Origin of the sequence: Hassallia byssoidea VB512170 (assembly GCF_000817785.2) — a bacterium.
Taxonomy (GTDB): Bacteria; Cyanobacteriota; Cyanobacteriia; order Cyanobacteriales; family Nostocaceae; genus Hassallia; species Hassallia carrinoi.
The window spans coordinates 1-57,671 of sequence record NZ_JTCM02000002.1 but is presented as its reverse complement, the minus strand read 5'-3'; the positions used below and the strand labels follow the sequence as shown (position 1 = coordinate 57,671).

The 57,671-nt window shown below is 42.6% G+C and carries 55 protein-coding genes and 1 pseudogene (1 of these 56 running past the window's edge); 33 read left to right on the top strand and 23 right to left on the bottom strand.

The genetic code is table 11. The features are described 5' to 3' along the window. A protein-coding gene (locus PI95_RS01370; protein WP_039748736.1) for an EndoU domain-containing protein crosses the window boundary here: on the top strand, positions 1-245 show its 3' end. Its footprint begins 568 nt before the window's first position; the window shows 245 of its 813 coding nt (coding positions 569-813); the start codon falls outside the window, past its left edge; its stop codon occupies positions 243-245. 75 nt (positions 246-320) lie between these two features. Here the strand turns inward: PI95_RS01370 and PI95_RS01365 are convergent, their stop codons facing one another. The 3 genes from PI95_RS01365 to PI95_RS01355 all read right to left on the bottom strand — a co-directional run bounded on the left by PI95_RS01365 (position 321) and on the right by PI95_RS01355 (position 2,881). Next, positions 321-944: a PEP-CTERM sorting domain-containing protein gene (locus tag PI95_RS01365; protein ID WP_052325283.1), complete on the bottom strand. Its 624-nt coding sequence runs from the start codon at positions 942-944 to the stop codon at positions 321-323. A 331-nt stretch (positions 945-1,275) separates the two neighbouring features. Next, on the bottom strand, positions 1,276-1,467 hold the full coding sequence (locus tag PI95_RS01360) for a cyclic nucleotide-binding domain-containing protein (RefSeq protein WP_039748739.1): 192 nt from the start codon (positions 1,465-1,467) through the stop codon (positions 1,276-1,278). A gap of 10 nt (positions 1,468-1,477) precedes the next feature. Continuing rightward, positions 1,478-2,881 carry an amidase gene (locus tag PI95_RS01355; RefSeq protein WP_039748743.1) on the bottom strand — a complete coding sequence of 468 codons (1,404 nt, stop codon included), beginning with the start codon at positions 2,879-2,881 and terminating at the stop codon, positions 1,478-1,480. A gap of 235 nt (positions 2,882-3,116) precedes the next feature. Here PI95_RS01355 and PI95_RS01350 point away from each other — a divergent pair, with 235 nt between their 5' ends. Both PI95_RS01350 and PI95_RS01345 read left to right on the top strand, forming a co-directional pair. Continuing rightward, on the top strand, positions 3,117-4,640 hold the full coding sequence (locus tag PI95_RS01350) for a hypothetical protein (RefSeq protein WP_039748745.1): 1,524 nt from the start codon (positions 3,117-3,119) through the stop codon (positions 4,638-4,640). 117 nt (positions 4,641-4,757) lie between these two features. Then, positions 4,758-5,315 (top strand): Uma2 family endonuclease, encoded by a 558-nt coding sequence (locus PI95_RS01345; protein WP_039749066.1) that lies wholly within the window; start codon positions 4,758-4,760, stop codon positions 5,313-5,315. Positions 5,316-5,402: 87 nt separating this feature from the next. On the opposite strand, the gene map is transcribed toward PI95_RS01345, so the two are convergent. The 5 genes from map to PI95_RS01320 all read right to left on the bottom strand — a co-directional run bounded on the left by map (position 5,403) and on the right by PI95_RS01320 (position 10,643). After that, positions 5,403-6,230: a type I methionyl aminopeptidase gene (gene map, locus PI95_RS01340; protein ID WP_039748746.1), complete on the bottom strand. Its 828-nt coding sequence runs from the start codon at positions 6,228-6,230 to the stop codon at positions 5,403-5,405. Between the two features lie 100 nt (positions 6,231-6,330). After that, on the bottom strand, positions 6,331-6,498 hold the full coding sequence (locus PI95_RS01335; RefSeq protein WP_163518501.1) for a histidine kinase: 168 nt from the start codon (positions 6,496-6,498) through the stop codon (positions 6,331-6,333). Positions 6,499-6,505: 7 nt separating this feature from the next. After that, a complete protein-coding gene (locus tag PI95_RS01330; protein ID WP_039748747.1) occupies positions 6,506-9,379 on the bottom strand; it encodes a M16 family metallopeptidase in 2,874 nt (957 codons plus the stop codon). A gap of 149 nt (positions 9,380-9,528) precedes the next feature. Then, positions 9,529-9,963 carry a VOC family protein gene (locus PI95_RS01325; protein WP_039748748.1) on the bottom strand — a complete coding sequence of 145 codons (435 nt, stop codon included), beginning with the start codon at positions 9,961-9,963 and terminating at the stop codon, positions 9,529-9,531. A 170-nt stretch (positions 9,964-10,133) separates the two neighbouring features. Then, the gene (locus PI95_RS01320; RefSeq protein WP_432551245.1) at positions 10,134-10,643 is read right to left on the bottom strand and encodes a TIGR02652 family protein; all 510 of its coding nucleotides are present in this window, start codon (positions 10,641-10,643) and stop codon (positions 10,134-10,136) included. Between the two features lie 241 nt (positions 10,644-10,884). Between PI95_RS01320 and PI95_RS01315 the strand changes: the two genes are divergently transcribed. Beyond that, complete coding sequence (locus PI95_RS01315; protein ID WP_039748750.1) at positions 10,885-11,418, top strand: gamma carbonic anhydrase family protein; 534 nt, start codon at positions 10,885-10,887, stop codon at positions 11,416-11,418. On the opposite strand, the gene PI95_RS01310 is transcribed toward PI95_RS01315, so the two are convergent. After that, positions 11,399-11,608 carry a hypothetical protein gene (locus PI95_RS01310; RefSeq protein ID WP_163518499.1) on the bottom strand — a complete coding sequence of 70 codons (210 nt, stop codon included), beginning with the start codon at positions 11,606-11,608 and terminating at the stop codon, positions 11,399-11,401. The two genes, PI95_RS01315 and PI95_RS01310, sit on opposite strands and share 20 nt — an antisense overlap. Before the next feature lie 149 nt (positions 11,609-11,757). Between PI95_RS01310 and PI95_RS01305 the strand changes: the two genes are divergently transcribed. After that, a complete protein-coding gene (locus PI95_RS01305; protein ID WP_039748751.1) occupies positions 11,758-11,886 on the top strand; it encodes a photosystem II protein Y in 129 nt (42 codons plus the stop codon). 279 nt (positions 11,887-12,165) lie between these two features. Continuing rightward, positions 12,166-13,497 carry a Mur ligase family protein gene (locus PI95_RS01300; RefSeq protein WP_039748752.1) on the top strand — a complete coding sequence of 444 codons (1,332 nt, stop codon included), beginning with the start codon at positions 12,166-12,168 and terminating at the stop codon, positions 13,495-13,497. Positions 13,498-13,551: 54 nt separating this feature from the next. On the opposite strand, the gene PI95_RS01295 is transcribed toward PI95_RS01300, so the two are convergent. Next, positions 13,552-13,749, bottom strand: a complete 198-nt coding sequence (locus PI95_RS01295) for a hypothetical protein (RefSeq protein ID WP_163518497.1) — start codon at positions 13,747-13,749, stop codon at positions 13,552-13,554. Further along, positions 13,715-15,016 (bottom strand): ABC transporter substrate-binding protein, encoded by a 1,302-nt coding sequence (locus tag PI95_RS01290; protein ID WP_039749068.1) that lies wholly within the window; start codon positions 15,014-15,016, stop codon positions 13,715-13,717. The genes PI95_RS01295 and PI95_RS01290 overlap by 35 nt, the downstream gene beginning before the upstream one ends. A gap of 260 nt (positions 15,017-15,276) precedes the next feature. Between PI95_RS01290 and pilM the strand changes: the two genes are divergently transcribed. From pilM to PI95_RS01250, 8 genes are all read left to right on the top strand, one after another. After that, the gene (gene pilM, locus PI95_RS01285; protein ID WP_039749070.1) at positions 15,277-16,386 is read left to right on the top strand and encodes a type IV pilus assembly protein PilM; all 1,110 of its coding nucleotides are present in this window, start codon (positions 15,277-15,279) and stop codon (positions 16,384-16,386) included. Positions 16,387-16,390: 4 nt separating this feature from the next. After that, a complete protein-coding gene (locus PI95_RS01280; RefSeq protein WP_039748754.1) occupies positions 16,391-17,161 on the top strand; it encodes a PilN domain-containing protein in 771 nt (256 codons plus the stop codon). Then, a complete protein-coding gene (locus PI95_RS01275; protein ID WP_039748755.1) occupies positions 17,158-17,913 on the top strand; it encodes a hypothetical protein in 756 nt (251 codons plus the stop codon). Before PI95_RS01280 ends, PI95_RS01275 begins: the two co-directional genes overlap by 4 nt. A gap of 139 nt (positions 17,914-18,052) precedes the next feature. Continuing rightward, positions 18,053-20,380 (top strand): secretin GspD/PilQ domain-containing protein, encoded by a 2,328-nt coding sequence (locus tag PI95_RS01270; protein WP_039748756.1) that lies wholly within the window; start codon positions 18,053-18,055, stop codon positions 20,378-20,380. A gap of 459 nt (positions 20,381-20,839) precedes the next feature. After that, positions 20,840-21,124, top strand: coding sequence for a non-specific DNA-binding protein Hbs (hbs, locus tag PI95_RS01265; protein ID WP_015111786.1), 285 nt, complete (start codon positions 20,840-20,842; stop codon positions 21,122-21,124). 23 nt (positions 21,125-21,147) lie between these two features. Continuing rightward, entirely contained in the window at positions 21,148-22,368 is a 1,221-nt protein-coding gene (locus PI95_RS01260; protein WP_039748760.1) for a threonine-phosphate decarboxylase, read from the top strand. 88 nt (positions 22,369-22,456) lie between these two features. Then, positions 22,457-23,956: a dihydrolipoyl dehydrogenase family protein gene (locus tag PI95_RS01255; protein ID WP_039748761.1), complete on the top strand. Its 1,500-nt coding sequence runs from the start codon at positions 22,457-22,459 to the stop codon at positions 23,954-23,956. A 26-nt stretch (positions 23,957-23,982) separates the two neighbouring features. Further along, on the top strand, positions 23,983-24,528 hold the full coding sequence (locus PI95_RS01250; RefSeq protein ID WP_063842395.1) for a DUF3122 domain-containing protein: 546 nt from the start codon (positions 23,983-23,985) through the stop codon (positions 24,526-24,528). Here PI95_RS01250 and PI95_RS01245 read toward each other — a convergent pair. Next, the gene (locus PI95_RS01245; RefSeq protein WP_039748763.1) at positions 24,523-26,325 is read right to left on the bottom strand and encodes a DUF3685 domain-containing protein; all 1,803 of its coding nucleotides are present in this window, start codon (positions 26,323-26,325) and stop codon (positions 24,523-24,525) included. The two genes, PI95_RS01250 and PI95_RS01245, sit on opposite strands and share 6 nt — an antisense overlap. A 309-nt stretch (positions 26,326-26,634) precedes the next feature. On the opposite strand from PI95_RS01245, the gene PI95_RS01240 reads away from it, so the two are divergent. Beyond that, a complete protein-coding gene (locus PI95_RS01240; protein WP_163518496.1) occupies positions 26,635-26,820 on the top strand; it encodes a hypothetical protein in 186 nt (61 codons plus the stop codon). 97 nt (positions 26,821-26,917) lie between these two features. Here PI95_RS01240 and PI95_RS01235 read toward each other — a convergent pair whose 3' ends face one another. Continuing rightward, positions 26,918-27,367 (bottom strand): Fur family transcriptional regulator, encoded by a 450-nt coding sequence (locus PI95_RS01235; RefSeq protein WP_039748765.1) that lies wholly within the window; start codon positions 27,365-27,367, stop codon positions 26,918-26,920. Between the two features lie 226 nt (positions 27,368-27,593). Then, a complete protein-coding gene (locus PI95_RS01230) occupies positions 27,594-27,803 on the bottom strand; it encodes a hypothetical protein (RefSeq protein ID WP_163518494.1) in 210 nt (69 codons plus the stop codon). Between the two features lie 75 nt (positions 27,804-27,878). Between PI95_RS01230 and PI95_RS01225 the strand changes: the two genes are divergently transcribed. From PI95_RS01225 to PI95_RS36605, 3 genes are all read left to right on the top strand, one after another. Beyond that, positions 27,879-30,119, top strand: coding sequence for a DUF8189 domain-containing protein (locus PI95_RS01225; RefSeq protein ID WP_039748766.1), 2,241 nt, complete (start codon positions 27,879-27,881; stop codon positions 30,117-30,119). Between the two features lie 189 nt (positions 30,120-30,308). After that, positions 30,309-30,782: a CRR6 family NdhI maturation factor gene (locus PI95_RS01220; protein WP_039748768.1), complete on the top strand. Its 474-nt coding sequence runs from the start codon at positions 30,309-30,311 to the stop codon at positions 30,780-30,782. 32 nt (positions 30,783-30,814) lie between these two features. Further along, positions 30,815-30,943 carry a hypothetical protein gene (locus tag PI95_RS36605; RefSeq protein WP_268896628.1) on the top strand — a complete coding sequence of 43 codons (129 nt, stop codon included), beginning with the start codon at positions 30,815-30,817 and terminating at the stop codon, positions 30,941-30,943. Here the strand turns inward: PI95_RS36605 and PI95_RS01215 are convergent. Then, positions 30,917-31,726, bottom strand: a complete 810-nt coding sequence (locus PI95_RS01215; RefSeq protein ID WP_336507014.1) for a hypothetical protein — start codon at positions 31,724-31,726, stop codon at positions 30,917-30,919. The genes PI95_RS36605 and PI95_RS01215 overlap by 27 nt on opposite strands. Before the next feature lie 1,043 nt (positions 31,727-32,769). After that, positions 32,770-33,753: a glycosyltransferase family 9 protein gene (locus tag PI95_RS01210; protein WP_039748772.1), complete on the bottom strand. Its 984-nt coding sequence runs from the start codon at positions 33,751-33,753 to the stop codon at positions 32,770-32,772. Between the two features lie 230 nt (positions 33,754-33,983). Here PI95_RS01210 and ispD point away from each other — a divergent pair, with 230 nt between their 5' ends. The 3 genes from ispD to PI95_RS01195 all read left to right on the top strand — a co-directional run bounded on the left by ispD (position 33,984) and on the right by PI95_RS01195 (position 35,890). Next, entirely contained in the window at positions 33,984-34,664 is a 681-nt protein-coding gene (gene ispD / locus PI95_RS01205; protein ID WP_039748774.1) for a 2-C-methyl-D-erythritol 4-phosphate cytidylyltransferase, read from the top strand. A gap of 176 nt (positions 34,665-34,840) precedes the next feature. Next, positions 34,841-35,383, top strand: coding sequence for an SMC-Scp complex subunit ScpB (gene scpB / locus PI95_RS01200; RefSeq protein WP_039748777.1), 543 nt, complete (start codon positions 34,841-34,843; stop codon positions 35,381-35,383). A gap of 159 nt (positions 35,384-35,542) precedes the next feature. Then, complete coding sequence (locus PI95_RS01195; protein WP_039748779.1) at positions 35,543-35,890, top strand: DUF760 domain-containing protein; 348 nt, start codon at positions 35,543-35,545, stop codon at positions 35,888-35,890. A gap of 101 nt (positions 35,891-35,991) precedes the next feature. Here the strand turns inward: PI95_RS01195 and PI95_RS01190 are convergent, their stop codons facing one another. Together PI95_RS01190 and PI95_RS01185 are read right to left on the bottom strand one after the other, a co-directional pair. After that, positions 35,992-37,197, bottom strand: coding sequence for an HhoA/HhoB/HtrA family serine endopeptidase (locus PI95_RS01190; protein ID WP_039749076.1), 1,206 nt, complete (start codon positions 37,195-37,197; stop codon positions 35,992-35,994). A 138-nt stretch (positions 37,198-37,335) separates the two neighbouring features. After that, complete coding sequence (locus tag PI95_RS01185) at positions 37,336-37,536, bottom strand: hypothetical protein (RefSeq protein WP_163518493.1); 201 nt, start codon at positions 37,534-37,536, stop codon at positions 37,336-37,338. Here PI95_RS01185 and PI95_RS01180 point away from each other — a divergent pair. Beyond that, positions 37,535-38,410, top strand: a complete 876-nt coding sequence (locus PI95_RS01180; RefSeq protein WP_039748781.1) for a LysM peptidoglycan-binding domain-containing M23 family metallopeptidase — start codon at positions 37,535-37,537, stop codon at positions 38,408-38,410. The genes PI95_RS01185 and PI95_RS01180 overlap by 2 nt on opposite strands. Before the next feature lie 62 nt (positions 38,411-38,472). On the opposite strand, the gene PI95_RS01175 is transcribed toward PI95_RS01180, so the two are convergent. Next, complete coding sequence (locus PI95_RS01175; RefSeq protein ID WP_052325284.1) at positions 38,473-39,504, bottom strand: cysteine hydrolase family protein; 1,032 nt, start codon at positions 39,502-39,504, stop codon at positions 38,473-38,475. A 345-nt stretch (positions 39,505-39,849) separates the two neighbouring features. Then, positions 39,850-40,068 carry a hypothetical protein gene (locus tag PI95_RS01170; protein ID WP_039748785.1) on the bottom strand — a complete coding sequence of 73 codons (219 nt, stop codon included), beginning with the start codon at positions 40,066-40,068 and terminating at the stop codon, positions 39,850-39,852. 181 nt (positions 40,069-40,249) lie between these two features. On the opposite strand from PI95_RS01170, the gene PI95_RS01165 reads away from it, so the two are divergent. The 11 genes and pseudogenes from PI95_RS01165 to PI95_RS01120 all read left to right on the top strand — a co-directional run bounded on the left by PI95_RS01165 (position 40,250) and on the right by PI95_RS01120 (position 53,080). After that, positions 40,250-41,575, top strand: coding sequence for a hypothetical protein (locus PI95_RS01165; protein ID WP_039748787.1), 1,326 nt, complete (start codon positions 40,250-40,252; stop codon positions 41,573-41,575). Next, positions 41,572-42,741: pseudogene (locus PI95_RS37115) on the top strand (tetratricopeptide repeat protein); the annotation flags it as partial. The gene PI95_RS01165 and the pseudogene PI95_RS37115, both read left to right, overlap by 4 nt. Positions 42,742-42,831: 90 nt before the next feature. Then, positions 42,832-44,019, top strand: a complete 1,188-nt coding sequence (locus tag PI95_RS37110; protein ID WP_039749077.1) for a HetZ-related protein 2 — start codon at positions 42,832-42,834, stop codon at positions 44,017-44,019. Between the two features lie 139 nt (positions 44,020-44,158). Continuing rightward, entirely contained in the window at positions 44,159-44,440 is a 282-nt protein-coding gene (locus PI95_RS01155) for a BrnT family toxin (RefSeq protein WP_039748789.1), read from the top strand. Then, entirely contained in the window at positions 44,424-44,723 is a 300-nt protein-coding gene (locus tag PI95_RS01150; RefSeq protein ID WP_039749078.1) for a hypothetical protein, read from the top strand. The genes PI95_RS01155 and PI95_RS01150 overlap by 17 nt, the downstream gene beginning before the upstream one ends. Before the next feature lie 277 nt (positions 44,724-45,000). After that, positions 45,001-46,740 carry a GTPase HflX gene (gene hflX / locus PI95_RS01145; RefSeq protein ID WP_163518514.1) on the top strand — a complete coding sequence of 580 codons (1,740 nt, stop codon included), beginning with the start codon at positions 45,001-45,003 and terminating at the stop codon, positions 46,738-46,740. Positions 46,741-47,137: 397 nt separating this feature from the next. Further along, complete coding sequence (locus tag PI95_RS01140) at positions 47,138-48,019, top strand: 2OG-Fe(II) oxygenase (protein WP_039748794.1); 882 nt, start codon at positions 47,138-47,140, stop codon at positions 48,017-48,019. A gap of 587 nt (positions 48,020-48,606) precedes the next feature. Next, positions 48,607-49,815, top strand: a complete 1,209-nt coding sequence (locus tag PI95_RS36600; protein WP_163518490.1) for a PEP-CTERM sorting domain-containing protein — start codon at positions 48,607-48,609, stop codon at positions 49,813-49,815. A gap of 559 nt (positions 49,816-50,374) precedes the next feature. Beyond that, positions 50,375-50,647, top strand: coding sequence for a glutaredoxin 3 (gene grxC, locus PI95_RS01130; RefSeq protein ID WP_039748797.1), 273 nt, complete (start codon positions 50,375-50,377; stop codon positions 50,645-50,647). Positions 50,648-50,761: 114 nt separating this feature from the next. Beyond that, positions 50,762-51,748, top strand: a complete 987-nt coding sequence (gene gshB / locus PI95_RS01125) for a glutathione synthase (RefSeq protein ID WP_039748799.1) — start codon at positions 50,762-50,764, stop codon at positions 51,746-51,748. Positions 51,749-51,871: 123 nt separating this feature from the next. Further along, the gene (locus PI95_RS01120) at positions 51,872-53,080 is read left to right on the top strand and encodes an RNA-guided endonuclease InsQ/TnpB family protein (protein ID WP_039748801.1); all 1,209 of its coding nucleotides are present in this window, start codon (positions 51,872-51,874) and stop codon (positions 53,078-53,080) included. A gap of 302 nt (positions 53,081-53,382) precedes the next feature. Here the strand turns inward: PI95_RS01120 and ftsZ are convergent, their stop codons facing one another. The 3 genes from ftsZ to PI95_RS01105 all read right to left on the bottom strand — a co-directional run bounded on the left by ftsZ (position 53,383) and on the right by PI95_RS01105 (position 57,187). After that, positions 53,383-54,666: a cell division protein FtsZ gene (ftsZ, locus tag PI95_RS01115; RefSeq protein ID WP_039748803.1), complete on the bottom strand. Its 1,284-nt coding sequence runs from the start codon at positions 54,664-54,666 to the stop codon at positions 53,383-53,385. Between the two features lie 57 nt (positions 54,667-54,723). Continuing rightward, the gene (locus tag PI95_RS01110) at positions 54,724-55,629 is read right to left on the bottom strand and encodes a hypothetical protein (protein WP_039748805.1); all 906 of its coding nucleotides are present in this window, start codon (positions 55,627-55,629) and stop codon (positions 54,724-54,726) included. 709 nt (positions 55,630-56,338) lie between these two features. Continuing rightward, positions 56,339-57,187 carry a cell division protein FtsQ/DivIB gene (locus tag PI95_RS01105; protein ID WP_039748806.1) on the bottom strand — a complete coding sequence of 283 codons (849 nt, stop codon included), beginning with the start codon at positions 57,185-57,187 and terminating at the stop codon, positions 56,339-56,341. Positions 57,188-57,671 lie beyond the last annotated feature (484 nt).

Sequence of the window (57,671 nt, the reverse complement as noted above, 5' to 3'; positions counted from 1 at the left end):
TTCGGAACCGCATTATTAGAGATGTTATTAAAGGCTACGGCTATTTAAGCAACGCTGAAGAAATGCTGGTAGATGCCACAAAAGCATTTAAACTACAAGGAAATCTCGAAGGTGCGTGTATTTATAATGTCAGGGATGCAGAGACAGGCAAAACTTTTCCGACTATTTTTGTGAGAAAAGAAAACGCAATTATCACCTACTATCCTGATGCTACACCTAGCGGGAGACAGTGTAAAACTTCTTGAAACCATAGTAGTAGGGTGCGTTACGGCTTTGCCGTAACGCACCCTACAGTCTAATTCAAAATGCTAAAACCCACCTTATTTGGTCGTCTTTTCTAGATAGTTTACTTTTCGCTTTAAGATTAACCCCATTGCGATCGCACAAATGCCAATTACGCTACTTGGTTCGGGAACTGAGATAGGATCTCCAGTTTCTGAGTTGAAGAATACAACTTTACCCTCACCATAACCACCACTAAGAACCCCTAATTCGGGACGCTCATCAAAGAAATAAGAAAAGTCTACAAATTTGAAGTTGATACCATCTTTTGAACTGTAGGAAGAAAAAGCAAAAGTATAAGGAATTTCCGGGTAAGTGTCATAATTACCTCGAAAATAAATTGTTTTCGGTTTACCATTAATAAATGACACCTGAGTACGATTTAAAGGGTCGTTAGTTTCATCGTATGGTCCACCATAAAAATTAAACAATAATGATAAACCCTGTTCGGAACTAGTAATATATTCGTTTCCTTGTCCGGTAAGGAAACTATCATCAAATTTAACGTATCCGTCAAAAGTTTGACCCGCTAATATTCCAGTTAAACGATTGACCTGAAAATCATAGGTGACTGTCTTTGCTAGTACCTGACCACCGCTAATAAAACCTAAACTCAACACCAAAGAAGCAGCGGTAGTTTTCAGTAGATTTTGCCAAATCATAATAAAAATGTTTTTTTGTATCCGAATAATTATCTATAGTAATTACACGGCAATACAGATGTCACTATTATTTGATTAAGTAAACATGAATAAATAATATTTTTAATGCTAAGTGATAATTAAATAATTAAAAACTAATTAAAAAGCTTTTGTAAATGTAATTCATAATTAATAATTCATAATTTAAATCAGTGTCAGCTTTAACTTTCCACTGATTGAAAACAACTGAATTAAAAATTCGCGGAACTGCTTTACGCCTTTTTGTAATTATGAATTATGAATTATGAATTATTTGCTTAAAGCAAGTTATATCATGTCTATTTAATTAACACTAAATAACTTTAAGTAAAGCATCTCGTACAGTTACAATTAGTTTGGCTGGTAGGCGATCGCCTTCATGCAGCACAATCTCTCCTTTGCTGTAACGCTGCACCTTAGTGTGAGGTTGCAGATTTATTCGATCTTGCTTTTCTAAACCAGCCAAAATTATAATTTGAGAGAGTTGTTCTATTGTTGCCTGCATAGCGATCGCATTATGTCGCAAATGCTGGAGGATGCGAAATCCCAGGTTGCGCTGCTTCGAGTTGCGCTGCAAGGCTGATAAGAGTAGCTTCAGCAGCGGGTTTTCCGATTAACTGAACGCTCATAGGTAAACCGTTATCGTCAAAACCAACCGGAATGGCGATCGCTGGTTGTCCCGTAGCATTCGCGGGTGGACAAGGTGCAATCCAGTGTATAATTCTTTGGAATGTCTCTTCTGCACTCAAATTTGCCCATTCTCCAACGCGGATCGGTGAATGCAGATAAACTGGCAATACCAACACATCCACAGTGTCAAAAAACGCCACGATTTGCCGCGACACCATCTGCATTTGAAAAACCGCTCGCAGATATTCACCAGCCGAACCGGTTCGCGCTAATAAAAAGCGATTCACGGGTTGCAAAGCTTCAGCCGGAATTCCGGATGCAGCCACGCTACTTTGCCACACAACTTGAAATGGTTCAACTAAACCGCTGAAATCCGGGCATTGTTCTTCAACTGTATGACCGAGTTCTTCTAATAACTTAACTGTTTGCATCACAGCTTGCTGACACACTGCGTCAGCTTTTCCTAAGGGAGGGATGCTAGTCCCAAAGGCAATTCGCAAAGCACCGATTTTTTCCTTACTAGCAGTGAGAAATGATGGTTTGGGATCGGGCAACCAGTAAGGATCGCCGGTGACATAGCCAGACATGACATCCAAAAGAGCGGCTGCATCGGCTACATTACGACCTATCGGACCATTAGTGGCAATTCCACTGAGGCGATCGCCTGCTGGTGCATGAGACACCCGTCCACGGGAAGGCTTGATGCCCACCAAACCACAACAAGCCGCAGGACCGCGAATCGAACCACCACCATCGGAACCTTGAGCGATCGCAGACAATCCCCCTGCTAGTGCCGCAGCTGCCCCCCCACTCGAACCACCGGGAGTATATTCCAAATTCCACGGATTTCTTGCTGGGGCAAAACCCGTAGGCTCAGTGTAAGGAAATGAACCAAGTTCGGAAGTTGCAGTTTTACCCAAAAGAACAAACCCAGCCGCACGTATCCGCGTCACTACGCCATCATCATACTCAGCAATCTGATTCAACAACGCCGGATTCCCGTAGGTACAAGCGACACCAGCCACCGGGTTAAGGTCTTTAATCGAAATCGGCACTCCAAAAAATGGCGGTAGGGATGAATCCCCACCCCCAGACAACATTTCTGTTTTCGCTTTGGCATCGGCTAAAGCACTCTCTGCCATTACCGTAAAATAACTTCCTAATTGGGAATCTAAGCGCTGAATTCGTTCTAGATATAATTCCACCAACTCCAACGGTGACACTTGACGCTGACGAATTAATTCTGCCTGCTGCAATGCTGGGCTAAAAGCTAAGTCAATTTGATTCATGCGTTAGTTAAAAGGTAGTTTTATCTATTCGTACCATTTTATCTGCAATTTTCACGCTTGAATTGTTATTTTCGCCTAATTCTTGGGAACTTTAAATCTATAGCTAAGATTTGCAACTTAAACATTCTTTAAGAGTTAGGCAGCAAACTTTGACTATTAATGTAGCTACAACCTCGCTTAGTAGCTGGCAATTTTATTTTTCTTCATATTTAGGTCATCTACTTTCAGAAAATTTATGGCTGATTTCAAAGAACTTATTAATGAACTTCCCAACCTTGCTGATAGCCTTAAATTGAATGTTGGCGATGCTAATGAAATCAGCCAGCAAATCGTACACATAGGTAATGTTCAAGATAAATTACGGAAAATTCAAGAGGATATTGAAGCCGAATTAGGTAGGGAAAAATTTAAGAAGAAAGCAATGGGTGTGCTACCTTTTTTCGGCACAGTAGTAGCAACCGTTTTTATTCCTGGCGGTTTTTTAGTAGATGCTGCAATTACAGTGGGTGCAGTATTTTTTGCCGAAAAATTTGGCAAATCCGAAACAGAATTAACTTTAAATGATTTACAACTAAAAATTGAAGACTTGGTTGACTGGGGTGAGTGGCTCAAAAATACAGCAGAAGAGATTTTAAGCGATTCTGAAATTATTAATCAAATAATTTTTCAACAACAACAATTCAGCTTACCTACTCAATTCCAAAGACTTGATGAAAGCTTAATGATTAACTTAGCTTTTGGTGAGGCTAAAGTTTTACAGCAGCAAATTCGGCAAATTATCCAGGCTCAAGAAAATTTCTTGCAAGTAAAGCAGAGATTGAATGAAGTTATCAACTATATTGAAAATGGTGAAGATATATTAAAAATATTACTAGGTTTTTCAGCTTTTTTTGGTAAATCTGGTTTCGTTTTAGAATGGCTTGACGATGAACATGGATTAATTATATCTAGCAATGGTCAACTTCAAGCCGTAGCAGATGTTATCGATGAGTGTGTCTCTTTCAAAGAAAAAACTAGTGCTTTAATCTTACATGGTAATACTTTTAGAGGACAAGCAGAACAAGCGCTGAAAAATCTGGAAACCCAAAATAATAAAATAGAAGCAAAAAAAACTCAAACAATAATAGCACCGCAGACGTTAGAACAAAGACCAAAAAAATCAGCTAATATAAAACAGTCTATTTTGGTCATCGGTTCAAGTTTAGCAATCTTCGGTTTTGGTGGTTGGATGTGCCAAAATAAATTTCCGCAAGTTCAGCTTCAAAGCCTCAGTTTCAACTTTGAAGGAAATGCTGTAACAAATCTTCAATCTGCTCAAAAACTTGGCATGGAAGCTGCTGTTATGGTTCAAAATCCACCACATACTCTAGTAGTTTGGCAGCAAGCACTCTTAAAATGGCAGCAAGCGATAAACTTGTTAGAAAGTATTCCTGAAGGGACATCAGTTTCTACTCAAGCAAAGAAGCAACTGCTTAACTATCGTGTTAACCATGCTGCTATCAGTCAAAGACTTATGACTGAAAGTAAAGCAGCAGCAAACTTGGAATCTGCCCAAAAATTGGCAATGGAAGCAGCTGTTATGGTTCCAAATCCACCACATCAAGAAGAAGTTTGGCAGCAAGCATTCTTCAAATGGCAGCAGGCAATCAATATATTAGAAGCTATTCCATCAGGTACATTTGCCTCTCAAATAGCTAAAGAAAAGCTTTCTATTTATAAAACTAATTATGCTGCGATCGCTACAAAACTCAAATATTAAAAGGTAGATTATCAGCTATTTCAACTCTGCCCAAACTAAATTCTGTTTTTTCCATTGTTTGAATACCGCAGGCATTTTAAACAATTATTATAAAATACAAAAAAAGGGATAATGATTATGACCGCTACTAAAAACCGTTTGTGGACAGTAGAGGAATATCATCGGATGATAGATGCTGGAATTCTTACTTCCAACGACAAAGTTGAGCTTTTAGAAGGTCGCATCATCCAAATGAGTCCACAAAAACCACCACCAGCAGCTACCACACAACGAACATCTGATTATCTTAAAGATATTCTCACAGATAAAGCTTATGTGCGGATGCAACTACCCATTACTCTATCTACCTCAGAACCAGAACCAGATATCGCTGTAGTTCGTATTGATGCTGGTACTTATAGCGACCATCACCCCAGTGCTGAAGAAATCTTTTTGTTGATTGAAGTTGCTTATACTACTTTGACTTTTGACAAAGAAGAAAAAGCTCCTATCTATGCTAGAGCTAATATACTTGAGTACTGGATTTTAGATATTGAAAACCGCCAAGTTTATATCTACCGCAATCCAACTACATCAGGCTATAAAACAGAAACAATTCTTCAAGAAGATGCAGCTTTAGCACCTTTAGCTTTTCCGGAAATTGAAATACCTTTTTCGGAATTATTTCTTAAGTAGTGAGGACTTCAGTCCTCATCTTATAAAATAAAAACTAAAGTCCTTAGTCCTCATTTTAGGAAATAAGGACTAAAGTCCTTACTACAATTAAACTAAAGAACGGTCAGTTAAAATCTCATAGCCAGTATCCGTCACTAACACGGTATGCTCAAACTGAGCCGAAAGTGAATTATCCACCGTGACAGCAGTCCAGCGGTCAGATAAAGTCCGCGTCACCTTAGAACCTGCATTCAAAATTGGCTCAATAGCCAGCGTCATTCCTGCACGCAGCTTGACATTTGGCATTTCACGGGTGCGGAAGTTGAAAACTGAAGGTTCTTCGTGCAAGTTGCGACCAACACCGTGTCCGGTGAAATCCTCAACTACATTAAAGCCATTAGCTTTCACATGGTCTTCAATTGCTCCAGCAATATCTATGAGGTAATTCCCGGCTTTAACTTGTTCAATGCCTTTGAAAAGCGATTCTTCAGCTATGCGAATCAGTTTAGCAGCTTGTGGGGTGACATCTCCCACAGCAATGGTAATGCAGGAGTCACCATGAAAACCTTGATAAAAAGCACCTGTATCTACTTTTAAAACATCCCCCAAACGGATGACTTTTTTCGGACTGGGGATACCGTGTACAACTTCATTATTAATGCTGGAGCAGATAGAACCAGGAAAACCGTGATATCCTTTAAAGCTTGGTGTTGCACCCATTTCTCGGATGCGTTTTTCCGCATGAGCATCTAAGTCAGCAGTAGTCATTCCTGGCTGTACCAACTGAGAAATTTCTTTCAATACGGTAGCGACAATTTTTGCAGATTGCCGCATAATTTCAATTTCACGCGACGATTTAATTTCAATTCCTCGGCGTTGTCGTTTGGAAACATTAGGCTGAGTTGATTGAGAAAGCAGGTTACTGAAAATGTTCATGGGATATTAATAATTATTTGCGCCTTGCCGCTATGAAGTCAATGATTTTTTTAGATTAGTTGAGAAACAATATCTATATTTAAGTTAGCTTATTTGGTTGTTAGTGGGCATGGGGCATTGGTAATTGGGCATTGGGCATTGGGCATTGGGCATTGGGCATTGGGCATTGGGCATTGGGCATTGGGCATTGGTAATTGGTAATTGTCCCCCTGTGCTTTCCCTTGTCCCCCTTGTCCCCCTTCCCTTGTCCCCCTTGTCCCTTCTTCAAATTCCCACTAACTACTATGTGCTAAGACAGCCGGTCCTGCTGTGACTACTACAATTTTATCTGGATGAAGTAACTCACGAGCAGCAAGATTTACTTGGGCAAGATTGACTGTCTGGATTTTTTGCGTAAAAGAACGTAATTCCATTTCATCCAACCCGTAGACTTCGTTCATGAGAATTTTTTTAGTTAATTCCTGTGGGTTTGCAAGAGTTACGGTGTAGTTGCTGATTAAGGTGCGTTTGGCTGTCTCTACTTCTTGGGTGCTGACACCATGAGTATGCAGTTGTTGTAGCAGATTGCGGGTGCTAGCGATCGCTTTACTTGCATCTTCTGGGCTGGTTTGCATTTCTATCAAAAATGTGCCTATATTTTTCCCAGCTTGGAAGTAGCTATAAATTCCATAAGTCAGACCGAGGCGATCGCGTACTTCTGCACCCAGTCTACTCGAAAGTGTATCACCACCCAAAATCTGATTTAATATTAAAGCCGCATAAAATCTTGGATCTTGACGGTTTATACCTATGTAACCCATATAAGTAATCGCTTGTGCTTTACCAGGAAGCACTGAATTGACACGGACTACTTTTTCTGGTATAGATACAGCCGGATATTTTAATTTTGGTGGTTTACCGCTAACTTGCCAATCACTAAACTGAGTTTGAAGAAGCGATCGCACTTTCGTCGGTTCAAAATCTCCCACCAACACTAACACTGTTGTATCTGGACGATAATGTTTTGCTTTGAAATTAAGCACATCTTCACGGCTAATTTTTCGCAAACTCTTTTCGGTGGGAAACGTGTGTGAAGGATGATTTTTCGGATAAATAGATTGTAAAAATGTTCTTTCTGCTACTTCATTTGGGTCATCTAATTCCAGTTCCAAAGCATTCAAAGCTTGTTGGCGAGTCAATTCCAACTCTTTTGCCGGAAAAGTCGCATTTTTGACTCCATCAGCTAAAATCTGAATCAAAACAGGCAAATCTGCGGCTAAACTATTAGCTTGAATTCGCACACCTTCTTTATACGTTTCCAAATCCAGATTTGCTCCGCGTTCTTCCAAAGCTTGGGCAAGAGTTAAAACATCCTTGGTTTTTGTACCATTCATCAAGTTGTCTGCGACAAGAGATGCCAATCCCGCTTTATCCTTTGGATCAAATTCTGCCCCAGCTTTGAGATAACCACTCAGCGTCACCGTGGGAGTACTTTTATCCGGCAGCAGCAATACTCGCAAACCGTTGCCAAATGTAAATTTTTGTGGTAATGCCAGCGTTGCCTTTTCTAAGGAGGTTTTCTCCACAGATGGTAAATACTTCATCACCTCAACCGGGGCTACAGGTGCTAAGGAAGTAAAATTTTCTGTAGTTTGTACAGAATTTGCTTTGCCACCATTTCCTTTAACCTGCTTCTGAGTTGGTTCAAAAAAGCCTACCGTGCGTGCTTCTTGTTGAAGATATTTATTCACCACACGCCTAACATCTGCCTCAGTGACTTCGCGAACCGCTTCTAAATAGCGTTCTGTGTAGAGATAATTACCAGTAGTTAGCTCATCGTTAGCCAGTTGCATCGCTTGATTGGTGATATCACGGTTACTCAAAATTACAGAAGCTTCTAACTGCGTCTTAGCTCGTTTTACTTCTTTTGAAGTCACCCCAAAAGCCAGCTTACTGATTTCACTATTTAGTACTGAGTCAATTTTCCGCAAATCTTGATGAGGCGCCGCTGTCACGGAAATCTTATACCAGCCAGATTCGAGCAAGCTAGCAACAGAAGCAGTAACATCACTAGCCAAACCTGATTCTACTAATGCCTGATAAAACCGAGAATTCCGCCCTTCTGTCAAGATATAATCCATCACTGACAACGCTGGCACATCCGGGTGATTCACCTGTGGCAGTGGGTAGACTGCTTGTAACAACCCTGCCGATCCCGGTTCTCGCAAGACGATGGGAGGGGGGGAGGGGGAGAGGGGGAATTTTGACTGTTGACTATTAACTATTGACTCTTGACTTTTGACTATTGACTGTTGACCGTTGACTATTGACTCTTGACTTTTGACTATTGACTGTTGACTCTTCGGTATTTTCCCAAATATCTCTTGTACTGCTTTGGTTGTTTTTGCGGTGTCAAAATCGCCGACAATCACCAAAACAGCGTTGTTGGGAGTGTAGAAGTTACGGTAATACTTACGTACTTGCTCAACTTGAAATTTCTCGACATCGGCTTTGGTACCACCCACAGGCAACCCGTAAGGACTCTGGGGAAACGCTGCTTGCATTACGGCGCGGTTGAGGCGGTAATCAGGACTATTTTCGTAACCTTGCAACTCGGAAATTACTACTTGTTTTTCACTCGCTAACTGTTGGGCATCAATCAGAGAGTTTTGCATTCTGTCTGCTTCCAGCACTAAAAGGGCTTTAAGCTTTTCTCGTTCTAAAGTTCCATAATATGCTGTTTGATCGTAGCTAGTGAAAGCATTCGAGTCGCTACCCAAAGCACTAAACAATCGTCCAAATTGAATCGGACGGTCGCGAGTGCCTTTAAACATCATGTGTTCTAACTGATGGGCAATGCCATTCACTCCTGGTTCTTCATTGCGCGAGCCGACTTTATACCACACTTGCACAGTTACAACTGGCGCAGTATGCACTTCTTTTGTGAGGACAGTCAGACCATTTTCCAGCACCGTTTTGTTGACGTTTTCTGTCACTGTTCGGGATGTTGGCTTTTTTGCTATAAGTATTTTCTGGCTACTTACCTGGTTGTAAGCAACCATAAGCTTGCTATCAGCAGGTTTATGACTGAGAAACAACACCGCAATCAGCCAGACGCTCAACATTAATAACAAATAACGATACTTACGTAGCGTGGAAAATACTGACATTAATTTTGTCAACTTTCTCTGTAAATACGATTACAAATTTTTTTGTAATCATAATAGTTTAATCTTTTTCTAGAAGTTATTGCGTAGGCAACACTACAGACAAAGATTATTTGACAGTTAATAAAAAGTAGAAGCTACTATTCGCCGATTTATGAGAAAATCCGTATAAATTCGAGGGGTAATCCGTCAGCATCGGCAATAAAAGCAACTTCGTAGATACGCGATCCTATTTGCTGCTGTGTTGGTTCTAAAAGCACTACCAACGGTTGCGATTGTTCGCTTTGAGATTGTGAGGCGATCGCCATACGTTCTTTGAGATTTGTTAACCAACTAGGTAAATCTGTGGTTATTTGTGTTAAATCAAATGACAGATGATAATACCCCACATAATGTTCATCTGCGAATGCATCCGGGGCTTTTTTCGGTTCGGGAATTTGGATGAGCTCTATTCTGCCGCCTAATCCTTCCATCCAGCAAGCCAGAGTATAGCCTGTAGTGAAGCGTTCTGTGACTGTAAACCCCAAGTGTTCGTAAAAGGCGATCGCTCGATGAATATTCGCGGTACGAATAGAAGCGTGGTGCATAGGATTTTGGATGCGTGGATGCGTGGATTTTAGATTGTGGATGCGTGGATTTTGCGGAAAGCCACAAGCAAAGGTTACGAGCGTACAAAACGCATCCAAGGGCGGATGTGTGGATGCGTGGATTTGCCTTCAATCCAAAATCGCAAATCTAAAATCTAAAATCGCCAAACTTACTCAAACAACCGAAAATAAGGATAGCGTACAGGCACACCCGGCTCTTTTTCTAAATCAAAATTTATCACTTCCCAGCAGCCTTCTTCTGCGGAATCCGGGCTAAACTCTACTGGTAAGCCGTAAAGCCGCGCAGATGTTGTCTCGCTTTGACCAGAACGCCAAGGTGTGCTGCGTTCTAAGTAGCCACTCATCAATTCTTGATACCGTTTGGCAATAATCACTTTTGTTGCTCGGTATCCTTGAGTATACAGCTTGTCTAGCGCTTCGTGAATTTCAAAGCGAATGCCATCGGGATGCGTATGTTGCCGATACCATTCATTATTCCATCTTCGCCAATGACGCCCGGACTGAAGATGAATCAATTCACCATCTTTCGGATTCGCTTCAAAAGCGCCATGCCGAGGACATAGATATGTGTCAGTTAGTGTCAGTGCCGGAATTGTTTGACGGCAGTGGGGACACTGGATTTCTGGACCAAATATTGGGTACTGCAAGCCTGGATTCATCATGAAGTGCGTACAAACATACTTTTGTTTTCACCCGCAAAATTGGTTTTAGTTTACACTTCTACTCCGCCTCCTTGGGCTAATTAGTTATTGTTGCACAGAGATTTCATTGCGCTGTCAGTTTCCACAAAGCGTATCCTCTGAACATCAAGGCTTAACACCGTGATATCCTGTTGAATGCAACCAACTTCCAAGGTTGGAGTTTTTCCAGTGTTCCTGGGTACCATATTCATATTCTATCGTGTCTACCGCTTCTTACTGGTCTTCTCCTGATATTTCTCAAGCTGCCTTCGTTGCAGCTAATGCTGTAGTTATGGGTTCGGTAAACATAGCCCCTGGAGCGAGCATTTGGTATCAAGCTGTAGTTAGGGGAGATGTGGAAAGCATTGAAATTGGCGAATGCACCAACATTCAGGATGGAGCAATTCTACACGGCGATCCGGGCTTTCCGACAATTTTAGAAGATTATGTCACCGTAGGGCATCGTGCTGTCATACATTCTGCTTACATTGAACGTGGCTGCTTAATTGGAATTGGCGCAATTATTTTAAACAATGTGCGGGTAGGCGCTGGTAGCATTATTGGTGCTGGTGCAGTCGTAACGAAAAATGTACCTCCTTTATCTTTGGTAACTGGCGTTCCGGGGAAAGTGTTGCGCCAAGTCACCCACGACGAAGCCGCTGAACTTATCGAACACGCTCAACGTTACCAAAAGTTAGCTTTGGTTCATGCAGGTATTGGCACTGATATCGGTTTTACGGGGCATAGGGCATAGGGCAATGGGCATCGGGGGATGGGGAGATGGGGAGATGGGGAGATGGAAAGATGGGGAGATGGGGAGAGTTCTTGGGATGGGGAGATGGGGAGAAAGAATTGTCCCCTTGTCTCCTTGTCTCCCTTGTCCTCCTTGTCTCCTTGTCCCCTTGTCTCCCTTGTCTCCCTTGTCCCCATGCCCCATGCCCCATGCCCCATTACCCATTGCCCCATTCCCCTAATAATAAATTTGTAAACATTCTTTACAAATGGGTCTGGAAAAATTTACCACTTCGGCTAACAATAAAAATGAGAAGAGTTGACAAAACTTTAATTTCTACTTAACAGAGGGATTCTAAATATGGAAAACATCGATATGCGTGTTGCGATCGTTTTAGCACCAATTGCCATTGCTGCTGGTTGGGCAGTATTCAACATCGGTGCTGCTGCTTTAAGACAAGTTCAAGGCTTTTTAGACAGAGAAGCTTAAACGGAAGCGTGGTTGTTAGTGGTTAGTAGTTAGTAGTTATTTGTTACAACTAACCCTTCGGGTTCGCCAGTTGCTTCAAGTCGGCAGAGCCGACCGCAGATGCTCCACTTGGGGAGCCACCCCCACAGGAAGGGTTTCCCGACTTGAGGAGCCACTGCGTTGCGGGGGTTCCCCCCGTTGAAGCATGTGGCGTGGGAGTGGCGTGAAACCCCAAGACCGCACTGCCTCCCCAACGCACTGGCTCACCACTAACCACTAACCAATAACGACTAACTATTTGTGAATATCGACTTATTACTACAACCCTTCCAACGCTTCGGCGTTAATCTGGGATTAGACCGCATTGTCAAACTTTTGGCAAATCTTGGCAACCCCCATGAGCAAGTTCCGGTAATTCACGTTGCTGGCACGAATGGGAAAGGTTCTGTTTGCGCTTATCTTTCTTCGGTACTTACTGAGGCTGGTTATCGTACAGGACGCTACACTTCACCGCATTTGGTCGATTGGACGGAACGCATTTGTTTGAATGAACAAGCGATCGCCTCCGATACATTGTCTCAATTATTACTGCAAGTTCAAGCTGCAATCAGCCCAGATGAAGAATCACCAACTCAGTTTGAAGTAATTACCGCAGCCGCTTGGTTATATTTTGCACAAAGTAAAGTCGATGTGGCGGTAGTAGAAGTTGGATTGGGAGGACGTTTAGATGCGACAAATGTTTGCTCGCAGCCTTTGGTAACTATTATCACTTCTATCAGCCGCGAACATTGGCAACAACTCGGTTCTACAGTCGCCGAGATTGCGAGAGAAAAAGCTGGGATTTTGAAACCTGGATGTCCGGCTGTTGTGGGAATATTGCCACCGGATGCAGAAAAAGTCGTGCGATCGCGTACTTTAGAATTACAATGCCCGTATATTGTGCCTCAACCTGCCCGTCAAATATCTCCAGGATGGGCAGAGTATCAACAAGCACCAGAGACAAGGGCGACGGGCGTGGGGGACAAGGGGGACAACTTTCTCGTTGCTAGCTCTGAAAATCGATTTTCGATTAAATATCGATTGCCCTTAGAAGGACAGATACAGTTAGCTAATTCAAGTTTAGCGATCGCAGCTTTAGAAATCTTACAACAAAAAGGTTGGCAGATATCACAAGAAGCTATTATCAACGGCATCGCCAAAACTAAATGGCTAGGGCGAATGCAATGGACAACCTGGAGAAATCATAAACTATTAATTGATGGCGCTCATAACCCAGCTGCGGCTCAAGTTTTACGCGAGTATGTAGATAGTCTGGATACTCCCAAAGTTAATTGGGTAATGGGAATGCTTTCCACCAAAGAACACGCCGAGATTTTTAAAGCTTTACTGCGACCAAAGGACAGTTTATACTTAGCGCCAGTACCAGATCATAGTTCAGCCGATACAAGCGAATTAGCAAAACTAGCTCAGAAAATTTGTCCATTGAGCTATTGTCAAACTTATCCAGATTTATTATCAGCACTAGAAACAGCTTTTAGCGCAACCGATAATCTAGTCATTTTGTGCGGTTCATTATATCTCATCGGGCATTTTTTCGCAACCGTAAAAACCACAACGCCGCCGACACCCTAACCCTCTCCTCCTCTCGTCCTCCTCTGGTTCCCAGTCTCAGACTGGGAATGCTCTTTAAGCAGGGCTGCTGCCTCCAGTAATGAATGACAGTTGAGGCAGAGGCTCACCACCTGAATTCCCAGCAGTCGTGCTGGGAACGAGGTAAGGTAAACTTTTAACTCCTGCCCCCTGCCCCCTGCCCCCTGCCCCCTGCCCCCTGCCTCCTTCCTCCTTCCTCCTAACTCCTACTGCTGTTCCACTCCTGCGCTGCATCCTCAACAGCTTTATCTACCGTTTTCTCATCCAGCATCGCTGCTTGCAGATTCTCATAAATGCATGATTGCAGCTTATTAAAATCCTTCAAAGTCGGAGTTAAAATTTCTGCTTGTTGCAACTCTTTCGCACTCATAGCCCGCGCAACTTCCAAGGTTGAAGCACTAGCCGGCACATCTTTAAAGTAGCTGTCAGACAGCGCTTTGGTAGTCGATGGTAGAACATTTGCCGCTTTCGCAAACGCTAACTGATTCTCATCATTAGTGACAAATAGCGCGAATTTAACAGCCGCATCTGGTTGCTTAGTGTCGCGGGGGATAACTATATTCATCACAGCGACATTTTTCTTACCGGTTTCCCCTGTGATTTGCGGTGCGGTTGCGGAAACTTCAGCTATTTTCGGGGCATTTATGGCGATTTGCTTTAAAAATTCGGGACCACTAGCTAGTATTGCCGTTTCTCCAGCTTGGTACAAATCGATCGCATGACGATGACCTTGAGTTAACACCTCTTGTGGTAAAAGTTTTTTCTTGTACAAGTCTACCCAATATTGAAACGCCGCTTTCCCTTGGGGAGTGTTAAAAGCCGCTTTGCCTTCAGCATCTACCAAAGTTACCCCCATCTGCACCAAAGACTCAATTACTTCACCCGAATCTTGTGGTACGAAAGTCACAAAAAAAGCATATTTACCAGTTTTTTCCTTAATTTGTTGAGCAAAAACTGCTAATTCCGTGTAAGTACTGGGTACTTTATTAATGCTTAACTGTTTTAATAAAGCGGTGTTATATATAGTTAGCCGCGTGGTGAGATACCAGGGAATCCCAAAACTCTTGCCATTAAGTGTGCTTGCTTTCCATATATTCGGCAGATATGAAGAGCGTGTTTCGTTTGGGACTTTTGCATCTAAATTCAACCAGGCATTTCGTCCTGCAAGTTGAGATGCAAAATCCGGATTTAAGTTCACAACATCAGGTGGCGTTTTCCCGGAGACAGCTGTTAAAATTTTGTTCTCCATCGCTGCCCAAGGTACATCAACCCAGTTCACCTTTATACCGGGATTTTGTGTTTGAAAAGTCGCTATTAAGCTTTGAAAGTAGTTAGTAAATTGAGGTTGGAGTTGCATTGTCCAAAACTCAATACTTGCCCCTGAAGAAGCTTGTTTTGTACTTGTACCGACATTACCTGTTGTGCAGCTGACAATCCAACTGGTTAATAAACCAAGCAGCACATAAACAGTCAATCGTTTTAACTTTTGAATTTGAATCATCGTACTAATTGGTAATTGGTAATTGGTAATTGGTAATTGGTAATTGGTAATTGGTAATTGGTAATTGGTAATTGGTAATTGGTAATTGGTAATTGGTAATTGGTAATTCCTCCTTGTCCCCCTTGTCCCCTTGTCCCCTTGTCCCCTTGTCCCCCTTGTCCCCTTGTCCCCTATTCCCCATTCCCCATTCCCCATTCCCCATTCCCCATTCCCCATTCCCCAAATTAAATTTTCTACTAAACAGTGCGGTGCGAAAAACTGTGGTTAAAAATTTCCAGAAATTCTTTAGCAAATCAAATAAAGGAGTCGGGATAGAACTTGCTCCTGAGCGGGTGAATATAGCTCAACTACGCAAGCAGCGTCAAGGCTTAAAATTAGACTCCTTAACATCGGTTCCGGTTCCAGAAGGCATTTTTGTTGATGGTCAAATTACCGACCCCGCAGCAATGGCGGAATTAATTCAGCAAGCGCTAGCTGAAAGTAAAATTAAAGCTTCTCGCGTTGCGACTGCTGTACCGGGACGAGAATCAATTATACGTTTGATTCCAGTGCCGGCAGAGTTAGATGACAAAGAACTGCGGGACATGGTGCTTAACCACGAAGCTGGTTTGTATTTGCCTTATCCTCGCGAAGAAGCTGATGTTGATTATCAAAAGCTTGGATACAAAGTAGATGAAGATGGCATTGAAAAAGTAGAAGTGCTTTTAGTTGCCACCCGTAAAGATATTACTGATTCTTATGTAAGTACATTTGAACAAGCGGGATTGCAAGTTGATGTTTTAGAAATTAGCAGTTTTGCTTTAATTCGGACAATTCGCGAAAAATTGCGGCAATTCGGACCGCAAGAAGCGGCAGTGCTAGTTGATATCGAGTTCGACAGTACAGAAATTGCAATTATTGTCAATGGAGTACCAAAATTTACACGTACAGTGCCGATAGGTACTTATCAAATGCAAAATGCTTTGTCAAAAGCAATGAATTTACCGACGTCACGAGATACGGAACTGTTGCAGGGAATGGTTATTCCTTCAACACCGATGGAGGACGGGGGAAAAACCGGTGTTACTGGCGTTAATCCTGGTATGGCAGCGATGATGCGAGTATTGGGAGAATTAACAGATGAATTACGCCGCTCAATCGATTTTTACCTTAATCAGGATGAAAATTTAGAGGTAGCAGAAATCATGTTGGCAGGTTCGGGAGGGGGACTGGGGCAGTTAAATGACTTTTTCACCCAAAGATTAAGTTTACCAACTACCCAAATCGATCCGGTGGGTGCGCTGTCGTTGGAAATTGACGAGGAAAAATATCCCTTGGTGCAACGTCCTGGATTGGGAATAGTACTTGGTCTAGGAATGCGGGAGGCGTAACAAAATGTACAGTTTAGAGGTTAATTTTCTTAAAGACCGCAAACCTGAACCGAAAAATACGAGCAAGAAGCCAAAACAGGCAGTTTCTCTTGGTGATTTAACACCGATATATATAGGAGTTACTGTTGGTGTGATTTTCCCGGCTTTGGTGGGGGGTGGATGGTGGCTTTTGCAAGGGAAAAATACTGAGTTAGGAGAGAATATAGCCAAACTAGAGCAGCAGAATCAAGAATTAGAGTCGAAAGTTGGGAATATTAACAAAATCAAGGAAGAAACGAACAAAGTTAAACAAGAGACTCAAGCTTTAGTGACAGTATTTGACCAAATTCGTCCTTGGTCAGCGATGTTGCAAGATATGCGCGATCGCATTCCCGCAACTGTGCAAATTGAAAACATCAAGCAAATCGCACCCACTGCCGCTGCTGAAGGGCAACCACCAGCCAATCCCGCTGGAGGAGTGGAAATTACTGGCTATGCTCGCTCTTTTAGCGATGTCAACGATTTCTTACTCAGTCTGCAACAGTCGCGTTTCCTCAAATCCACCGAGGGCAAAATTACCGCAGCAGAGTTAGTAGATGCCCCCATACCTCCCGGTACTGTTCAACCTGCAAATACTGTATTAATTAAACCACCACAACTAGTTAAATATACGATTCAATCCAGCATGAGTGATGTTCCGGCTTCTGAGTTAACCCGCGAGTTGGAGCAAAAAGGCACAGTCGGATTAGTCAGTAGAATTCGCAGTCTGCAACAAACAGGAGTCATTTCCAAATGACCTACAGTGATGATTTAAATTTTGGTGAGCAAGACGGTGCATTTGAGGCGGCTGGTTCTGCTTATCCTACCGCATTTGGCATTACCTTCACACCAAAAATCATTGGCATTTTGGCGGGGGTTTTGGGTTTGGGGGCAGCAGCTTTTATGCTTTTTAACTTAGTAATGCCGGCTTGGGACACCTTTCAACAACAGCAAGCAAAAAGCCAAGACTTAGATTCGCAAATTCAGCAAAAGAATGCCAGCATCCAACAAATTGGCAAGGTTAAAGAAGAATTAGCGCAATCAAAACAGCAACAAATCCAAGTTTTATCTTTATTTGCCAATGAGAAAACCTTGGATACATTGTTACTCGATTTGAATCGCTTAGTTGAATCTGGTAATGCTCAAATTCCGGCAAATGCAGTTAAGGCAAAACTGAAGAAGTTTGCCCCATCCGGACAGAAACCAGAACCGATTATCGATAGTAGTTTTGGACCACTAGTAAACGGCAAATTGAAACGTAGCACTATTAATATTGAAATTCAAGGAACCTATGAACAAACACAATCGATTTTCCGCAATATAGAACGTTTACAGCCTTTGTTGCTAGTTAAAGATTATCAATCAACTTTGGCGTCAGAACCTGCTGCTGAACCAGGTAAAAGCGTGCGTCGAATTGGTCCAGCACCGCTTACTACATCCTTTGTGTTACAAGCTTTGATGCCACTTAATGCTGAGGAAGTAGCAGCAGCAGCCAAAGCGAAAAAGTAAGTAGACACAATTAACGATTGCTTCGTAGTGAGCGCTACCCTACGGGAAAGCTCCGCTAACAGCGCTCAAAATAAACATTTTAATGGCTAAAGCCATTACTACATTTGTGTAAATAATTTTATAAAGTGAGGAATGAACTGTGAAACTTCACGGTAATAGTTTTATATTGGCAACCGCTGCTTTTGTCTTTGTAGCAGCTCAACCTGTGTCAGCACAGACTAGTCAAATTACTGATGTACAGTTAAATCCCGTTGATGGGGGAATTAATCTTGTATTAAAAACTTCTTCAGGTTCGCGCCCTCAAGTTTTTACCACAAAACGCGGTAAAAGTCTAGTAGCAGATATTATTAATACGCAATTACGTTTACCTCAAGGTAATAGTTTCCGCCAAGATAACCCCGCACCGGGAATTACCTCAGTAGCAATCAATCAGCTTGATGCTAATAGCATTCGGGTAACGGTGATTGGAGAGAAAGGAGTTCCCAATACTCAGCCTGTGAAGCGAGGAGGCAGCGGAATTACCCTCAGCTATAGCCCAGGAACCGAAGTAGCGGCAGGGGCACCAACTCCGACAGCGCCGGCTGCTTCTACCCCATCTCCACCGGCTCCTGTGGTTCCTAAACCGCAAGTGACGGTGGACGGGACACCGGCACAAGCAGCCGGTCCTGGTCAACCTGGGACAACCGCACCGCCTTTTTTACCGAGAGCGGTTGCCCCACCAGTGGGAGATATTGCGATTTCTAATACTGATGCTTCTCCCAGCGTGATTGATTTGGGAACTCAAGAACGTGTCCCCCGCTTGGTGTTACGAGATGCTCCAGTACGTGAAGTTTTATCACTGCTTGCTCGTGCTGCTAATTTGAACTTGGCTTACGCAGCAGGGGGACAAGGTGCTGATGGTAAGCCGGCTGCTGCTGCCGGGGGTGATGGACCGACAATTTCTTTAGATATTGAAAATGAGCCAGTGCAAGATGTTTTTAACTACGTCTTGCGTTTGAGTGGTTTAGAAGCTAACCGCAGCGGACGCACAATTTTTGTGGGAAGTAACCTACCCAGTGCCACCCGTGATACGGTGATGCGTAATTTGCGACTCAATCAGGTAACGGTGGGAGTCGCTTTGAACTTTTTGGTCGGCTTGGGGGCAGAAAGTGCTGTCAGCCGCGAACGACAAGTTACCAGCGTTAATGCTGTGCCTGTTGGTAGTGGAGTTGCATCAATCACTCAAACTCAGACGACTACAGAAAGCAGAGTTGAAAATCAACGCATTAACTTTGAAGATTCAAAGCCATTACTAAGAGGTTTGCAAGCACTAGGAGACGAGCGCACCAATTCGCTGACCTTGATTGGTTCACCTAAACTAGTTGAGATGGCGATCGCGCAACTAGGTCAACTTGATATCCGGCGTCGTCAAGTGTCAATCAACGTCAAAATTATCGACGTTAATTTGTTGAATACTCAAAACTCCAGCGCGAGCTTTTCTTTTGGCGTTGGTAATAACTTCTTTGTCAATGATGGGGGTGCAGCAGCTCTGAATTTTGGCGGAGTCAATCCACCTACTGCTGCACAAACAACTGCGTCTGGTGGTTTGACTCCACCTATTATCAATAATGTGTATAGAACTGCACAGCCTTTCCTATATCCAGACAATCCAAACCAAGGCTATATTCCTTTAAATGATCCGCTGCAACCTGGTGTTACAAGTGCTTTGACAACTACAGATCAAATTGTACCAATAGACATTAATCCGGAGACTGGTATACCTACTAGGTATGCTCTTCGGGGCATAACAAGTAACTCTACACTTTCTCTCCCATCTCTATATCAATTCCCCAAACGCTTCCTTTCAACTTTGCAAGCTCAGGTAACAAGCGGTAATGCTAAAATTCTCACCGATCCAACCTTAACAGTACAAGAAGGACAGCAAGCTCTGGTGAATTTAACACAAGAAGTGTACGCAGGTTTAAAACTATTACAGACAAGTACAAATCAAAGTTTGCAAACCATCTTTACCAGAGAACCTATCATCAGAGAAGCTGGTCTCACCCTTTCAGTTAAAGTTGATCGGATTGATGATAATGGTTTTATTTCTTTATCTGTTGCACCAACTGTATCTGCACCTAACGGTTCAGTAGCCACTCCTGATGGTGAGATAACTTTACTATCAAAAAGAAGTCTCCAATCTGGAGCAATTCGCTTGCGAGATGGTCAGACGCTCATTCTCAGCGGTATCATTCAAGACTCAGATCGGACAAGTGTATCCAAGATTCCCATTTTGGGTGACATTCCTCTGCTTGGTTCGCTGTTTAGAAAGACAAACAGAGCTAACCAGCGTAATGAGGTGATTGTGTTGCTCACACCGCAAATTATGGATGACTCTGAGCGCTCCTCCTACGGCTATAACTACACTCCTAGCCCAGAGGTGCGGCGAACTTTAGAGCGTGGTGGGTTGAAGGTTCCAGGGAGATAAGCCCTCGCGAATAAAATTGGGTGTTGCAAGATCCCCGACTTCTTTAAGAAGTCGGGGATCTGAACGTCACGAATCGTAATATAAAGACAGATTCTCATTGCTACATTTCCTGATGCTTGAGAACGTTTGCGACAAGGTGAAGCGATCGCCTTCATATCGCGATCGCCCCTAGTTCCACGTTTTTACTAGGTATTTTTTCCTAGTTTTTAGCCAAACAATCGCTTTATAAAGAGAAAAAATGCCCAAATCTATATAAATTAATGGTTTCATCTATCCACATCTGGCTACAACACCTTAGAATGATTCTTTGAAAAGTACAGTCTACAGGATTTACAGGCATTTTGTGTAGAATGCTCCCAAACAACGCTTTTTGTAAATCTCGAAACAGAGATTTACGCTGATGATGCGCTCAGTGAGCGTATCTGTAGACAATCGAAAGTAAACTTCAAGGAGTTTTACATGAACAAAGGTGAATTAGTTGATGCGGTAGCTGAAAAAGCTAGTGTTACGAAAAAACAAGCTGATGCTGTCTTAACTGCGGCTTTGGAAACTATTATCGAAGCTGTCTCTTCTGGTGATAAAGTAACGCTGGTGGGATTCGGTTCGTTTGAATCACGCGAACGTAAGGCTCGTGAAGGTCGCAACCCGAAAACAAACGAAAAGATGGAAATTCCCGCAACCAAGGTTCCTGCTTTTTCAGCTGGTAAGCTGTTCAGAGAAAGAGTTGCACCCCCAAAATCATAGGTTCTTCAAGGAACTCTTTTTTGATGCGGCAAAAAGCACACGGGGGAAATTTAACTTGGGCAGCAGCACTGGCTGGCTGTCCCCCTAGTGCTATTCTGGATTTTTCTGCGAGCATCAGCCCTTTGGGACCTCCAAACAGCGCGATCGCTGCTATTCAGTCTCAATTGGGTAATCTTAAGCACTATCCAGACCCCGATTATAGTGAACTGAGACAGGCTCTCAGTCACTTCCATCAATTGCCGCCTGAATGGATTCTGCCGGGTAACGGTTCGGCAGAATTACTTACGTTATCAGGTAAAGAATTATCCCACTTAGCCGCAACAAGTTTAATCACTCCAGCTTTTGGCGACTACTACCGAGCGCTGGCAGCATATGATGCCAAAGTGCTGGAGTGTCCGATTGATTTGAGGAGGCAGGGGGACAGGGGGCAGGGGGCAGGGGGCAGGGGGCAGGGGGCAGGGGGCAGGGGGACAAGAGGACAAGGAGGACAAGGGGGAATTTCTCCTGCTCCCCCTGCTTCCCCTGCTTCCCCTGCTCCCCCTGCTTCCCCTGCTCCCCCATCCCCCCCTCTCCCCATCCCCCCCTCTCCCCATCCCCCCCTCTCCCAAAGCGGGTTACTTCTGAATAATCCGCACAACCCAACGGGTAAGCTGTTTTTGGTAGAAGAAATTTTGCCTTATTTGGAACAGTTTGCTTTGGTGGTGGTGGATGAAGCGTTTATGGATTTTCTGCCTCCGGATGAGGAACAAAGTCTAATTCCGCTAATTCAGGAATATCCGAATTTGGTGGTTTTGCGATCGCTAACAAAATTTTACAGTCTGCCTGGACTGCGACTCGGATATGCGATCGCTCATCCTGACCGTTTGTCTAAATGGCAATCGTGGCGCGATCCTTGGCCCGTTAATACTTTAGCAGCAGCAGCGGCGATCGCTGCACTCGGCGATAAGAAGTTTCAGTCTGCAACCTGGGAATGGCTACCACCTGCACGAAATCAACTCTTTCAGGGTTTAGCTAAATTACCAGGGTTGCAACCAAAGGATAGTGCTGCTAATTTTTTACTTGTTGAGTCAGAAAAATCTGTTTGCCAATTGCAAGAACAATTGCTTAAAGAGTATCAGATTTACATTCGCGATTGTTTTAGTTTTAAAGAATTAGGCGATCGCTACTTCCGAGTTGCTGTACGCTCTAAATCAGATAACCAACGTTTACTAACAGCGCTGAAAGCATTAGTCAAACAATTTTAGATTTTGCGGAAAGTCTGAGCTTTTCGCAAAATCCAAAATCTAAAATTCAAGTATCAAAGTCCTTCTCTTAACTCTTGACTATTGACTAATGGCTATTGACTACGATGTCGTGATTATTGGCGGTAGTCTCGCTGGACGCTATGCAGCCCTTGCTGCTACTAATCTACACGCTACTGTTGCCCTAGTGGAACCCACAGTCAACTTGGGGTTTATTTATCACTACGCGCTTGGGGAAATTGCCAAACTTGCCCAGCGTGTTGATGCTGCGGCTAATTTTGGCATTCATTTTTATACGGATACTGCACAGGACAACTATTTAAACGGGAGAATACCGACAACAGTTTTCTCAGAAAAGTGCCAAACATCTGTAGAATGGGAAGAAGCGATGCTTTATGCTCGCGGTGTCGTCTCAAATCTTCAAGAACAAAATTCACTCGCCATTTTAGCTGCCAAAGGTGTCGATGTCATCATTGGTAGCGGTGAATTTGTATTGTCACCTCATCTTGCTTTTGCCGTTAATAACCGTCAGCTTCGCGCACGTACCTATTTACTAGCTAGTGGTTCTCGTCCGGCAATTCCAGAGATTGAAGGATTGCAAAGTACTGGCTTTTTGACTTTATCTAATATTTGGCAGGCTTTGTCTGAGTCCCCAACATTACCCAAAAATTGGGTGATAATTGGTGGTGTTCCCCAAAGCGTTGAAATAGCACAAACTTTAACGCGGTTGGGTTGCAGCGTGACGCTGGTTGTCAAACATGCCTATATTTTGCCGAATCTTGACCCGGAGATAACTCAATTGCTGCAAGCGCAGTTAGAAGTCGATGGTGTGCGCTTGCTGACGCAAACAAGTGTAACTCAGGTGAGGCTAATTGATAACCAAAAGTGGGTTCAGGCTGGAGATAAAGCGATTGAAACTGATGAAATTTTGGTAGCGATCGCACAACAGCCGAATATTGAATCTTTAAATTTGGCTGCGGTTGGTGTCAAATGGCATCAACATCGCTTGATAGTAAATGACAAATTACAAACAACAAATCGGCGCATTTATGCTTGTGGTGATGTTATTGGTGGTTATGAATTTGTTAATATTGCTAACTATGAAGCAAAAATTGCTTTAAAGAATGCTTTATTTTTCCCAATCAAGAAAGTCAATTATCAATGCGTTCCTTGGGGGCTGTTTTCTTATCCAATGCTGGCACAAGTCGGCTTAACAGAAAATCTTGCCAAACGTCGATATATTCCAGATGAAGTTTTAGTTTTGCGACAATATTTTAAAACAGTGACAGCAGCCCAAATCAGCGAAGAAACTACAGGTATATGCAAATTAATTGTTCTTCGTAATGGGGAAATTTTAGGTGCTTCATTACTGGGGGCAGAAGCGGGAGAATTAATAAATCTTATTGCTTTGGCTATATCTGAAAAAATTAAAATTAATCAATTAGCGAATTTATCTTGTGTTTATCCGGGTTTCTCGGAAGTTATCGAACAAACTGCACGAGAATGGGAGCGGCAAAAGTTAAATAGCAATATTGCTTTGCAAGATTTTCTCGAAGGCTTCTTTGATTTTCGCCGCAATTGGAATATTTAAATGTTTTCTCAGATTATACTAAGTAGATGGATATAAATAAACAAAATGTTTTGAGGGCTTCAGCCCTCACTACGAAATATATTTTACGTTTAATTTTGTGCCTTTACTTAACATTATGTTCGGGAGTATTTTTCACAGATTCTGCGTTTGCTTTGCTGCGCCAGCATCACGATGCACCCGGAGTTTTACGTTACCATTCTCAAGTGTCTATTAAAGATGATTTCGGCTACACTTGGCAAGTGGTATTGTTCAAATTATTTCCACCAGGTAAAGCTGTAGAATTCAATCTTAGGTTAGTCGGTTTTCCTGGGGTATTTGAGTTAGCTCATCCTCGAACTTTGGAAATTGTCACAGCAAAGGGTAAACTGTTAAGTGCATCTGATGTGTATGCAGAAAAATCACCTTCTCCTAATGTCGGAGATTACAAGTTAACAGATGTTTTATTGAAATTGACAACAACCGATTCTCTAAAACTTTATGTACCGCTATCTGGGGAAGAACGTTTAGTTTTACAAATTCCCGCATCTGTGGTAACAGAATGGCAATGGCTGGTAACTGATTTTAATTCATAAATTTTTATTTTTTCGTTCTGACAAAGATACACTACCAATACCTTGGAGAATACCACGACCGATTAACCCCAAACCTCTACCAATTACTTGGGTGAGAACAAAAACAATACCGCTACCTGCGAAAGATAATAGTGATTTTAGACGAGGAGCGATCGCATCCCGAAATTCTAATGCTAATGTTACTAATAGGGGAATCCCAGAAAGTTGAGCTAATTCTTGATTGCGAGGAGCATAAATTGATATTTTCGCAATACCGCGAGGTGTAAATACAAGTAGTTCATAACGACTTTCAAAAATCGCTTGAGCTTCACTTACATAATTTCGCAAGCGATATTTCCATGATAAATCATTGCGGAAACGTTCGATTTCTCGTGTGGAAATAAATTGGCGATCGTAAAAAGTTTGTTTAATTTTTTCTACATCTGCTAAAGTGTTAAGCAGTGGCTGCACTACACCATTTGCCACTTGAATTAATAAGTTTTCTAAAATCATTAAAGATTGCTCCATCGCCTCTACGCTACCTGCTGCGTAAATGGTATTATCAATAGATAAATCTGTTTGAAATAGTAGATAAGAAAATAACTCTACTACCAAAGGAATCTTTACAAGAATTTCTGTTTCTACAACTTTAGCAGCTTGCAGCAAGAAAGTGACAATTTCTAAATTTTGATTACCTACTTGCACTTTGGTAAATTTACCAAAAAAATCTGTTGTTGACGCTTGCCATAAATCACATAATATGATATTTTTAAATTCATTTAATCGATGAACTTCTATTTGAGATGCACGCAGTTCATCTAAAGAATTAGCAAGCTTTTGCAGAATGAGATAAAGTAACTCCCGTTTTTTTTCTTGGCGAAAAATGTCAATTTCTAAAGGTTCATCGCCCAAATTTTGTAAAGGTAATTGAAGTTTAGCAACACAAGATGAAAATAATGTTGCTTGTAGCGCTCTTGGGCTAAGTAAAGAAGGAGAATTTTGCTTTATTGGTGATATGACAACAGCACTATTAAGTGAAGGATTTGTCGCTGGTGAATCTTGAATTGAAGAAAGCGATGTCTGACTACTTATACTGTCATACTGCCTTTCCTGGGGTGCAGCCAACAGCCGATTGACTAGCCAACCTGCTGCCAATAATTCGCGTCGCTGTCCAGCTAAAATAGCCCGATCCAACAGCGGCAAACCAGGGACTTGCAGTTGTGCCGTCACTTCCGCCAAAGTAGCGTTAATGTAATCAATTCCTGACAAACGCCAATTATTCCGCAGCCTTGCGAAAGGAAAAGGGGAGGAGTGAGGAGTTGTAGAGACGCGATAACCTGTGTCTGTACGGGAGACGCGATAACCTGTGTCTGTACGGGAGTTAACAGTTATTTTTCCCCCACTCCCCATCTCTCCATCCCAATAACTACCACCAGATACTACCAGTTGCATTGCCTCAACTAACTCAGAAACAGGTGTCCCTTTGGGGCAGTAGCCATCTACACCAGCATCTCTTGCTGCCATCAGTAACCCTGGTTCAGAAACAGAACTGAGCAGTAAAATCGGTAAATTGGGGTACTCAGCCTTAAGTTGGCGACACAATTGTAAATAACGACTGTTAGCGAGTTCCAAAATTACCAAATTTACTGCTTTTGGGTTGTTTTGGGCAAATTCTGCCAATATGTGCAAAGCAACGGTATCTGTTTGAGCCTCCGCTGTAACTTCCAAATTAGGGACTTGTTCCAAAGCTACTCGCAACCCAAGCCGGAAAATTGGGTCTTGGTCGATTAATAATACTTTTAGAGGGCGATCGCTCATAGTCTACTCAAAAACATAGATGCTATTTTTCGCGCTTTTAGAAAACAGCTGTGATACTTAGCTTAATCCCCTCATTGTGACTTGTTTAGGCAGGACAGAAAATCGAAGGTAATTGCCATCAAGTTCGACTGATGTAACAAAAATAACATTTATTTTCGAGATTGTTTGGCAAAGCACAATATTGAAATACAGCAAATTAAAGGATTTACTGCCGCACCTCCAGCAGCCCTACCCTTACGTATTATTCACTATATATAAGTTAAAAGCTTTACTATCTTTGACATCTGTACCATAAGAGAAGTGTTAGATGTGCCCTTATGCATTGTAGAGTTTCAAATCAGTGTAATTGCCCAATTCACTCTCCAGCTTATTGATGCTAGCAGAGGTAAATCTGGAGAAGACAAGGAGATGGGGAGAGTTCTTGAGAGGGGGGGACGACTTGGGGAGGGGGGGACAAGGGAGACAAGGGAGAGGGGGAGGACAAGGAAGATATAGAAATTTCTTCCTTATCTTCAAGCAGTCCCCCAAGTCCCCCTTGTCCCCCTTGTCCCCTTGTCCCCTTGTCTCCCCTGTCCCCTTGTCCCCTTGTCTCCTAACTTTCGGTATTGTTCTGCCGATAGCCGTAAAAGTTAATATTGTATTCAGTAATTTTCACTCCGGTTTGTTCTTCAACTTGGCGGATAAAATCTTCTGGTAGTTCGATATGAACATCGAGAATTTGATTTGTATCTATGCAGTTGACATGACTGTGGGAATCACTGATATTACCGTATAAACGTCCATCGCAGCGTTCGATGCACTCAATGATGTTTTGACTGGATAACGCTTCTAAGTTTTGATATACAGAGGTATGTCCGATTTCTTTGCCTTCTTGGTTTAGGCGATCGTAAATCTCTCTGGCAGAAAGATGCTCTTTTGCTTGCCACAGTAGTTCTAAAATAAAGCGACGCTGCCGGCTAACGCGCATACCCAATGTTTGGCATCTGTCAATAGCATCTTCTAGAGAACGAATTGGTTTTGTAGAGATGACTTGTTTTTGCATATTTATTTAAGTTTCTTAACTGTTGGGGTTATTTCTATGTTTGAACGTGTAATTGTTATTTTATTTATGCAATGTTTTTGTACTTTGCACTGAAATCCTAATATCTGTGTTTTTGCTTTTGATTGCTACGCAAGCACAAAGAAAGAGCGATTAGTTTTTGTGCTTCTTGAGAGTTGCTTTTTCACACCCTAATCTAAAACAAACTCATTACAACTTTAGCTTAAAATCACGCCTTACGTCTACTTTGGGGAATGGGGAATGGGGAATGGGTAATTGGTAATTGGGAATGGGTAATCGGGAATGGGTAATCGGGAATGGGTAATTGGGAATGGGTAATCGGGAATGGGTAATTGGGAATGGGTAATCGGGAATGGGTAATGGGTAATAAAAATAATGCCCAATGCCCAATGCCCAATGCCCAATGCCCAATGCCCAATGCCCAATGCCCAATCAGTATTTACTGAGACATTTCTTTCAGGTTAATTAAATAACAATTTCAAAGGATAAAGATATGCAAAGCAACGGCAATAATATGTCGTCTGGAAGGACACAACCGCAAAGCGAAAGTGACAAGATGCCATCTTTGGGTATGGATTCGCCAAACTTTCCACGGGAGATGCCTAGCGGTGATATGAACGCCAGTGATTCTCCTAAGTTGCAAAACGTGCTAGTAGAAATGCGCGTGCCTAAGACTCAAGGAGTACTGGGGGCATCACAGATGGCGGCAGAAATGAACGTTATCGGCTTTCAATTGGATACCAGCTATGAACCAGTACCAGTTAGCGCGAGTCAAGATGCAGCCGGTTTATTGGCTGACAATGAAGAAATAGCGATCGTGCGCGGGGTGGTAGAGTCAAGCAAAATTGAAGAATTAGAAGCACAACCCAACGTAATTAAGGTGTATAAAGATACACCTATTGCCCCTTTTAATAGTGCGTTGTTGGAGAAAGCAGACAAAGATTTAGTCATGCCAATGGATGCGACTGGTACATGTCCGATTGGCACATGTGACTGTTCTCCAACAACGGCAAAGGGAGCGATCGCCGACGTTGCAACTTACTTCGGTGTTGATAAAATATGGGCAGCTGGCTACAAAGGTCAGGGCATTGTCGTTGGTGTTGTCGATGGTGGCATCACCGCCGAAGGTCGCTACATAGGCGCTTTTGAAACGGATCGCACAATTCCCAACGTCATCGGCGGACCTGCACAGAACTGGGGAACAACAGCCCGCGCTTGGGGCGAACATGGTAATATGTGTGCTACCGATGTCTTGGGTATGGCTCCAGAAGCCAAACTCTACGATTGTCGCATCTCTGACGGCGGTGCCGTATCCACTGCCTTAACAGTATACGAATGGGCAATCAAGCAGCACAAAACTGACGGTACACCCCACATCCTCACCAATAGCTGGGGAATTTACCAAAAAAGCTGGGATGAATTTTATGCTACAAATCCCGATCATCCTTTCAGCCGCAAGGTTGTAGAAGCAATTAATGAAGGAATTCTCGTCTTGTTTGCCGCTGGTAACTGTGGTGAAAGCTGTCCAAGTGACAGATGTGGCACCGATAATGGACCGGGCAAAAGCATTTGGGGAGCAAACGGACATCCTTTAGTCATGACTGTCGGTGCTGTCAACAAAGATGAACAATTTGTTGGTTATAGCAGCCAAGGACCAGCAGCTTTAGATCCTAACAAGCCTGATTTTTGTTCTGTTACTCATTTTCGAGGTTACTTTGCCTCTGATAACGGCACATCTGCCGCGACACCCATCGCTGCTGGTGTAGTCGCGTTGCTCAAAAATGCCAAACCTGACTTAACTCAAGAACAAGCAAAAAATGCTCTCAAGAGTACCGCGAAAAATATCGGTGAACCGGGTTGGGACCCGCATTCCGGTGCGGGTATTATTCAGCCAAAAGCTGCCTTTGACTTGTTGCAACCCCAGCAGCAACGTTGGTCAGAGTGGCAAAAATTAGATGGTAACTGTTTTTCTGCCCCTGCGGTTACGACTTCGGGAGAAAAACGTCTTGACACTTTTGTTCTCGGTGGTGACAGTGCGATATATCACAAGTCCTGGGATGGTTCTAATTCAAGCGAGTGGCAAAACTTGGGCGGATTTAGTTTATCAGCACCTGCGGCTGTGACGTTGACATCAAACCGAATTGATACATTTATTATTGGTCAACAGCGCCAACTGCTTCGCAAGTTCTGGGATAATTCTACTTGGAGCGAGTGGGAAGATTTAGGCGGCTTTTGCAAGCAGGGTGTAGCTGTTTGTTCAGAAGCAAACCGCCTTGATGTGTTTACAATTGGTGCTGACAACGCCACATATCACAAATCTTGGGATGGTGCTAAGTGGAGTGAATGGGAAAATTTAGGCGGCTTGTGTTTGTCTGCACCAGCGGCGGTTTCTGCGGGCGCTAACCACGTTGAATTGTTTGTTAGAGGTGGCGACCATGCGATATACCGCAAGTCCTGGGATGGCGCATCTTGGAGCAATTGGGAAAGCTTAGGTGGCTTGTGGTTATATTCGCCGGCGGTGACTTCTTGGGGAGCGAATCGGCTGGACGTGTTTGCAGTTGGTACTGATAATGCTTTGTACCGCAAAACCTGGGATAATTCTAGTTGGAGCGCTTGGGAGAATAAAGCCGGTTCATGCATTTCTGCTCCTGCTGCTGTTTCTACGGGAGTCAACCGTATTGACACGTTTGTTGTAGGTGGCGATAATGCTTTGTACCGCAAATCTTTCAGCTAATCTGGATCGTCTCAGGGTGCATCTGTAGTAAGCACAAAGCGTGCTTATTTAAAGCGCTGAAGCGCTTACTACGAATAGAGACGCGATGTTATCGCGTCTTTATTTTAATCAATAGGTGTGGCGTTAGTACCTGAAAGCTGCTACTGTGTATTCTCGATCTGACTGTTGCACAAAATCGTATGAATGCCAATGACGATCGCGATCGCACTTAATACCGACTGCATTAACAATCTGGATCTATCACCCGCATCAACGGTGATTTCACAACTGCTGGAAGATGGGGCGATCGCATCCCACGAACAGCAGCTGCACTTTGAGATAAACTATTCTCAAGAACCTGGCGATCCACGAGAACTTTCAGAAATTCCAGAAGTACGCTTATGGTTTCTCCGTCTGGATGCTCGGTATCCTTGGTTGCCATTTTTACTAGATTGGAAAGCTGGGGAACTTGTTCGTTACGTCGCTATGCTTGTACCCCACCAATTTAGTGAAAAAGAAGGTATTCAGTATAATCCTGAAGCTTTAGAAATCTTTTTGATGCAGAGAATCTTTATTTTAAGCGATTGGTTCAAACAGCAGGGTATACCCAATCAATTCCGTCTCAAATCAATGGCTCAACTGCTGGGTTATGATTTAGATGATGCTTTGTTCGAGATGTTTTGAAAAAATGGGGAATGGGGAATCGGTAATGGGGAATGGGTAATGGGGAATGGGGAATGGGGACTAAAAATAATTACCAATGCCCAATTAGCAATTACCAATTAGCAATTACCCATTACCAATTCCCAATTCCCAACTCACTTTATACGATATATAAAACTTAATGCGGTATTGAAAGCGTATTCAACTGCTTTTGATTTACTTGGTAAAGCTTCTTGCCAGATTCGATAATCGTTATAGTCAATAATTATATTTACTATTTCATCAATCCTGATTTGATTCAGTATTTTGTATTGTTCAGCTTCAAAATCTTTTGCTGTACCACCGATTTCTAAAACTTCCTGTGCAGCTTTGATAAAGCTATCCAAAACTGTTTGCATGTATTTTTTTCCGACATTTTCTGCAAATACGGATGATGCTTTTAAAGCGTTAAATTCTGCTAAAAGCAAATCGGCAATTTCTCTTCCTGTGGAAGTATTCCAATTTAAAGGAAGTTGTATATCCAAATATTCACATTGATTATATTTATAGTTGAGATAATCATGAATATTTTCGGCTAATCGAATTAGTTTTTTACCAGCTAATAATTCTTTGAGAAGATTTGTGCTTGTGTCGATAGATGAGTCACGGAATACTTTTTCTTGGCTTTCCGGACATTCATACACTAAATAAGTCCAAATTCCTGAGTTAGCTTCATTCTTCATTCCCGCTTGGTAAAAAGTTATTGTTGCGTCTTCCTTACACTTGAAATATGCACTTTTAGTATTTTCTAATGTAGAAAAACGCATTCTCGGTGAAGAATAGATAATATGAAGGAAAACCCCAATGATATGATGAGTCTGAGTATCTACTTGGATATACCGTTTTCCACTGCTAATAAAGCCATGTAACCAAATCGCCATTTCTTTTTCCTTTTGTATACTTAATAACATTTTTTGCTGATGCACTAGCATTTATAACGATAAATAAGCTAAAGTACACAGAATATAGCGCGTTAGATCCACCCAGAAGCTAATTACACCAAGTAGTATCGGCAACCAGTGTTTGCTCTATAGCCGAGAATCCTTAATTTTGTGTATTAAGGTTTTAACTGAAATTTATAGTTGTAATTGATTAGTTTTGTAAAAAAACCTCATATTTCCTGCTAAATCAAAAAGTATATCTTGCTGTTCATTTTTTTTATCGAAAATTTAATTGATGTTTAACAGCTGGCTGTCAACTATGACACCTTGAACATTTACAATTAGCCATTTTCCAATTTTCACAACTGGGTTAAATGCATACTATGCACGAATGCCAAAGATATTGTTCCCACAAATATATCTAAACTAACAATTTGGAAAAAATCTAATTTTTTTAACTTATCTTTGTCAATGATATATTTGTAAAGTATTATAAATAATGAGAGCGTAAATCCTGGCAAAGTGTTATCAGAAATACTTGACAACATCTGCTTACAATAGTTATTTTTTTGTTTTAAACTAAAATTTGCTGCAAAATAAACTCAACTATTACAGCTAAATTTTTGGCAATGTAATCAGATATTGTGTGGTGTTAGTTCGGAATTTTTGGCTTGCGTTAGGTTGATTATCGAGTATGTTCTGACTCGATACTTCGGATGTGAAAAATTAAGATAGGAAAAATAGTATAGCGCATCTAACTTTGTCCCAGCTTGTGCAAGAAAAAGTTTGTCAAGTCGCTAATGTGACTGGTTAAAAATTTCCCCTAAGTAATAACTATTATATGAACTAGGGGAATGGAAACTCAAACAAAAGAATATTTGGCGATCGCTTAACGCTCCACACGTCTTAAATAACACTTCTCTCGGATGTTAAAATATTCAAGTAAGGCAAATGCAGCCTCAGGGTTGATATTGAAGGAAAGCGATCGCACTTCTTGCGGGCACTCCGCGCCATCGCACTCAACAAAAAAAAGCAAACAAAATCATCAGCCAAGACGTGCAAAGCTGAAAAACACAATTATTGCAGTACTAGCCACCCCAAACTTTCTGCAAAACTGTATCGGGTGAAATATCAGCGATTCTACCGGTAAGAGATTTGATCGCCAAAAATTTATCACTCTTGGGTAACAACTTGGCTGGCTCTGTGTCACCAAATAAAGCAATAGTATAAGTTTGTACCGCTACGCTCAAGTGCATCGGCGCACTGTCGGTACACAACATCAAATTTGCCCCGCCAATCATGGCGGCTAACTTGCCGATATCATCTGGGTAAGTTATTTTAACATCTTTCTGGGACGACTCAAGCGATGTCACAAGACAAGCCGCTCCGCGTCTTGGCACCAATTCATCTTCTGCTTGTTTGACTACTACCACAGGCATCTCTGGTTGCTTGCTGCGGAAATTTTGAATAATTTGCAGCCAACTTTCCACAGGATAAACTTCATTTGCCGATTTGCTTTGGGCTAACTGACTAGAACCACCGTAAATCAAGATGTAACCTGTTTCATGCACACCTAAACGTTTTTGTTCTTTTTCTGCCCAATCAATATCGGCTAAAGGTATATTCACCGTTAAATCGGGGCAAGTAGATTGAATGCCCAAACCTTTGAGGAGGTCGTGATACATTGCCGCAGTATACTGCGATTGTTTCAGCGACACCGGGTTGGTCAGAAAAGCAGAACCTTTGCCTTGGTAGCCTATCCGTGTGGGGATTCCCGTCAACCAAAGTATAAGACCAATCAACCAGCTTTGTCCTAAAACAATGGCAACATCGTACTCGCGATCGCGAATCATACCCACCAAGTTACCCCAATCTGCTAAACTGTTGCGGTCTTGGAAATCAAATGTCAGTACTTGGTCAACTGACTTGCTTACCCGGTAGGCAACTTTTGAGCGGGGTTCGGTAACAACGTCTATCAAAGCTGAAGGTAATGAGCGCTTCAGGTCATCTAGAGTCGGAAAGAAGAGAATTTGGTCGCCAATTGAGCCGGGAACAAGGGCTACTATTCGCATAAGATTTATTTACGCTTACTCGCTACTTATTTTAGGAGAATATAGGAATTGGAAATTGTTAATTGTTAGTTGTAAGTAAGAGCGTTGGAGCGTTGGAGCGTTGGAGCGTTGGAGCGTTGGAGCGTTGTTTTACTAACCACTATCCACTATCCACTATCCACTACCCACTACCCACTATCCACCAACCACTATCCACCAACCACTATCCACTAACTACTTACCAGAAAACTGTGCATTTACTAATTCCAGCTGCGGGGATGGGACGAAGGATGGGAAGCGATCGCAATAAACTTCTGTTACTCGTGCGATCGCAACCGATAATTAGTTGGACTCTCAAAGCCGCTGAAGGCGCAAGCCTAATTAGTTGGATCGGCATTATTGCTTCTCCTACCGATTGGCAAGACCTCCAGACAATTATCCAGAAACAAAAATTAACTAAACCTGTGGAATTGATCGAAGGCGGCTCCACACGCCAAGAATCAGTTTACAATGGCTTACTGGCATTACCATCTGCCGCAGAGCAAGTTTTGATTCACGATGGTGCCAGATGTCTTGCCACACCGGATTTATTTGATGCTTGTGCTTTATCCATTCGCCATCATTCTGGTTTGATCGCTGCCATCCCTGTCAAGGATACTATCAAAGTTGTCGATGAAAATGGCATAATTCAAACTACTCCTGACCGGCGGCGACTGTATGCCGCACAAACTCCCCAAGGTTTTGATGTCAAGTTGTTGAAACAATGCCACGCTGAAGGTGTCCGTCAGGGTTGGGAAGTAACTGACGATGCGGCTTTGTTTGAAAAGTGCGGCTACAGCGTCGCAATTGTCCAAGGTGAAGAAACCAATTTGAAAGTGACTACCCCACAAGATTTAGCGATCGCCGAATTCATCCTCAAAGAGAGGGAGTAGGGGGCAGGGGGCAGGGGGCAGGGGGCAGGGGGCAGGGGGCAGGGGGCAGGGGGCAGAATTTTTTTACTTTGACTGAACTGCAAAATTATGATACAATCCCAAACACTTATGAGTCTGGCAATTGTCATTTGCTCTGTTACCGCCTTTGACCAATGACTAATGACCGCCTTTGACCAATGATTACAGGCACAGCGAACAAGATAGAAGCGATTCTGTATTTAAAAGGTAAACCCTTGTCGCTCGGTGAAATCGCCGAGTATGCGGCGTGCGATCGCGCTACTGTTGAGTCAGGCATAATTGAATTAATCGACAACTATGCCCACAGAGATGGCGCTTTAGAAGTTGTAGAAACTCCAGCAGGTTTCTGTCTGCAACTGCGGTCAGATTTTCATGAATTAGTGCAAACCATGATACCAGTGGAATTGGGGTTGGGGGCATTGCGAACTTTAGCAGCGATCGCTCTTAATAGCCCGATTCTTCAAAGCGACTTGATAAATGTGCGCGGTTCGGGAGTATATCAACACGTTCCCGAACTAGTCGAACTCGGTTTTGTCCGAAAACGCCGAGATAATGAATCTCGGTCTTATTCGCTACAAATTACTCCGAAATTTCATCAATATTTCCAAATTGAGCAACTTCCCGAACCATTCGACCGCAGCCAAGAAGAACGACAACTAGAACTAGACTTCAAAACTGAACCAGAACCAGAACCACAATAAATGGCGGTGCAAAAAAGCCAAAAACATCAACCTCAGGGCTGATGTTGAAGCGCCAAAGGTTGTCCTATAGATAAGTTTTCGCCTAATACCTGTGGGGAATGCATTACCCTCGTTGAATGGTTTAGAGTAGAAATAGCAACTCAGCTAGCATAACTGCCAATGGTGTTTAATCCTAACTTTTTGAACGACAACTCTGAGGAACACCCTAATCAGCTTGTTTCCGACAATTCTGACGAATACCCCAATCAGTTACTCAAATATCTACAGCACCAGTCTCCAGAAGTTTTAGCCCGTGTCGCCCAGTCCGTCAGCCCGGAAATTAAACAAATAATTTCCCAAAACGTTCAAGGGCTTGTGGGAATGCTTCCAGCGGAAAACTTCCATGTGCAAATTACAACAGACCGCGAGAATTTAGCTGGTCTTTTAGCATCGGCGATGATGACAGGGTATTTCTTGCGCCAGATGGAACAGCGGATGCAGTTAGAAAATTTGAGTAACAGTCAATAGTGGTTAGTGGTTGGTGGATAGTGGATAGTGGATAGTGGATAGTGGTTAGTGGTTAGTAGACAACTAACAACGCTCCAACGCTCCAACCAACAACCAACAGACTATTTCTCAGGATAAGCCCCAGAGACTACTTTGAGGGTTTCAATTTTCCCGTTGCGATTGACTTCCATCTCTAGGATGTCTCCAACTGAACTGGACTCTACCACCTTCTGTACCTGAGCCGCTGTTTTGACTGGTTTGCGGTTAAGTTTTTGAATCAAGTCTCCAGGAAGCAGTCCTCCCTTTTGTGCGGGTGATTTTTCTAGAACTCCCTTAACGACAACACCGCTGTCGTGCTTAATGTTCAGATTACTTTCTTGATTAATTTGCTGTTTTTTGGTAGGAGAAAGGTCTACCATTTCAATCCCCAAAAAAGGATGTTCAGCACGCCCTTTGGTAAACAGTTCCGACGCGATGCGGGCAGCGGTTTCGATGGGAATGGCGAAACCGAGTCCTTGGGCATCGGCGCGGATGGCGGTGTTAACGCCAATCACTTCGCCTTGGGCGTTTAACAATGGTCCGCCAGAGTTACCGGGGTTAATTGCTGCATCAGTTTGGATAAAACTGACTCGCTTATCTGGGATACCGACTTGAACACTAGTGCGATCGGTTGCGCTGATGATGCCAATAGTGACAGTATTATCTAAACCGAGAGGATTGCCAATAGCGATCGCCCACTGTCCCGGTATTAAGTTTTGTGAATTACCCAGCTTGACAGTTGGCAACTTATCAGCATTAATTTTTACTACTGCCACATCTGTAACCGGATCGACTCCCGACACCTTACCCTCAAAAGTCCGACCATCTTTGAGAGTAACTAATACTGTATCTGTATCTGCTACCACATGAGCATTGGTTAGCAATTGACCATCTTGACTCAAAATAAATCCTGACCCCGTACCGCGTTCAATCCTCTCTTGGGGAACTGGTTGTTCATCCTCGCCAAAAAATCGCCGCAAAAGCGGATTTTTTAAAGCATCAGAAATCGGATTGGCGACTTTGCGAGTTGCATTAATTCGGACTACCGCAGGTCCGGTTTTTTGTACAGCAGCGGCAATAAAATTTACATTATCACCGCCAGTAGGAGCGATCGCTCCTCCAACAGGTAATGGTGCTACAGTTTGTGGAGGCAAAGCCACTGTCACAGCTTTTAAATCTTGAAACGGGCGACTTTGTGGCAGAATAAAGCGACCGCCTAACAATCCTGCACCACCGCCGATCGCCAATAAGGACAGATAAACGGCTAGTTTTTTTACGGTTAACTTCATAATTTTTACTTTCATAGACAGCAATGCAGATGCTAACTTATAAGTTTAGTCAAGCTAGAGGCTAGTTAACAGATGCTCGACAGCCTAATTTGACACTAAGGGCAATAAAATTTCGGATTTATGGGGAGTTGTTAGTAGTTAGTTGTTAGTAGTTGGTGGTTGGGGAATTGTTGGTGAACCACTGCGTTGGGGAGGCAGTGCGGTCTTGGGGTTTCCCCAAGTGGAGCATCTGCCGTCGGCTCTGCCGACTTGAAGCAAGTGGTGAACCCGAAGGGTTGTCGTCAGATAATCCCCCTTGTCTCCTTGTCTCCTTGTCTCCTTGTCCCTTTGTCTGTACATGACTTTTCCCTTTCGTCAACAGTTTCTGTATTTCCTAGTCAGCGTCCTTGGGCTAGTGTCCACAACCCCATCAAAAAGCGCTAACGCTGCTGTTCCAGGTTGTCCCACTCCAGCCCTTGAACGTTTCCAACGTCATAAAGTTGCTTCAGGCGAAACTTTAGAAAGCATAGCCCAGCGCTACAATCTCATGCCAACAACTATTATCGGCATGAATCCAGATTTGCGAAACCGCACCGTAGCCATAGGTAAGGAAATTTTAATTCCCCCCTACGATGGAATTGTCGTGGAAGTGCCTCGCGGACAAACTTGGCGAGAAGTCGCAGCAAAGTATAAAATCCGTGCTGACGCGCTGTTTGAAGTGAATGGCTGTGAAAAAGATCCAAGAGTCGTGTTTGTTCCTCAAGGGAATTCATCGCGGAGTCGTCCAGTAACTAATTCCACCACAAGTAGCACAACTCCTATTAAGTTCACCGGGTATCCTTTGCCAGAAAATGCTCGTGTAGCGTTACCTTATGGTTGGCAGATTAATCCTAAGACAAGTGAAGTTTTCTTTCACAGCGGTGTAGATTTGTTAGCAAGTGTGGGAACTTCTGTTGAAGCGATCGCACCCGGAACCGTAGTCTTTGCTGGCAATCAAGGCACTTACGGCAACTTAGTAATAATTAATCACGCCGGCAAATTACAAAGCCGCTACGCCCATCTGAAAGATATCAAAGTCTCCGTCGGTCAGCAAGTCAAACAGCAAGACGAAATAGGAACTCTAGGTACAACCGGAAAACCTACCTCCACACAACCTCATCTTCATTTTGAAATACGTTCCAGTTCAGATTTAGGTTGGGTAGCCAAAGATCCAAATCAGTACATGCAGCGTTGACATTAGCAGAGTGCAAAAATCTCCTCCGCGTTACTCTGCAAATTCCTCCGCGTGACTTTGCGTTAAAAAAAGCTAATCACTTCCGTAGATTTAACTACATGCATCCCCGCCGCAGCAAATCGCTCAAACGCCGCGTCAGCTTGCTCAGTATAATCCACCACCCCATGCACAACAACCGGGGAAGTGCAATCTTCCAGCAGATAGATTTTTCTCGCTAGCGTAGCATCTATCTGCTGAATTTCTGTTAACAAATCGTCAATAGTCCAAGCAACGCAGTGACTTTTAGCTTGTCCGCCAATGATGACAGCATCATACTCTAAAAGTTGTTTAATTAAACGTGTATTCTTTTGGGCAATTGGCTTTTTATCTACACCTTCTAAAACCTCTGGACGCAGCACAGAATAATTTTCTGTTAAAGGATTATCGCCTTTTATTTCAAATTGCGTTTGACTATCACGAGTAATGCAGTGAAAAAATATCGCTTCCTCGACAGATGAAACTAAAGCGTGACCGATACCACCTAACATTGAATGATAAAACCAAACTGTTAGCGGATATTTACCATTTTCAGTTAATTGTTTCACGTAATGATAGGCGTGTTTTTCTAAAAATTCATAATCATATCCCAAACTGAAAGCAACTGCGGGGTTAACTTTCCAAATTCCTTTTTCTATGTCTGCTGGAGTGATGCTAGAAGCAGCGGGTGTGGGATGTTCCCTTTTAGCGTTCACCCAGAAAATAGGATGGAAAATTTGCATTGCTGTGTGAGTGTCCATCGTCGGTACAATTGTCGTAATCACGCCCAAATTGCGATAGATAAATTCACACAATCGCTGATTATCATCAACCGCACCACTACCGGATTTTCCACTTACAAATAATTCAAAATTTGGGATGCAAAAAGTGTTTTGTACATCAATTAAAAGTAGACAAACGCGAGTTTTGTCTGTTGATGCTGGTTTGATATTGTGTTCTTTCGCCCATGTTTGTGCTTCCGCTGCACGTTGTTGATAAGGTACGCGCCAGACTTCGCTGACTTTTTCGGGGTGAAAGTGCGAGGGAATGGGGAGTTGGGTTGTTATTTGGGTATTCATTATCAAATATGCGCTGATTTTTTCAAGTATTATGATTAACTAAATTAAAAATAATGCTTTATTTAGTAAACATCATCATGTGAACCTAAAGTCAACAACAATATTTCTTCTTCTCCTTCCTTCTCCATTAGTCACAAACTTAAATAAAATACGATTACTATAATCAATTGAACACGATCATCTACCTGATAAATCACCTTTTAGCTTGTGACTGCGTAAACTGGGTAGAAATGGATCTTCGGCTATTTGTTGTAATACCTGCTCAATTTGAGGACGTAATTCCGGATTTTTTTTTTACTAATCGTTTAAAAGCACGAACAAATGTCGGACTCCAAATTAAATTTCTCACTCGTCCAACTCCGCCATTAAATCTGCCACTGAACCACGTCGTATATTACCCTGAGCATATTCATTCTCTGCTTGTGCGATTTCTTTTAATAATTCATCTCGTCGCTGTTGTTTCAGGCGTTTGCTAATAATATCTAAAAGAATAACTTGAGCTTCTGGATCGAGTGCTTCTACTGCCTCAATTGCTTTTTGAAATATCGAGGTTTTTTCTAGCATGGGTAATTAGACAATATAGTGATAAGTTTACTTTAGCTGGTAGTGGAGGCGATCGCCTTTAACGATTACAGCAGCAATAGGTAAAAGCGAGATTCTCGGCTGATCTCATTCGTCTGTTCCCCACTATCTACATCCTCTATAATGTTCGCTAGCATGAGTAACAGTGCAATATTTGTTACCTATGGTTAATCATACACATTTACTCACAAACCTTTACAACGCCTTTAACCCCTTTGAACCCTTACCCGCAGGTGATCCGAAATATGTAGATTGTCAGCAAGTGCGGGGAGATGCGGATATTTTGAATGAGCTAGGAAATCGGATGCGACTGGCAAATAATAACACTTGCCAATTGTATTCTGGACATCGGGGTGGAGGGAAATCTACAGAACTGCTGAGGTTAAAGCAATATTTAGAGAATCGGCAATTTTATGTAGTCTATTTTGCCGCAGATGAAGAGGATATTGACTCCGAAGATGCCCAGTATACAGATATTCTCCTCGCCTGTACCCGTCATTTACTCAAAGATTTACAGAAAATTGCTAATCCTCGTCCGGTGCTGAACTGGCTAAAAGACTGTTGGCTAGAGTTGAAAGATTTGGCGCAAACTCCAATAGAGTTTGAGAGTATGGAAGTAGAAGCGCAACTTTCGCAGTTTGCCAAGCTGACAGCAAATTTAAGAGCCGTTCCCGAATTACGTCAACAAATTCGCCAAAAAATTAATCCTCGTACAGTCACTTTAATTAAAGTTTTAAATGAGTTTTTAGCGGATGCGAAAAAGCATTTACCTAACGGCTGCACTCAATTGGCGATAATTGTAGACAACTTAGACCGGATGGTGTTAGTTAAAGATGGAGATAACACCAACCATGAGGAAGTTTTTTTAGACCGCAGCGAACAACTCAAAGCTTTGGATTGCCATTTAATTTACACTGTCCCGATTTCTATGTTGTATTCTAAACGAGCAACAGATATCAGGGATATTTACGGTCAATGTCTGATTTTACCGATGATTATGGTTAAGACTCACAAAGGAGACATTTACGAACCAGGACTGAAGAAAGTTAAAGAAGTAATTAGCAAGCGAGTCCGACAAATTGCACCGGAACTATCACTAGAAAAGGAAATTTTTGACAATCCTCAAACCTTGGAAAGACTGTGTTTGATGAGTGGAGGTCATGTGAGAAATTTGCTATTGTTAACACATGATGCGATTGGACGCAGTGAAGAGTTACCCATTTCTGAAAAAGCAGTTCGACGAGCGGTTACTCAAGCTAGAGATGACTATCGCCGCGCAGTGGAAAATCATCAATGGTGTCTGTTAGCAGAAGTCTCTGTTTCTAAACGCATCATCAACGATGACCAGTATCGCAGTTTGATGTATAATCGCTGTCTTTTAGAATACCGCTATTTGGATGGAGAGGGAGAAATGCAGCGCTGGTATGATATTCATCCACTAATTCAAGGAATTCCCGAATTTAAAGAAGCTGTGGCGAAACTTCCATGAACCAAAATTTAAGCGATTGGGATGAAGATTTACCCCCAGAACCACAAGAAGTCTATCAAGACTTAGTTCGCGCACTCAAGCGAAAAGCAGGATTTGGCTTGTTTTTTGTGCAATGTACACCTGCGGAGTCAGACCGTTTAATTACCAAACTTCCGCAGGATATTCCCCAGAAAAAAATTGCAGTCCTGCGTTTGGTTGAGCCAATTGATAATTTATATCAGCGAGTGGCTGAGTTTGTTAAAGACAAGGAAGTTGATATTTTATTGATTAAAGGTTTGGAATATTCTTTATATAAGTATGAACAAAGAAAATTTGACGAAATAACAGAAGGACAATTTAGCAATTTAAGTAGTGTTCCGCCAATTTTAAATCACTTAAACCAACAGCGAGAAAGGTTTAGAGATGATTTAAAATTTGGCTTTGTTTTTCTATTGTGGTCATTTTCGATTAATTATTTAATTCACCGCGCTCCAGATTTTTTTGATTGGCGTTCTGGTGTATTTGAATTACCTACAACACCAGAAGTGGTAGAGGAAGAAACATCTCGTCTACTAGATGAAGCAGACTATGAGGAATATTTGAAACTAAGCCCGGAAAAAAAGATCGAGAAAATCTTGGAAATTCAAGAACTTCTTACAGAAAAACATCCTACAGAAATTCGTAGGGCAAGTTTACTATTTAAACTTGGAAATTTATTAGTCGCTGCTAACGAATATGAAGGAGCAATAGCGTCCTACAACGAAGCTGTGAAAATAATACCTGATTATTACCAAGCTCGGTACAACAGGGGTATTGCATTGCAAAATTTAGGACGCTATGAAGAAGCGATCGCCTCTTTTGATGAAGCTGTGAAAATCAAACCTCATTTCTACTTAGCTTGGAATAACCGAGGTGCTGTGCTATGCGATCGCCTGCAACGCTATGAAGACGCGATCACAGCTTTTGATCAAGCTGTTTACATTCAACCAGAATTTCACGAAGCTTGGTACAACAAAGGTATTGCCCTATTTAAGTCAAGACGCTTTTCAGAAGCGATCGCCAGCTTAGACAAAGCGTTAAAAATTAAACCTGATGACCACAAAGCTTGGTATGCTCGTGGCAATGCGCTGTATGGATTAGACTCTTTGGAAGAGGCGATGGCTAGCCACAACAAAGTCATTGAGTTAAAACCTGACTACGCTGAAGCCTCGCATCTCTTAGCCAACGCATTAGATGAATTGGCTATCGAAAATTTCTTGTTCAAAGTACAAAGTCTATTGTCTGATGTAGTCAGCTACGAAGAGTACAACCTGCCCATCCCTTCATTAGCAGCAAAACTGGCACACTATTGGCGTTCGGAGCTGTTTTTCGAGTGTCCAGAACAAAGTGAGATAAATAGGGAAAGTATTATTAACTGGCTTTTAGGAAAGGACTTAGGACGCTTTGAGAAGCTCAACTCTAAAGAACTCGATATAGCCAAACAAGCGATGGAATATCGCTATCGGATTTTACGTCAGCGCTACTTAGGAATGGCAAGAGAGCGTGCTTACCGCAATTTAATCACTCGGCTAGGGAGTTTAGTGACATTACGGAATAAAATCCAGACTTGGATTTCTCTGAGTCGCGATCGCCAGCGAAGTGTCATGGATGTGTTGCAAGAAGTACTCCAAGAATTACTGCAAAGTGATAACTACATGCAACAGCAAATGGCTTCCATCGCCGAGTTTACAAGTGATTCCAGACTACAGAATTCTTTGCTGTTTGCCAGCATGGAAGAATATTGCCTGCGACCAGTACGTAATCAACCATTACTAGCTTACCGTTTTGTAAATTACTTGCGACGCACCCAGCGTGGTGGCTTAACTCAAGTGCCAGGTAGTGATTTAATTAGACTAATTTCTGAAGAAATTCTCACAGAAAACGAAGAGATTGTCACAGAGAATATTCAAAATCAGGTTGAGTTGCTGGATAGTCAGGCGATCACACAATATCAAGAAGCACAACAACTAGAAGAACAGCAAATACTGAGTAAAGTGGTAAAACAGGAATTTGAAAATTATTTACAAGAAAATATTGGACAAGAGGCTGTGGAATGGCTGCGACTGTATATGCAAGGCAAATCCCAAGATGAAATCGCCAAAAAACTGAGTAAGCCAATTAAAGAAATTTACCGACTGCGGGAGAAAATTAGCTACCATGCCGTGCGTGTCTTTGCCGTCAAAGGCAAACCGGAACTAGTAGATAACTGGCTAGAAATTTCTCTAGACGAACACAATTTGGGATTAACACCGCAGCAATGGCAGCAATTACAGTCAAAATTGACTTTAATTGAGCGGCAGTTATTGTCACTGCGAAAAGCAGGCAAATCCATCGAAGAAATTGCTAAACAGTTAAAACTCAAAACTCATCAGGTAATGGGCGAATGGAGTAAAATCTATCTCGCGGCTCAAAATTTAAGAAGCTAAGAGTGAGTGTTAAATAATTTCCTAATTTTAATAAGATAAACAAAGTTAGATTATTAAATAAAATTATGATTTATTAAAATGAGTATCAGGAGCGATGCCTTACGGCAAGCCGCTATGCGTCTACGCTGTTAATTAGATAATGACAAATAATTGGGAATGGGATGATGAAAAGGCAATAGCAAACCTGGGAAAACACGGCGTTTCTTTTGATGAAGCATCGATAGTATTTGCAGATCCATTCTATCTCACCCTTGATGATACCCTACACTCTACTGAGGAATATCGCTTTTTAGCCATTGGATATTCTCAGGCTCAAAGGCTTTTATTTGTTGTCTACACAGAACGGGGCGATAATATTCGTATAATCAGTGCCCGTCAAGCTACAAGTCGTGAAAGAAGAATTTATGAACAATATATCTAATCAGAACGATGACCATGAAATCGTAGAAAGATATGACTTCAGCAAAGCAGTAAGGGGAAAATATCATGAAAAATATCGCAGCTATCAGGGCAAAATACCAGTGAATATTACATCTAATGACGGCGATAGATATGTCACCTTACGCACTGTGAAAGTAGAAGCTATTGTGACACCTGATGGCAAATTGACAGTACAGCTTGATGGTGATATAACGCCAGGTGAATACCGAGTCACGCTGATAATTGAAGAACCTGCAACTCCAAATACAGAACAAACATCCTGAGAAAATGAGCGTTAAAACTGAATTTTAGCTGTGTCAGTCCAGTAGCCATGATGCATTTTTGCAAGGCTACGCACCAGAAAACGAAGCACTTTATGATGACTATCCAAGTCACCTGATACACAAGCTGAAATTGTTAACAAATTGTATAATCTGCTGAACCAGTAATCAAAGCTTAAAATTCATCGCATCCCCCAAAAGTAAGAGTTTGAGGCGAAATCTGTGTTGTAAAATAGACATAGAAGGATTCGGGGGACCATATTACTGGTCATAAACGCCTATAGAGACTATCTTTGGTAATCTCCAAGGACTAAAATCCAGCCAGCTAAAGCAACTAGCTAGGCTGTATCACCAGCGCATACCAGGCGATCGCCTAACTACGCCTGAATTTTCCCAGCGACTGGCAGCAATTAGTACAGAAATCAATCAAGCCGTATGTGCCTACCTCAATCGTCGCGGACAAGTCATCCGCGTGGGGGTAGGTTCACCGCGTCAAACGCAAATCCCACTGCTGGAATTGCCCCGCTACGGTGCAGAACGACTCAGCGGTATTCGTTGTATCTCCACTCATCTCAAGTCAGAACCGCCCAACGAAGCGGCGCTGACATCGATGGCACTGCAACGCCTAGATGCCCTAGTTGTGCTAAATATAACCGGAACGGGATTTACAAAGCGGGGTGGTGGCGCTACAGGGTACGTCAAAGAAGCTTATTTAGCGCACCTGACGGCTCAATCCCGCGTAGCGATCGCAAGTCCGGCAACGCTGACAGCATCAAGCAATATTCCATCTCCAAGTTGGAATATATCACCGCCCCTCAGCTTAGACGTGCTGACAAACCAGGATTTTCTGGACTTGGTGGAAGCATTAGAAGCAGACTTCCGGCGGGAATTTGTTGCTCAAGAAGTAGATGCCGATCGCGATAGCGTTTTGATTGTCGGTGTATTTACTGATGATACTACACCCCAACAATTCCAAGATACATTAGCGGAATTGGCACGGTTGGTCGATACCGCCGGGGGAGACGTATTGCAGACAGTGCAACAAAAGCGATCGCGCATTCATCCGCAAACAGTAGTCGGCGAAGGTAAAGTACAAGAAATTGCCCTCACCGCTCAAACCATCGGCGCAAATCTCGTCGTCTTTGACCGCGACCTCTCACCCGCCCAAGTCCGTAACTTAGAATTACAAATTGGTGTCCGGGTAGTTGACCGCACCGAAGTTATTTTAGATATCTTTGCCCAACGCGCTCAGTCTCGTGCAGGTAAATTGCAAGTAGAACTGGCACAGTTAGAATATATGCTGCCGCGACTTACAGGTAGAGGTCAGGCAATGTCTAGGTTGGGTGGTGGTATTGGTACTCGCGGTCCTGGTGAAACCAAACTAGAAACCGAACGCCGTGGTATTGGAAGGCGCATTTCTCGACTACAACAAGAAGTCAATCAACTGCAAGCGCATCGTTCGCGACTGCGGCAAAAGCGACAACATCGTGAAGTTCCCTCAGTGGCTTTGGTTGGTTATACCAACGCGGGCAAGTCTACCTTGCTCAATGCCCTAACTAATGCGGAAATTTACACGGCTGACCAGCTATTTGCCACACTCGACCCGACCACACGTCGGCTAATCATTCCCCATGCTGATACAGGTGAAACTCAGGAAATTCTGCTGACAGATACAGTCGGATTTATCCACGAATTGCCTGCATCATTAATGGATGCCTTTCGTGCCACTTTAGAGGAAGTTACAGAAGCTGATGCTTTACTGCATTTAGTAGATTTGTCACATCCTGCTTGGTTGAGTCATATTCGCGCCGTTAGAGAAATTTTAGCAGCAATGCCAGTGACTCCAGGACCTGCGCTGGTTGCTTTTAACAAAATAGACCAAGTGGATAGTGAAACTTTAGCTTTAGCTCAAGAAGAGTTTCCCTTAGCGGTGTTTATTTCCGCAAGCGATCGCCTGGGATTAGAAACTCTCCGCCAGCGTCTTGCTCTACTAATTGAATACGCCACTTCTTCTCGGTAAATACTGAAACAGGACTTATTAACTTTAAGTTAAAAAATTCCGTAGTCAATAAAACTACGGAATTTTGCTATTTAAAAATAAAAATATTTTTACTCTACTAAACTTGAGACGTTTATGTGGAAATTAGTCATGACAAACTTCCTCTCTTCATGCTAGAACCAATGATTATTGGGTAAATAAGTAAGTGGGCGAAATTAAACATAAAATAATGTCCTGATTCGTAGTGAGCGGTTTACCGCTCATAACATTTAAGGGCTGAAGCCCTTACTACTAACAAGCGCGTTTATTTCTGCCCATCTACTTAACAAACATTTTGACATTCAGGCTTGATATTAGCCTTTCAGCCTTACTCTTAACAACAGTCCCAGCTATCAACATTCAAAAGCAGGCAATTTTTATGCAATCAGCTTCGCAGCAGCTTGAATCCCAAGATATCAAAGTTAAACTTCTTTTATCTGGAGGACACGAATACAACATTTATTTGAAATCAGATGCACCTGTACTGCATAATCTTTTAACAACTGTTGTAGCGCGTGCCTACAAGCAAGAATCTACTTGTCATGGTTTATTTCAAATTCCTATGAATGAAGGTAGTTCTCTATTGTCTTTTCCCAGCGAACACCTCGTTGGTGTAGTCACAGAACCGCCAATTTTGGTACAGCAAATAGAAGAAGTAAAACCTAAAAATACAGACATTTTCCCTTCCTATTATGTACAAATAGATAATTTTTTTAAACCGAAAGAATATAAGCGATTACTCGAATACGTTCTCAAAAAAGAGTCAGCATTCGTACCTACTAGTACTTCAACCAACGACGAAAATTATCGCCGCTCAATGGTTCTCTATTCATTTCCTGAATTTTCTGAACTAATTTTAAAGAAAATTAAAGCGATGATTCCTGATGTTATAAGCAAATTAGGATTACCATCATTTTCTATATCTCAAATCGAAAGTCAAATGACTTCACATAATGATGGTAATTATTACAAAATTCATAATGATAATGGCAGTCCAGACACTGCAACAAGAGAACTCACCTACGTTTACTACTTTTACCAAGAACCGAAGCCTTTTTCTGGTGGTGAGTTGTTGATTTATGACAGCAAGATTTCCAACAATTTGTATGTCAAGGCAGAGACTTTCAAAACAGTAGAACCTCGCAATAACAGCATTGTATTTTTCCTTAGCCGTTATATGCATGAAGTATTGCCTGTGAGTTGCCCATCTAAAGCTTTTGCAGATAGCCGCTTTACGATTAATGGGTGGGTTCGCCGATAAACCAATTCAGTAAAAACACTCTATATTACTATTCTGAATCTTTAACTTCAGGGAAGGCACTTGCCTTCCCTTATTTATTTTCGGCTTTGTCGTTAATAGCCAATAGTCTATAGCAATCCTTAGCACATTTATCAAAATATCCAGCTTCATATCCCCGGCTTTTTAAGAAGTCGGGGATATTGTCTTTCATTGTTTAGGACTGCTATAGCCTATTCAATTAAGCTATTTTTCCAAAAACTTCTCACATACAAACTTAACAAAAAAAGCAATTTTGAGAAAAATTACTTAATTTTGGATAGAGAAAATAACATAGTGCAATTACTTAATTTTTCGCTTTAATCATAAATTTTTTTTTTATTTTCTCTCAGATTAAATTTTGAATGAAGCTGTCAACAAATCATCGACATTCAATATTTTTGTATGTCAATTTGTATTTGACACTCGATTGTTGCGATCGTCACTTTCAGAAAATTTTGTCGCCATAGACTCGGAGGAGTTTAATTAAAATGTCTCAAGCGTATTCAAAGAAAGTAGTCACTTATATAACTCTTGGTTTATTGTCATTCTCCGTGGCTCTAGGGTCGCAAATGCAACAGGCAAGCGCCAAATCTGATAACAGCAATGGTAACGGCAACAACAATTCAGCCACACCAACTCCAACGCCCACACCAACGCCCGCACCAACGCCCGCACCTACACCCGCACCTACACCCGCACCTACACCCGCACCCGCACCCACAACTGCGATGCGCTTTGGATTTCAAAATATTACTGGCAATAGTGCTGTTAATGCTGCAACAGGTGAAAGTCAGCTATTTTTAGATGTTGCTCAAGGCAATAAGTCCGATCAGGTTTTATTTACGTTCAACAACATCGGTTCAAATGCCTCTTCTATAACCCAAATTTATTTTGACCAAACCACAAATCTTTTGAAAAATATCGCATCTATCACTGATAGCGGTGATGGTGTGGACTTTGTGATACCCAACAAAATAGGAACACTGCCTGGAAGCAATAATGCTCCTGGAGGCAGATTTAGCTCAGACTTTTCAGTCGAGTCTAATCAACCAACCTCACAGATGGGTGTAAATCCAGGTGAATTTGTTAGCGTCCTTTTTAATTTACAGTCCAACATCACATTCGACGACATCATTAATAATCTAAAAAGCAGTGTTTTGCGAGTTGGTTTCCACGTTCAAGCCTTCAGTAATGGTGGAAGTGAAGCTTTTACGAACAAACCAATAGCAGTAACGCCTACACCAACTCCGGCTCCAACACCGGCTCCAACTCCGGCTCCAACACCGGCTCCAACTCCGGCTCCAACACCGGCTCCAACTCCGGCACCAACTCCAGCACCAACTCCGGCTCCAACTCCGGCTCCAACTCCGGCTCCAACTCCGGCTCCAACACCGGCTCCAACACCGGCTCCAACTCCGGCTCCAACTCCGGCTCCAACTCCGGCTCCAACTCCGGCTCCAACTCCGGCTCCAACTCCGGCACCAACTCCAGCACCAACTCCAGCACCAACTCCAGCGCCTGCTCCAACTCCAGCACCAGCACCGGCTCCAGCACCAGCACCGGCTCCAGCACCAGCACCGGCACCGGCTCCAACTCCAGCACCGGCTCCAACTCCAGCACCGGCTCCAGCACCGACTCCAACTCCAGGTGGAAATACTTATTATCAGCCCAAACCCGAACCGAAAAAGATACCTGAGCCTAGTACAACTGCCGCTTTAGGTTTGTTAGCTGTCGGTGCGTTGAAAGCGCTTAAGAAAAAGACTCTAAAGCAAGATTAAATTAAGCTGTTGTTTCAAGCGAACATGAGCAAATACTAAGACGGAGGTTTGGTTAAGAACGCAAGTCGTAATTAAAAAATCGGGTTGGAAGTGTATCAGTACTTCTGACCCAATTTTTTTATGGTTTAGTAGAAATTATGATACCAGCGCATTGCATTGCTAATTTACAACACCGTTACTCAGGGTTAATACTGCATTTTTTGAGAGGGACAAATAAACTACGTATTATTGCTGAGGCAATTGATATTTTAAGTGGAATATTATCGGTTTTGTTATCTGTGTACACAAATAGTTAAAAATCCACAGTCAGCAGTCACGCATTCAAAAGTTCAAAGTCAATAAACTATTCACCACTGACTGATGTTTATTTATGCTGATCTGATTTAAAAATGATGTATAGGGGAAGGGAAGAAGAGATTTTCATGCGGTAAAAATGTACGCAGTTAGTTCAGGGCTATTTAGCAGCTTTAAAGGATTACCCCAAAACGGGATAGAGCGGCTACAACAGCCAATGACAAAGTTCTAAAATTAAGAAGCATCAAATAAAGTTGAGGGCGTTATGGCTGCTAAAGTAGAAATTTACACTTGGAGAACTTGCCCGTTTTGCATCCGTGCCAAAAGTTTACTGGCAAGAAAAGGCGTTGAATTTGTTGAATACAGCATTGATGGAGACGAGGCAGCACGCGATAAAATGGCTCAAAGGGCAAATGGACGACGCTCTGTGCCGCAAATTTTCATTAACGATCGCCACGTAGGTGGTTGTGATGATATACACGCAATAGAAGCCCAAGGCAAGCTAGATGAGTTACTAGCTGCAACTAATAATGTGTAAGTTCATCATATGAGTGCGATGTCTTGCGACAAAATGCTATGCACATCAATCAAATCGTCAGGGGATAATCTAAATTGATAACAGCGGAATTTCCTGGCGATTGAGGCATTAAGCGTGAAACTGGCTTTTATAATAGATTCCATCCCTACTCTTGACCCGTGTCATGATACCAGCGTTGCTCTGATGGAAGCAGCGCAAATCTTGGGACATGAAATTTGGGTAACTCAAGCAAATTTGCTGAGTGTGGTAGATAGCAAAGCTTGGGCATTGTTAGAACGGGTGGAACTCGTACCAGTGCAGTTGGTCCAAGGACGCTATTTAGCGGCAAATCCTTGGTACAAGTTGAGCCAACGTACCTTAACTTCCCTGGAAACAATGGATGCCGTATTTATGCGGACAGATCCACCAGTTAATGTTCCCTATCTTTATGCTACGTACATTCTGGACTACATTGACCAAAACAAAACCCTGGTGATTAATAGTCCCAGTGGAATTAGAGCGGCAAACGAAAAAATGTATGCCCTCCAGTTTACCAAAGCAATTCCAGAAACTATTGTCAGTGCTGATAAACAATTTATTCGGGAATTTGTGGAAGCAAAAGGTGCAACAGTTCTCAAACCATTGGGAAACAAAGCTGGAGAAGGGATTTTATTTTTGCAAGCAGGCGATCGCAATTTTAACTCGATTGTCGAACTCAGTACCCTTTTAGGTCGCGTTCCAGTTATGGTGCAAACCTATCTACCCCAAGCAAAAGAGGGAGACAAACGAATTATCCTCCTTGACGGGGAACCGATTGGTGCCCTCAATCGCCTTTCCTCTGGAAGTGACTTTCGGAATAACATGGCGACTGGTGGTACAGTTGCTCAAACCGAAATTACTCCTAGAGAGTATGAAATTTGTACCCAATTAGCCGAAACTCTACGTAAAGACGGCTTGATTTTTGTCGGTATTGATGTTATAGGTGGCTACCTGACTGAAGTCAATGTCACCAGTCCTACCGGAATTCGCGAAATTGATCGTTTCGACAACACCCACCTTGGTCAACAGGTAATTCAATGGGTTGAGCAAGCTTTACAAGGCAAAAAAGAAAGCGTTTTTTAACGAACTCGCGATCTGCCCCACTCGACGGGAGCGGTGGGGATGGATAGCGACTGGGCGCAAGCCCTAATCTCTTATGCGGCATAACAAAGTTACGATAAATAGAATTCGTGTTAAAATAGCAGTATGAAAAACGTTGTCAAGGTGCGAATTTATCCAACCACTGAGCAGAAAGAAACGCTGTCCAAGGCGTTTGGCTGTGCCCGTTGGTATTGGAATAATTCACTGAACGCAACGAACGAACTCTACAAAGAGACGGGTAAAGGCTTATCTCAAATTGGGATGAATAGCCGATTACCTGCACTCAAGAAAGAGTACGAATGGTTGGGTGAAACATACAGTCAAGTGCTGCAAAGTGTTTCGCTCAATTTATCCAGAGCGTTTATCAACTTCTTTGAGGGACGGGCATCATTTCCGAAGTTCAAATCGAAACATGATAAGCAGTCGATTCAGTATCCCCAGAAAGTTCAGATCGTTGATGGACACCATCTCAAGTTCCCCGGCAAGCTAGGCGTTGTTTCGGCATCGATTCATCGCACGTTTGACGGGAAAATCAAAACTGTCACGGTCAGCATGAATCATGCAGGTAAGTATTATGCTTCTCTGCTGTTTGATGATGAACTGCCTGACACTGAAATTAGCTCAAACGGCAAAGCGGTAGGGATTGATGTCGGACTGACCCACTTTGCTATTACGTCTGATGGGTCTAAATTTGACAATCCGAAGCATCTGAAGAAGCGGACTAAGAATTTGAAACGGAAACAGCAAAAGCTATCCCGTAAACAAAAAGGTTCTAATCGCAGAAAGAAAGCGCGTCGCATTGTGGCGCGAGTTCACGAAAGAATTGCAAATTCTCGGAAAGACTTCCAGCACAAGCTATCTCGCAAACTGGTGAACGAAAACCAAGTCATCGTTGTTGAGAATTTGGCAGTCAAAAACATGGTGAAAAATCACACTCTCGCCAAAGCAATCAGCGATTGTGGTTGGTCAGAGTTCACCCGTCAACTCAAATACAAGGCAGAAAGAGACGGAAAGACCTATCTAGAAATTGGTCGGTTTTTCCCATCGAGTAAGACTTGTCACGTTTGTCTGAATCAAGTTGGTAGCTTGTCTCTAGAGGTTCGTAGCTGGACTTGTTCCAACTGCCAAACCAAGCACGATAGAGATGTGAATGCGGCGATCAACATTCGAGATGAAGGCTTGCGAATATTAGCGTTAGGAACTAGCGCTACTGCCAATGGACGGAATGTAAGACCAAAGGCTGGAAGGAAATCTTCCGTGTCTAAGGCAGTTCCGGTTGAAGTTGGAAGCCCCATCCGCCATGCGGTGGGGTAGTTCACTTTCTTTTTTTTCCTGATGTGTTAGGAGCGCTTGTTGTGCGCTAGCAGAAGTGCAACAAGCCCTGACGCTCAAAACAAGAAACGCTCCGCAGCGTCTCCAACAAAAGCGTCTAAGAGAACCTTGAAGACTCGAAGAAAGCTGACGCAGAGCGAACCATGAGCAAAGAACACACGCAGCGTCTTTGCAAGGAGAGGGAAACCAAGAGCGCAAACGGCAGGGGAGTGTCAACCCTGCTCCCGGTGAAACCTGGGAACTGGAATTAAGGCGGGAGCAAGCTACTAGCTAATCCTGTCAGCTTAAGGCTTGGGTCGCCGTCGTTGCAGAAACTCAGGAATATCCAATCCGGGTTTTTCTTTGGGTTCTGGAATTGGTGTTGGCTCTTTTACTGGTGGCTGAGGTGCTTGTCGTCTTGGTGGTGGTGGAGTTACTACCCTAGGATTGGCGACATTTTGCGGTGGTGTGGCTTGCATTTCACCTGTAAATCCTGTGGCAATTACGGTGAGCCTGACTTCACCTTGCAGCCTGTCATCAATCACCGCACCAAAAATAATATTGGCGTTGGGATCGACTACTTCGTAGATTGTTTCTGCGGCAGCATTGACTTCATGTAAGGTGAGGTCGCTACCACCAGTAATATTAAAAACAACTCCTCTAGCTCCTTCAATAGAACATTCTAGTAAGGGCGAAGAAATCGCGGCGATCGCTGCTTCTCTTGCCCTTGACTTCCCAGAACTAACACCGATCCCCATCAGCGCCGAGCCTGCATCTGCCATCACCGCTCGCACATCGGCAAAGTCAACGTTGATCAAACCGGGGATCAAGATGATATCAGAGATACCTTGCACCCCTTGACGCAACACATCATCCGCATAACGAAAAGCCTCTTGCATCGGCGTTTGCTCTGGAATTACTTCCAGCAGCTTGTTATTCGGGATAATAATTAGCGTATCTACCCTACCTTTAAGAGCTTCAATACCTTGCTCGGCTTGGCTGGTGCGTCGGCGTCCTTCAAACAAAAATGGACGTGTTACCACACCGACTGTGAGAGCGCCCATTTCTTTGGCGATTTCGGCGACAATTGGCGCTGCACCCGTACCAGTACCACCACCCATGCCGGCAGTGATAAACACTAAATCGGCACCTTCTAAAGCTGTAGCAATTTCGTCCCGCGATTCTTCAGCAGCTTTTTGACCAATAGCCGGATTACCACCCGCGCCTAAACCTCGCGTCAGCTTTTGTCCTATTTGTAAGCGTTTGGAAGCCTGTGCTTGTGTTAAAGCTTGGGCATCGGTGTTTGTTGTCCAAAACTCTATTCCACTCACATCAGAGGCGATCATGCGGTTTACGGCATTTCCACCACCACCACCGACGCCAATTACTTTGATGTTGGCGACTCGACCGGGAACAATATCGCCAATTCGGGGATCTTCAGTAGGGATTCTTTTACTATCGTTATTTTGTCCGAAATTCAGTCCGGAATGATTAAAGGGATTGGTGGAGTTAACTGCTAGTGACATTCCTGGCTGTCCCGGAGACTGGGAGTTTATATAACTAAGTTTTTGGTTATTATCAAGTGTCATTGGATTGAAAAGGGTAGATAAACGAATTTTTCAGGTGTTATTCACGCCAATAGTCAACTATATTTGACGATGCCATAATCTATGGCTATGTTCTTTCTTGTTCTCACTTATTGCAAGCCTAACAGGATTAGAAAAGCGAAATTTTACTCTTAGATCGACCATTAACGCACGCGATCGCCCGCATGTTGTCCATAAGTTGCCCCAAAACAACTTATCCCCTATTTCTATAGAACAGGGCAACCTTGCCCAAAGCAAGCCTGTTGTACATAATCCGTAAAGCTCGCGCACTGCCAATTTTAGAGAAGTATACCTATATTTACCTAATATTGACCTGTATAACTTCTTCTCCTCCTTAATATCTTTACTGCTATTTTTCTCAGCATTTATTTTGTATCCCCAATTACCTATCCATTTTTCTCCTAATAATTTATATTGATGATTAAATTTACCATTATCACTATACGGAGTTATACCTGCGACCACTTGAAATTTGCTGTAGAATATGAAATTGCACGAGCAATACAACCACTGATACCACCAATTCTTCCTCGTTGCCGCTACACGTTTTGCGTAACACAGTGGACAGCCTTCTCCCAAGGAAAGACGCGATCGCGTCTTGTGTGCCTCTCGTCCCAAGCGCGTCTTTGACAAAACAAGAGAAGCGTCTCGTTCGCGTTTCGTGTGCGTCCCAAACAAAAGCGTCTTTGACAAAACAAGAGAAGCGCGAACATCCGAAATAGTCGTGGGGATTTGTGGAACGAGTTCACAAGGAACCGTCTGACATTGTGAGAGTGAAAGTCCCTCCCAATCACCGATTTGGAAGAACTCCGAGTTATTTAGTATACACGCAATTTTTCTACTAACAATTTCATGAGCGCAATTCTGGGTGAATTGTGTAACTTGTAAAGACCCGCCGTGGCGCGTCTTGTCTTCCTTAATGATATGGTTAATCAGTTTGAGCATTCAGATTATTACAACTGAGAACACAAAATTTACCTTATACTTACTTATCCTTAAACTGGAGGTAACAAATGATTTACTTATCGTTGATGGAACTCGCTGATTGATTTGCTGTTTGGTGTGCCTCCAAATACATAATAGTTGCGGTTAAATTTTACTTTATGGATCGCATACCTCTTGTAGAAATTGGCATCAAGTCACTGTCTGACTTCACATTCACTTTGAAAATCTCTCTTTTTCACACCAGTCTCATTAACTCTCCTGGAGTAGAAGACTCAACCAAACCCTTGTTGGGTTGTGGCAGAAAATATCCTTCGATTGTGAGTCTTTTCAGAAATAAAAACCTGACAGACTCTTGTGTTTAACGCACTCCATTCAGTAAAAGATTTAATCATGCGAAAGAATCGTTTTCCACCCCAGACACTATCATCAGAATGTTTAACATGTTGCACTAAGCGAGCGTTCCAAGGCAAGGGAGAACCCCGGCACTCGCACTCGTATGAATGCTTCACGCTTATGTTAGGGTAACAATAAGCGGGGTTTTACTCCCATGCATGAAGGTTTTATAATTGTTTCTCCCATTGTAAGAGCGAAGTTAACGCCAATTTTTGTGTATGTTATGGGAATACCAAAAATAATAAATATTTATTTATTGGCATAAAACTTATTTATTGACTCTGAGCAATTATTAGTTCTCACCCGTTTAATATTTTTAACGAGTTTGAGAGTTAGACTTGACTGTTTTTTGGTTCATTTGTACTAAAGGAGATTCCGGATTTTTCAAGTCGATATATTCTATCTGATTGGGGTTAAGTTGTGTAGGTAAATGGCTCATTTGGGCGAGTACTTTGATTTGTTCGCTTATTTGGGGACTCACAGCACCGAGATGCACATATCCTAGTTCTGTTTTCAGAATTATATTTGTTGGATCTTGGCAATCAATTTCCATGACTTTAACGGAACTTTGGCTCACAGATTGATAAAGCTGATTCCAGTAAGGACGGTATTGTTCAAAGGAACCAATAACTATGAGACTGGGCAACTTTACGGTAGGATTAAGTGATGTGTATTTTTCTTGATTCATCCAAATTCCATTTGCATCTAGTAACCCCGTCGATGAAGCAATGTTTGTGTCACTAGCGATCGCTTCGTGGTGATGCCTTTGCGCGATCGCCACAGGTACTCGCTCTTGAATATCAATAATTAATCCAGGTGGAAACAGACGACGCTTAACGCTTGCTTTAGCAATAGTTGGTTGTTTTGTCAAAGAGTCAGCGACCCTTGACGGTTCAATCCTCCATAAAGACTGCGGATAGGATAACACCAGCAGTGAAGAGATCGCTTCAGGAGAAAGTGAGCGTGAACCTGAAGCGATCTCAATTTGTTTGGGAGCAGAAAGCACCCACATCGGTTGACTTGCCACCCATAGTAAACCACCTAACAGACTACTAACGGCAAAGGTTCGCCAAATAGCCTGAATAATTTTCATTTGCCGTTGCCGACGTAATTTATGACGCCGATATCGCAAATCCGTGCGGGAAACTGATACCATGCCAGCCATTCAAACTCCTTTCACACATGGAAGTATAAGAACGTTGATACGCTTGTATCGTCAATTAATTTTAGTAAACGCACTCTCCTCGCCGTCACCCTTGGGTTATCTTCGGTGACTTTTTCACGCTTGCATGTAACACTTTACAACAACCACACAACGATAAAGATTATGGTGCTTGTAATTTGAACTGAAGTGAAATTTTGCTGTCTTGAATTAGAACTTAATGTAGCCTTTTTCCTGTCTGAAGCGCGATCGCCTAGCGCAAAGCTTGTGCAAGCTTTGCTTCCAGGACGGAAGGCTGCCCTGTTCTGAAGCAACAGGGGAGGGGGTTTCATTAAAGATAGACAAGAATGGCACAAGCGTTCGTATTAAAAGGAGCAAATACACTCGCGAGTCACCCCTACACTAAAACGCCGACATTACCGGACAGCCTTGTATTAAAGATCCTCAAAACTCCACGACTATTTCAGCTATATGGCTGTCCGGTTTT

Coding starts and splice junctions, on each gene's coding strand:
- PI95_RS01250 (WP_063842395.1), top strand. CDS start 23,983: ATGGATATAAATAAACAAAATGTTTTGAGGGCTTCAGCCCTCACTACG.
- PI95_RS01110 (WP_039748805.1), bottom strand. CDS start 55,629: ATGCTCAAACTGATTAACCATATCATTAAGGAAGACAAGACGCGCCAC.
- PI95_RS01155 (WP_039748789.1), top strand. CDS start 44,159: ATGACAAATAATTGGGAATGGGATGATGAAAAGGCAATAGCAAACCTG.
- grxC (WP_039748797.1), top strand. CDS start 50,375: ATGGCTGCTAAAGTAGAAATTTACACTTGGAGAACTTGCCCGTTTTGC.
- PI95_RS36605 (WP_268896628.1), top strand. CDS start 30,815: ATGGGTAATGGGGAATGGGGAATGGGGACTAAAAATAATTACCAATGC.
- PI95_RS01365 (WP_052325283.1), bottom strand. CDS start 944: ATGATTTGGCAAAATCTACTGAAAACTACCGCTGCTTCTTTGGTGTTG.
- PI95_RS01325 (WP_039748748.1), bottom strand. CDS start 9,963: ATGCACCACGCTTCTATTCGTACCGCGAATATTCATCGAGCGATCGCC.
- PI95_RS01345 (WP_039749066.1), top strand. CDS start 4,758: ATGACCGCTACTAAAAACCGTTTGTGGACAGTAGAGGAATATCATCGG.
- PI95_RS01350 (WP_039748745.1), top strand. CDS start 3,117: ATGGCTGATTTCAAAGAACTTATTAATGAACTTCCCAACCTTGCTGAT.
- PI95_RS01195 (WP_039748779.1), top strand. CDS start 35,543: ATGGTGTTTAATCCTAACTTTTTGAACGACAACTCTGAGGAACACCCT.
- PI95_RS01320 (WP_432551245.1), bottom strand. CDS start 10,643: ATGAATCCAGGCTTGCAGTACCCAATATTTGGTCCAGAAATCCAGTGT.
- PI95_RS01290 (WP_039749068.1), bottom strand. CDS start 15,016: ATGATTCAAATTCAAAAGTTAAAACGATTGACTGTTTATGTGCTGCTT.
- PI95_RS01140 (WP_039748794.1), top strand. CDS start 47,138: ATGCAATCAGCTTCGCAGCAGCTTGAATCCCAAGATATCAAAGTTAAA.
- PI95_RS36600 (WP_163518490.1), top strand. CDS start 48,607: ATGCAACAGGCAAGCGCCAAATCTGATAACAGCAATGGTAACGGCAAC.
- hbs (WP_015111786.1), top strand. CDS start 20,840: ATGAACAAAGGTGAATTAGTTGATGCGGTAGCTGAAAAAGCTAGTGTT.
- PI95_RS01120 (WP_039748801.1), top strand. CDS start 51,872: ATGAAAAACGTTGTCAAGGTGCGAATTTATCCAACCACTGAGCAGAAA.
- map (WP_039748746.1), bottom strand. CDS start 6,230: ATGAACATTTTCAGTAACCTGCTTTCTCAATCAACTCAGCCTAATGTT.
- ftsZ (WP_039748803.1), bottom strand. CDS start 54,666: ATGACACTTGATAATAACCAAAAACTTAGTTATATAAACTCCCAGTCT.
- PI95_RS01355 (WP_039748743.1), bottom strand. CDS start 2,881: ATGAATCAAATTGACTTAGCTTTTAGCCCAGCATTGCAGCAGGCAGAA.
- PI95_RS01305 (WP_039748751.1), top strand. CDS start 11,758: ATGGAAAACATCGATATGCGTGTTGCGATCGTTTTAGCACCAATTGCC.
- PI95_RS01255 (WP_039748761.1), top strand. CDS start 22,457: ATGGCTATTGACTACGATGTCGTGATTATTGGCGGTAGTCTCGCTGGA.
- PI95_RS01260 (WP_039748760.1), top strand. CDS start 21,148: ATGCGGCAAAAAGCACACGGGGGAAATTTAACTTGGGCAGCAGCACTG.
- PI95_RS01190 (WP_039749076.1), bottom strand. CDS start 37,197: ATGAAGTTAACCGTAAAAAAACTAGCCGTTTATCTGTCCTTATTGGCG.
- PI95_RS01330 (WP_039748747.1), bottom strand. CDS start 9,379: ATGTCAGTATTTTCCACGCTACGTAAGTATCGTTATTTGTTATTAATG.
- PI95_RS01165 (WP_039748787.1), top strand. CDS start 40,250: ATGGTTAATCATACACATTTACTCACAAACCTTTACAACGCCTTTAAC.
- scpB (WP_039748777.1), top strand. CDS start 34,841: ATGATTACAGGCACAGCGAACAAGATAGAAGCGATTCTGTATTTAAAA.
- PI95_RS01360 (WP_039748739.1), bottom strand. CDS start 1,467: ATGCAGGCAACAATAGAACAACTCTCTCAAATTATAATTTTGGCTGGT.
- PI95_RS01295 (WP_163518497.1), bottom strand. CDS start 13,749: ATGCAGCGCAGGAGTGGAACAGCAGTAGGAGTTAGGAGGAAGGAGGAA.
- PI95_RS01170 (WP_039748785.1), bottom strand. CDS start 40,068: ATGCTAGAAAAAACCTCGATATTTCAAAAAGCAATTGAGGCAGTAGAA.
- PI95_RS01185 (WP_163518493.1), bottom strand. CDS start 37,536: ATGTACAGACAAAGGGACAAGGAGACAAGGAGACAAGGAGACAAGGGG.
- PI95_RS01220 (WP_039748768.1), top strand. CDS start 30,309: ATGACGATCGCGATCGCACTTAATACCGACTGCATTAACAATCTGGAT.
- PI95_RS01150 (WP_039749078.1), top strand. CDS start 44,424: ATGAACAATATATCTAATCAGAACGATGACCATGAAATCGTAGAAAGA.
- PI95_RS01175 (WP_052325284.1), bottom strand. CDS start 39,504: ATGAATACCCAAATAACAACCCAACTCCCCATTCCCTCGCACTTTCAC.
- PI95_RS01275 (WP_039748755.1), top strand. CDS start 17,158: ATGACCTACAGTGATGATTTAAATTTTGGTGAGCAAGACGGTGCATTT.
- PI95_RS01310 (WP_163518499.1), bottom strand. CDS start 11,608: ATGGGGCATGGGGCATGGGGACAAGGGAGACAAGGGAGACAAGGGGAC.
- PI95_RS01245 (WP_039748763.1), bottom strand. CDS start 26,325: ATGAGCGATCGCCCTCTAAAAGTATTATTAATCGACCAAGACCCAATT.
- PI95_RS01235 (WP_039748765.1), bottom strand. CDS start 27,367: ATGCAAAAACAAGTCATCTCTACAAAACCAATTCGTTCTCTAGAAGAT.
- PI95_RS01180 (WP_039748781.1), top strand. CDS start 37,535: ATGACTTTTCCCTTTCGTCAACAGTTTCTGTATTTCCTAGTCAGCGTC.
- PI95_RS01280 (WP_039748754.1), top strand. CDS start 16,391: ATGTACAGTTTAGAGGTTAATTTTCTTAAAGACCGCAAACCTGAACCG.
- PI95_RS01210 (WP_039748772.1), bottom strand. CDS start 33,753: ATGCGAATAGTAGCCCTTGTTCCCGGCTCAATTGGCGACCAAATTCTC.
- PI95_RS01105 (WP_039748806.1), bottom strand. CDS start 57,187: ATGGCTGGCATGGTATCAGTTTCCCGCACGGATTTGCGATATCGGCGT.
- PI95_RS01225 (WP_039748766.1), top strand. CDS start 27,879: ATGCAAAGCAACGGCAATAATATGTCGTCTGGAAGGACACAACCGCAA.